This is a genomic window from Luteococcus peritonei (genome assembly GCF_039526385.1).
GTDB classification, from domain to species: domain Bacteria; phylum Actinomycetota; class Actinomycetes; order Propionibacteriales; family Propionibacteriaceae; genus Luteococcus; species Luteococcus peritonei.
This window is the reverse complement of record NZ_BAAAIX010000002.1, coordinates 4,293-49,090: the sequence shown is the minus strand read 5'-3', so window position 1 is coordinate 49,090 and position 44,798 is coordinate 4,293. Positions and strand designations below refer to the sequence as shown.

General features: G+C 70.9%; 45 protein-coding genes and 2 tRNA genes. 26 read left to right on the top strand and 21 right to left on the bottom strand.

Translation table 11 applies throughout. The annotated features are described in order from the left end of the window. Nucleotides 1-111: 111 nt before the first annotated feature. Together ABD073_RS00970 and ABD073_RS00965 are read left to right on the top strand one after the other, a co-directional pair. Entirely contained in the window at nt 112-474 is a 363-nt protein-coding gene (locus ABD073_RS00970; protein ID WP_343871842.1) for a VldE C-terminal domain-containing protein, read from the top strand. Nucleotides 475-555: 81 nt separating this feature from the next. Further along, nucleotides 556-1,089 carry a GNAT family N-acetyltransferase gene (locus tag ABD073_RS00965; protein ID WP_343871841.1) on the top strand — a complete coding sequence of 178 codons (534 nt, stop codon included), beginning with the start codon at nt 556-558 and terminating at the stop codon, nt 1,087-1,089. A 60-nt stretch (nt 1,090-1,149) separates the two neighbouring features. Here the strand turns inward: ABD073_RS00965 and ABD073_RS00960 are convergent, their stop codons facing one another. Then, nucleotides 1,150-2,325, bottom strand: a complete 1,176-nt coding sequence (locus ABD073_RS00960) for an ABC transporter ATP-binding protein (RefSeq protein WP_386751302.1) — start codon at nt 2,323-2,325, stop codon at nt 1,150-1,152. A gap of 271 nt (nt 2,326-2,596) precedes the next feature. Between ABD073_RS00960 and ABD073_RS00955 the strand changes: the two genes are divergently transcribed. Further along, nucleotides 2,597-2,881 (top strand): putative quinol monooxygenase, encoded by a 285-nt coding sequence (locus ABD073_RS00955; protein ID WP_343871840.1) that lies wholly within the window; start codon nt 2,597-2,599, stop codon nt 2,879-2,881. A gap of 211 nt (nt 2,882-3,092) precedes the next feature. Here the strand turns inward: ABD073_RS00955 and ABD073_RS00950 are convergent, their stop codons facing one another. After that, nucleotides 3,093-4,484: an L-serine ammonia-lyase gene (locus ABD073_RS00950; protein WP_343871839.1), complete on the bottom strand. Its 1,392-nt coding sequence runs from the start codon at nt 4,482-4,484 to the stop codon at nt 3,093-3,095. 102 nt (nt 4,485-4,586) lie between these two features. Here ABD073_RS00950 and tdh point away from each other — a divergent pair, with 102 nt between their 5' ends. From tdh to ABD073_RS00935, 3 genes are all read left to right on the top strand, one after another. Then, nucleotides 4,587-5,612 carry an L-threonine 3-dehydrogenase gene (tdh, locus tag ABD073_RS00945; RefSeq protein ID WP_343871838.1) on the top strand — a complete coding sequence of 342 codons (1,026 nt, stop codon included), beginning with the start codon at nt 4,587-4,589 and terminating at the stop codon, nt 5,610-5,612. Between the two features lie 2 nt (nt 5,613-5,614). Next, a complete protein-coding gene (locus ABD073_RS00940; protein WP_343871837.1) occupies nt 5,615-6,820 on the top strand; it encodes a glycine C-acetyltransferase in 1,206 nt (401 codons plus the stop codon). A 140-nt stretch (nt 6,821-6,960) separates the two neighbouring features. Continuing rightward, entirely contained in the window at nt 6,961-7,689 is a 729-nt protein-coding gene (locus ABD073_RS00935; protein WP_386751305.1) for a DedA family protein, read from the top strand. A gap of 24 nt (nt 7,690-7,713) precedes the next feature. Here ABD073_RS00935 and ABD073_RS00930 read toward each other — a convergent pair whose 3' ends face one another. The 4 genes from ABD073_RS00930 to manA form a co-directional block, all read right to left on the bottom strand. Then, nucleotides 7,714-8,226 (bottom strand): O-acetyl-ADP-ribose deacetylase, encoded by a 513-nt coding sequence (locus tag ABD073_RS00930; protein WP_343871834.1) that lies wholly within the window; start codon nt 8,224-8,226, stop codon nt 7,714-7,716. Next, complete coding sequence (locus ABD073_RS00925) at nt 8,223-8,855, bottom strand: class I SAM-dependent methyltransferase (RefSeq protein ID WP_343871833.1); 633 nt, start codon at nt 8,853-8,855, stop codon at nt 8,223-8,225. The genes ABD073_RS00930 and ABD073_RS00925 overlap by 4 nt, the downstream gene beginning before the upstream one ends. A gap of 71 nt (nt 8,856-8,926) precedes the next feature. Continuing rightward, nucleotides 8,927-9,002 (bottom strand) — tRNA-Thr (locus ABD073_RS00920). Between the two features lie 106 nt (nt 9,003-9,108). Next, nucleotides 9,109-10,278, bottom strand: coding sequence for a mannose-6-phosphate isomerase, class I (manA, locus tag ABD073_RS00915; protein ID WP_343871832.1), 1,170 nt, complete (start codon nt 10,276-10,278; stop codon nt 9,109-9,111). A 158-nt stretch (nt 10,279-10,436) separates the two neighbouring features. On the opposite strand from manA, the gene ABD073_RS00910 reads away from it, so the two are divergent. Next, nucleotides 10,437-10,715 carry a DUF3263 domain-containing protein gene (locus tag ABD073_RS00910; protein ID WP_343871831.1) on the top strand — a complete coding sequence of 93 codons (279 nt, stop codon included), beginning with the start codon at nt 10,437-10,439 and terminating at the stop codon, nt 10,713-10,715. 144 nt (nt 10,716-10,859) lie between these two features. Continuing rightward, on the top strand, nt 10,860-11,054 hold the full coding sequence (locus ABD073_RS00905) for a CsbD family protein (RefSeq protein WP_343871830.1): 195 nt from the start codon (nt 10,860-10,862) through the stop codon (nt 11,052-11,054). An 81-nt stretch (nt 11,055-11,135) separates the two neighbouring features. Here ABD073_RS00905 and ABD073_RS00900 read toward each other — a convergent pair whose 3' ends face one another. Then, the gene (locus ABD073_RS00900; protein WP_343871829.1) at nt 11,136-11,573 is read right to left on the bottom strand and encodes a hypothetical protein; all 438 of its coding nucleotides are present in this window, start codon (nt 11,571-11,573) and stop codon (nt 11,136-11,138) included. Between the two features lie 234 nt (nt 11,574-11,807). Here ABD073_RS00900 and groL point away from each other — a divergent pair, with 234 nt between their 5' ends. Both groL and ABD073_RS00890 read left to right on the top strand, forming a co-directional pair. Beyond that, the gene (gene groL / locus ABD073_RS00895) at nt 11,808-13,430 is read left to right on the top strand and encodes a chaperonin GroEL (RefSeq protein ID WP_343871828.1); all 1,623 of its coding nucleotides are present in this window, start codon (nt 11,808-11,810) and stop codon (nt 13,428-13,430) included. A gap of 129 nt (nt 13,431-13,559) precedes the next feature. Next, nucleotides 13,560-14,687 (top strand): hypothetical protein, encoded by a 1,128-nt coding sequence (locus tag ABD073_RS00890; protein WP_343871827.1) that lies wholly within the window; start codon nt 13,560-13,562, stop codon nt 14,685-14,687. Nucleotides 14,688-14,759: 72 nt separating this feature from the next. Here ABD073_RS00890 and ABD073_RS00885 read toward each other — a convergent pair whose 3' ends face one another. Then, on the bottom strand, nt 14,760-14,921 hold the full coding sequence (locus ABD073_RS00885) for a hypothetical protein (protein WP_343871826.1): 162 nt from the start codon (nt 14,919-14,921) through the stop codon (nt 14,760-14,762). A 17-nt stretch (nt 14,922-14,938) separates the two neighbouring features. Between ABD073_RS00885 and ABD073_RS00880 the strand changes: the two genes are divergently transcribed. Continuing rightward, a complete protein-coding gene (locus tag ABD073_RS00880) occupies nt 14,939-15,634 on the top strand; it encodes a copper homeostasis protein CutC (RefSeq protein WP_343871825.1) in 696 nt (231 codons plus the stop codon). Between the two features lie 14 nt (nt 15,635-15,648). On the opposite strand, the gene ABD073_RS00875 is transcribed toward ABD073_RS00880, so the two are convergent. Both ABD073_RS00875 and ABD073_RS00870 read right to left on the bottom strand, forming a co-directional pair. Beyond that, complete coding sequence (locus ABD073_RS00875; RefSeq protein WP_343871824.1) at nt 15,649-17,601, bottom strand: FG-GAP-like repeat-containing protein; 1,953 nt, start codon at nt 17,599-17,601, stop codon at nt 15,649-15,651. 79 nt (nt 17,602-17,680) lie between these two features. Continuing rightward, nucleotides 17,681-19,714, bottom strand: a complete 2,034-nt coding sequence (locus ABD073_RS00870) for a HelD family protein (protein ID WP_343871823.1) — start codon at nt 19,712-19,714, stop codon at nt 17,681-17,683. A gap of 161 nt (nt 19,715-19,875) precedes the next feature. Between ABD073_RS00870 and ABD073_RS00865 the strand changes: the two genes are divergently transcribed. Beyond that, nucleotides 19,876-20,754, top strand: a complete 879-nt coding sequence (locus tag ABD073_RS00865; protein ID WP_343871822.1) for an alpha/beta hydrolase — start codon at nt 19,876-19,878, stop codon at nt 20,752-20,754. On the opposite strand, the gene ABD073_RS00860 is transcribed toward ABD073_RS00865, so the two are convergent. Beyond that, nucleotides 20,735-21,280 (bottom strand): OmpA family protein, encoded by a 546-nt coding sequence (locus ABD073_RS00860; RefSeq protein WP_343871821.1) that lies wholly within the window; start codon nt 21,278-21,280, stop codon nt 20,735-20,737. The two genes, ABD073_RS00865 and ABD073_RS00860, sit on opposite strands and share 20 nt — an antisense overlap. Further along, the gene (locus ABD073_RS00855; protein ID WP_343871820.1) at nt 21,264-21,869 is read right to left on the bottom strand and encodes a hypothetical protein; all 606 of its coding nucleotides are present in this window, start codon (nt 21,867-21,869) and stop codon (nt 21,264-21,266) included. The genes ABD073_RS00860 and ABD073_RS00855 overlap by 17 nt, the downstream gene beginning before the upstream one ends. Nucleotides 21,870-21,993: 124 nt before the next feature. Here ABD073_RS00855 and ABD073_RS00850 point away from each other — a divergent pair, with 124 nt between their 5' ends. Continuing rightward, on the top strand, nt 21,994-22,518 hold the full coding sequence (locus ABD073_RS00850) for an NUDIX hydrolase (protein ID WP_343871819.1): 525 nt from the start codon (nt 21,994-21,996) through the stop codon (nt 22,516-22,518). On the opposite strand, the gene ABD073_RS00845 is transcribed toward ABD073_RS00850, so the two are convergent. The 4 genes from ABD073_RS00845 to aqpZ form a co-directional block, all read right to left on the bottom strand. Continuing rightward, complete coding sequence (locus ABD073_RS00845) at nt 22,489-23,238, bottom strand: DUF72 domain-containing protein (RefSeq protein WP_343871818.1); 750 nt, start codon at nt 23,236-23,238, stop codon at nt 22,489-22,491. The genes ABD073_RS00850 and ABD073_RS00845 overlap by 30 nt on opposite strands. A gap of 64 nt (nt 23,239-23,302) precedes the next feature. Then, on the bottom strand, nt 23,303-24,079 hold the full coding sequence (locus ABD073_RS00840) for an aldolase/citrate lyase family protein (protein ID WP_343871816.1): 777 nt from the start codon (nt 24,077-24,079) through the stop codon (nt 23,303-23,305). Next, entirely contained in the window at nt 24,064-24,849 is a 786-nt protein-coding gene (gene hpaH, locus ABD073_RS00835; RefSeq protein ID WP_343871814.1) for a 2-oxo-hept-4-ene-1,7-dioate hydratase, read from the bottom strand. Before hpaH ends, ABD073_RS00840 begins: the two co-directional genes overlap by 16 nt. Nucleotides 24,850-25,017: 168 nt before the next feature. Next, nucleotides 25,018-25,779: an aquaporin Z gene (gene aqpZ, locus ABD073_RS00830; RefSeq protein WP_343871813.1), complete on the bottom strand. Its 762-nt coding sequence runs from the start codon at nt 25,777-25,779 to the stop codon at nt 25,018-25,020. Nucleotides 25,780-26,065: 286 nt separating this feature from the next. Here aqpZ and ABD073_RS00825 point away from each other — a divergent pair, with 286 nt between their 5' ends. Then, nucleotides 26,066-26,953 (top strand): aldo/keto reductase, encoded by an 888-nt coding sequence (locus ABD073_RS00825; protein WP_343871812.1) that lies wholly within the window; start codon nt 26,066-26,068, stop codon nt 26,951-26,953. Nucleotides 26,954-26,977: 24 nt separating this feature from the next. Here the strand turns inward: ABD073_RS00825 and ABD073_RS00820 are convergent, their stop codons facing one another. Further along, nucleotides 26,978-28,642 (bottom strand): DNA repair helicase XPB, encoded by a 1,665-nt coding sequence (locus ABD073_RS00820; protein ID WP_343871811.1) that lies wholly within the window; start codon nt 28,640-28,642, stop codon nt 26,978-26,980. A 242-nt stretch (nt 28,643-28,884) separates the two neighbouring features. Between ABD073_RS00820 and ABD073_RS00815 the strand changes: the two genes are divergently transcribed. Further along, complete coding sequence (locus ABD073_RS00815; RefSeq protein WP_343871809.1) at nt 28,885-29,538, top strand: 50S ribosomal protein L25/general stress protein Ctc; 654 nt, start codon at nt 28,885-28,887, stop codon at nt 29,536-29,538. A 34-nt stretch (nt 29,539-29,572) separates the two neighbouring features. After that, the gene (gene pth, locus ABD073_RS00810) at nt 29,573-30,172 is read left to right on the top strand and encodes an aminoacyl-tRNA hydrolase (RefSeq protein ID WP_343871808.1); all 600 of its coding nucleotides are present in this window, start codon (nt 29,573-29,575) and stop codon (nt 30,170-30,172) included. 42 nt (nt 30,173-30,214) lie between these two features. Here pth and ABD073_RS00805 read toward each other — a convergent pair whose 3' ends face one another. Genes ABD073_RS00805 through ABD073_RS00795 form a run of 3 tightly spaced genes read right to left on the bottom strand, consistent with a single transcriptional unit; the run spans nt 30,215 to nt 33,378 of the window. Continuing rightward, complete coding sequence (locus ABD073_RS00805; RefSeq protein ID WP_343871807.1) at nt 30,215-31,123, bottom strand: ABC transporter substrate-binding protein; 909 nt, start codon at nt 31,121-31,123, stop codon at nt 30,215-30,217. Next, nucleotides 31,120-32,484 (bottom strand): glucose-6-phosphate dehydrogenase, encoded by a 1,365-nt coding sequence (locus ABD073_RS00800; protein ID WP_343871806.1) that lies wholly within the window; start codon nt 32,482-32,484, stop codon nt 31,120-31,122. Before ABD073_RS00800 ends, ABD073_RS00805 begins: the two co-directional genes overlap by 4 nt. Nucleotides 32,485-32,499: 15 nt before the next feature. Beyond that, complete coding sequence (locus ABD073_RS00795; RefSeq protein WP_343871805.1) at nt 32,500-33,378, bottom strand: siderophore-interacting protein; 879 nt, start codon at nt 33,376-33,378, stop codon at nt 32,500-32,502. Nucleotides 33,379-33,485: 107 nt separating this feature from the next. Here ABD073_RS00795 and mfd point away from each other — a divergent pair, with 107 nt between their 5' ends. The 9 genes from mfd to ABD073_RS00750 all read left to right on the top strand — a co-directional run bounded on the left by mfd (nt 33,486) and on the right by ABD073_RS00750 (nt 42,961). After that, on the top strand, nt 33,486-37,040 hold the full coding sequence (mfd, locus tag ABD073_RS00790; RefSeq protein ID WP_343871804.1) for a transcription-repair coupling factor: 3,555 nt from the start codon (nt 33,486-33,488) through the stop codon (nt 37,038-37,040). 90 nt (nt 37,041-37,130) lie between these two features. Next, nucleotides 37,131-37,652, top strand: coding sequence for a hypothetical protein (locus tag ABD073_RS00785; protein ID WP_343871803.1), 522 nt, complete (start codon nt 37,131-37,133; stop codon nt 37,650-37,652). 83 nt (nt 37,653-37,735) lie between these two features. After that, nucleotides 37,736-38,326 carry a nucleoside triphosphate pyrophosphohydrolase gene (locus tag ABD073_RS00780; protein ID WP_343871843.1) on the top strand — a complete coding sequence of 197 codons (591 nt, stop codon included), beginning with the start codon at nt 37,736-37,738 and terminating at the stop codon, nt 38,324-38,326. Between the two features lie 128 nt (nt 38,327-38,454). Beyond that, the gene (eno, locus tag ABD073_RS00775) at nt 38,455-39,738 is read left to right on the top strand and encodes a phosphopyruvate hydratase (RefSeq protein WP_343871802.1); all 1,284 of its coding nucleotides are present in this window, start codon (nt 38,455-38,457) and stop codon (nt 39,736-39,738) included. Nucleotides 39,739-39,768: 30 nt separating this feature from the next. Next, nucleotides 39,769-40,434 (top strand): FtsB family cell division protein, encoded by a 666-nt coding sequence (locus ABD073_RS00770; RefSeq protein ID WP_386751292.1) that lies wholly within the window; start codon nt 39,769-39,771, stop codon nt 40,432-40,434. Nucleotides 40,435-40,441: 7 nt separating this feature from the next. After that, on the top strand, nt 40,442-40,963 hold the full coding sequence (locus ABD073_RS00765; RefSeq protein WP_343871801.1) for a DUF501 domain-containing protein: 522 nt from the start codon (nt 40,442-40,444) through the stop codon (nt 40,961-40,963). Next, nucleotides 40,963-41,886: a Ppx/GppA phosphatase family protein gene (locus ABD073_RS00760; protein ID WP_343871800.1), complete on the top strand. Its 924-nt coding sequence runs from the start codon at nt 40,963-40,965 to the stop codon at nt 41,884-41,886. The genes ABD073_RS00765 and ABD073_RS00760 overlap by 1 nt, the downstream gene beginning before the upstream one ends. 13 nt (nt 41,887-41,899) lie before the next feature. Continuing rightward, nucleotides 41,900-41,973 (top strand) — tRNA-Leu (locus ABD073_RS00755). Between the two features lie 157 nt (nt 41,974-42,130). Then, a complete protein-coding gene (locus ABD073_RS00750) occupies nt 42,131-42,961 on the top strand; it encodes a Bax inhibitor-1/YccA family protein (RefSeq protein ID WP_343871799.1) in 831 nt (276 codons plus the stop codon). A 58-nt stretch (nt 42,962-43,019) separates the two neighbouring features. On the opposite strand, the gene ABD073_RS00745 is transcribed toward ABD073_RS00750, so the two are convergent. Continuing rightward, on the bottom strand, nt 43,020-43,715 hold the full coding sequence (locus ABD073_RS00745; protein WP_343871798.1) for an NUDIX hydrolase: 696 nt from the start codon (nt 43,713-43,715) through the stop codon (nt 43,020-43,022). A 166-nt stretch (nt 43,716-43,881) separates the two neighbouring features. On the opposite strand from ABD073_RS00745, the gene ypfJ reads away from it, so the two are divergent. Then, nucleotides 43,882-44,760 (top strand): KPN_02809 family neutral zinc metallopeptidase, encoded by an 879-nt coding sequence (gene ypfJ / locus ABD073_RS00740; RefSeq protein ID WP_343871797.1) that lies wholly within the window; start codon nt 43,882-43,884, stop codon nt 44,758-44,760. Nucleotides 44,761-44,798: the final 38 nt, after the last annotated feature.

Sequence of the window (44,798 nt, the reverse complement as noted above, 5' to 3'; positions counted from 1 at the left end):
GGGCATGACATGCATCCTCTCACCAGGCCCTCACGGACCTGAGATGTCAGTGTCAACCAAACCCGGGGCAGTCCCACCGGCAGCGCCCGCACCCTGTCCAGTACGACGACGGTGGAGCAGGCCACCAGCACCTCGATCAGCACCGCCGGGCTCGCCGCCAATGCGGTCACGGTGCTGCGCGCGATCAATGCGAGCTTCCCGCAGGTCACCAGCATCGGCGGCCTGCGCCAGGGCTCCGACGCCCAGGACCACGCCACCGGCCATGCCCTGGACCTGATGGTCTCCCACCAGGCCACCGGCGACCAGATCGCCGCCTGGCTGCAGCAGCACGCGCAGGAACTGGGGATCAAGTACGTGATCTGGCGCCAGCACATCTGGAGCGTGCAGCGCCAGGGCGAGGGCTGGCGGGCGATGGCGGACCGTGGCTCGGCCACCGCCAACCACTACGACCACGTGCACGTCAGCGTGAACTGAGCGTGCTCCCGGGAGGAGGACCGGATCGGGGGCCTCCTCCCGGGCATTGCGCCGCTCGCACGGGCGGGCCAGACTCGGCCCATGAGCGACGAACCCCTGCTGCGGCCCTGGCGGGTGCAGGACGCCCCGACCCTGCTGCGCCACCGCCGCAGCTCGCCGGACCTGGAGAACAACCTGCCGGAACTGCGCGACGTCGCCCAGGCGCGCGAGACGATCGAGCGCTGGACGCAGGAGTGGTGCTTCGCGATGGTGCTCAACGGCGTGGCGATCGGCAATGTCTCGGTCACCGCCCTGGACCGGCGCCACTCCATCGGCTGGTTCTCCTACTGGATGGCACCAGCGGGACGCGGCAAGCGGTGGACCAGCCGGGCCGCCGCCACGGTGGCGGACTGGGCGCTGTTCGACGCACCCGATCCGCTCTTCCGGGTGGAGCTGGGACACCGCACCAACAATCCCGCCTCAGGCCGCATCGCGCTGGCAGCGGGCTTCGTCCAGGAGGGCCACGAACGCCAGAAGCTCAGCTACCACGGCGTGCGGTACGACACCCTGACCTACTCCCGGCTGCAGACCGACCCCAGGCCGCAGGTCCGGCCGCTGGAGATGCAGCTCGACTGAACGGCAGAGGACGCCACGAGGCCCCCGCCATCATGACGGGGGCCTCGTGCTCTGCGTCGATCAGATGCGGTCGGCGGCGGTGGCGCCACCGGCAGGAGCCTCGGTGGGCTCGACGCCGGCGCGCCAGGTGTTGGTGCCACCGGAGATCCGCTGCTGCGTCTCGTTGCTGAAGACGTGCACGTTCGACGGATCGACGGCCAGGCGGATGGTCTGGCCGCGCTGCGGCTGCAGACGGCCGGAGACGCGGGCCACGATCTGGGAAGCGGTGAGCTTCTCGTCATCGGGCAGGCCGGCCAGGGTGCCGTAGATGTAGCCGTCGGCGCCCAGTTCCTCCACCACGGCCACGTCGACCGGGATGCCGTTGTTGTCGGGAGCCACGCTGAAGACCTCGGGGCGGATGCCGATGGTGAGGTTGGTCTCGTTGGCGGCCTTGGCGAGGGTCTCGCGGGGCACCGGCACGACGTAGTCACCGACCTGCACGCCACCGTCGACGACCTTGCCGCCGATCAGGTTCATGGCCGGAGAGCCGATGAAGCCTGCGACGAACAGGTTGGCGGGGGTGTCGTACAGGGCCAGCGGGGTGTCGCACTGCTGCAGCACGCCATCCTTCATCACCGCGACGCGGTCACCCATCGTCATGGCCTCGACCTGGTCGTGGGTCACGTAGACGGTGGTGACGCCCAGGCGGGACTGCAGGGCGGCGATCTGGGTACGGGTCTGCACGCGCAGCTTGGCGTCCAGGTTGGACAGCGGCTCGTCCATCAGGAAGACCTGCGGGTTGCGGACGATCGCGCGGCCCATGGCGACGCGCTGGCGCTGACCACCGGAGAGGGCCTTCGGCTTGCGGGACAGGAAGTCCTCCAGGCCGAGCAGCTTGGCGGCCTCGAGGACGCGCTTCTGGCGCTCCTCCTTGGCCACGTTCTGCATCTTCAGCGCGAAGCCCATGTTGTCCGCGACGGTCATGTGCGGGTAGAGGGCGTAGTTCTGGAAGACCATGGCGATGTCACGGTCCTTGGGCGGCAGGTCGGTGACGTCACGGTCACCGATGTGGATGCTGCCCGAGTTGACCTCTTCGAGGCCGGCCAGCATGCGCAGGCTGGTGGACTTGCCACAGCCGGAGGGGCCGACGAGGACCATGAACTCGCCGTCGCCGATCTCGAGGTTCAGCTTGTTGACGGCGGGGCGGTCGGCGCCCGGGTAGACGCGAGAGGCGTCGTTGAAACTCACGGTGGCCATGAGCCACATCCTTTCCACGGGCAGGTACGTGCCCGACGATCCGTAGTGGAACTTGTGGACACGTTCGTCCACGTCGCCCACCTTCGCACAGCACTGGCCGAAGGTGAAGGGGCGGGGTCGGAAATCTCGTCGCCGAGATCCTGGGACTAGGGCTTTCACGCTCACCGTTACGAAACCGTGAACAACTGGTGCGGCCCGGGGGCACCTCGCGGCATGCTGGAGGCGAGCCCCGGCACGGTCCGGGGGACCCAGCCAGGAATGGAGCCAGACGATGCTGATCGTCCACTGCAATGTGCACACCACCCCCGACGGCGTCGACGCCTTCCGCGAGGCCTCGCTCACCAATGCCGAGGCCAGCCGCCAGGAGCCCGGCTGCCGGGTCTTCGAGTGCTACCAGTCCGATGACGACCCCACCGTCTTCGTCCTGGTGGAGCACTATGACCAGCCCAGCGACCTGGACTTCCACAAGACCCAGCCGCACTACCTCGCCTGGAAGGAGGCCGTCGCCGACCTGATGGCCGAGCCCCGCAAGACCGTGAAGTACCACACTGTTTGATCTTGCTAGGGGGACGACCCCCTAGGACCCCCGGGCTCCGCGTGCGTTCACCGTCACTCCTGCGTCGCTCCGGGCCCGCGGAGATGGGACGAGCAAGGGGGGACACCCCTCCCGTGGGACCCCGGGCACTCGCGCGCACCGCACGATCAACCCGAATCCGCCACGATCGGCCGCAGGCGAGCTGATCGTGGCGGATTCTGGTCGGTCCGGCTCAGCACTCGACGATGTTCACCGCCAGGCCGCCGCGGGCCGTCTCCTTGTACTTGGTCTTCATGTCGGCGCCGGTCTGCATCATGGTCTTGATCACCTGGTCCAACGTCACCACCTGATGGCCGTCGCCCTGCAGCGCCAGCCGGGCGGCGGTGATGGCCTGGACGCTGGCCACCGCATTGCGCTCGATGCAGGGGATCTGCACCAAGCCGCCCACCGGGTCGCAGGTCAGGCCCAGGTGGTGCTCCAGGCCGATCTCGGCCGCATTGCTCACCTGCTGGGCGCTGCCGCCCAGCACCTGGCACAGGCCGGCCGAGGCCATCGAGCCGGCCACGCCCACCTCGCCCTGGCAGCCCACCTCCGCGCCGGAGATGGAGGCGCTCTGCTGGTAGATGGCGCCGATCGCGCCCGCCGTCAGCAGGAAGTCCACCACCGTGTGGTCGCCGGCTCCCGGCATGAAGGTGAGCACGTACTTCAGCACCGACGGGATGATCCCGGCCGCGCCATTGGTGGGGGCGGTCACCACCCGGCCGCCGGCGGCATTCTCCTCGTTGACCGCCAGCGCCCACAGCGTCAGCCAGTCCATGGCCGCCAACGGGTCCACCGGCCCGGCCGGGGCGTCCTCGCGTCGCAGCAGGTCCTTGTGCAGTCGGTGCGCGCGGCGTCGCACCCGCAGACCGCCGGGCAGCACGCCGGAGGTGGCGCAGCCGGCGGCGATGCAGCCGTCCATCACGCCCCAGATCCGCAGCAGACCCGCACGCACCTCCGCCTCGGTGCGGCCCAGCGCCACCTCATTGGCCATCTGCACCTCGGGGATGCTGAGCCGGTGGTCGCGGCAGTGCGCCAGCAGTTCGGCGCCGGTGCGGAAGTCGAAGGGGACCGGCGTGTGGTCCAGCGCCACCCGCGGCTGGCCCGATCCGTCGTCTTCCAGCACGAAGCCGCCGCCGATCGAGTAGAAGGTGCGCTCCACCAGCATCTCGTCGCCGCGGAAGGCGGTGAAGACCATGCCATTGGTGTGGAAGTCCAGCCGACGGGTGCGGTGCAGCACCAGATCCTCGTCGACGTCGAAACCGATCTCGGGGCCCTCGGGCCCTCCCAGGCGAAGACTGCGCTGCTGCTCGATCCGGGCGGTGCGCTCGGGGGCCTGCCCGGTGTCCACGGTCTCGGGCAGCTCCCCCTCCAGGCCCAGCATCACGGCGGGACGACTGCCGTGGCCGTGCCCGGTGGCACCCAGGGAGCCGAAGAGCTGGGCGTTCACCCGGGTCACCTCGCCGGCCCTGCCATCGGCCAGCAGCTCCGTGGCGAAGCGCGCTGCGGCCCGCATCGGACCCACCGTGTGGGAGCTCGACGGACCGATCCCGATCTTGAACATGTCGAATGCGCTGATCGCCATGCCCTGAAGTGTGCATGGTGGGCGCGCATTTCGCCAAGGTCCGCGTTGTCGGCCCGGTTGTGCGGGAGTATTTTCGGTGAACCGACTCGACGAGGAGAATTGATGAAGGCGCTCAGGAAGGTGGAGGCCGCCCCGGGGCTGCAGCTCTGCGAGGTCCCCGAACCGGAGGTCGGCCCCAATGACGTGCTGATCAAGGTGCTGCGCACCGGCATCTGCGGCACGGACCTCCACATCCAGAACTGGGATCCCTGGGCGCAGCGCGTCGTGCCGGTCCCGCTGACCATCGGCCACGAGTTCTGCGGCGAGATCGTCGAGCTGGGCTCCGCCGTCACCGGCCTGGCGGTGGGCCAGCTGGTGAGCGGCGAGGGCCACTATGTCTGCGGCCGCTGCCGCGCCTGCCTGGCCGGCAAGCGGCACCTGTGCCGCAACACCCAGGGCATCGGCTACATGGTTCCCGGCTGCTTCAGCGAGTACTTCGCCATGCCTGCCTCCAACATCTGGGTGCACCGCGTCCCGGTCGACCTCGACGTGGCCGCCATCTTCGACCCCTTCGGCAATGCCGTGCACACCGCCCTGCAGTTCCCCTGCCTGGGCGAGGACGTGCTGGTCAGCGGCGCCGGTCCGATCGGGCTGATGGCCGCCCTGGTGGCCCAGTTCGCGGGCGCGCGGCACGTCGTGGTCAGCGACCTGTCCGACGAGCGCCTGGAGCTGGCGCGCAGCCTGGGTCTGGCCGACACCATCAACGTCGGTCGCGAGCACCTGGGGACGGTCTTCGAGCGGGCCCGGATGAAGGAGGGTTTCGACATCGGCCTGGAGATGTCCGGCTCCGGCAAGGCGCTGGCTGACATGATCGACCACATGACCCACGGCGGCCGGATCGCCCTGCTCGGCACCCCCTCGCGGCCCACGGAGATCGACTTCAGCAAGATCATCTTCAACATGCTCACGCTGCAGGGCGTCACGGGACGCCAGATCTTCGAGACCTGGTATGCCATGAGCGTGCTGCTGGAGTCCGGCCTGGACATCAGCGGCGTCATCACCGACCGTTTCCACCACACCGAACACGAACAGGCCTTCGCGGCGGCCGGCAACGGCCGGGGCGGCAAGGTCGTCATGGACTGGAGTTGATCATGTACGGCGAACTCGGCAAGGACCTGGCTGCCCAGCTGGAGCAGCTCAAGCAGGACGGCCTCTACAAGGTGGAGGTGCCGCTCTCCAGCGCGCAGAGCGCCCACATCCAGGTGGAGGGCCGCGAGGTGGTCAACCTGTGCGCCAACAACTACCTGGGGCTGGCCGACGATCCGCGCCTGGTGCAGGCCGCCAAGGACGCCCTGGACCGCTGGGGCTTCGGCATGGCCTCGGTGCGCTTCATCTGCGGCACCCAGGACCTGCACACCGAGCTGGAGCAGCGGATCACCGGCTTCCTGCACCCGGGGGCGGAGGACTTCGACACCATCCTCTACTCCTCCTGCTTCGACGCCAACGGTGGCCTGTTCGAGGTGCTCTGCGGCCCCGAGGACGCGATCATCTCCGACGAGCTGAACCACGCCTCGATCATCGACGGGGTGCGGCTGTCCAAGGCGCGCCGGCTGCGCTACCGCAACCGTGACATGGCAGACCTGGAGGCCCAGCTCAAGGCCGCCGCGGACTGCCGCTACAAGCTGATCGCCACCGATGGCGTCTTCAGCATGGACGGCTACCTGGCCCCGCTGGACGAGATCTGCGACCTGGCCGAGACCTACGGCGCGCTGGTCATGGTGGACGACTCCCATGCCGTCGGCTTCGTCGGCCGGCACGGTGCCGGGACACCCGAGCGCTTCGGGGTGCAGGACCGGGTGGACATCATCACCGGCACCCTCGGCAAGGCCCTGGGCGGCGCCTCCGGCGGCTACACCTGCGCCCGCCGCGAGATCGTCGAGATGCTGCGCCAGCGCAGCCGTCCCTACCTGTTCAGCAACTCCCTGGCGCCCTCGATCGCTGCGGCGGCCCTGGCCACCATCGACCTGCTCACCGCCTCCGACGACCTGCGCGAGCAGCTCAATGCCAACACCACCTGGTTCCGTGAGGCGCTGGCCACGGAGGGCTTCAAGGTGCCGGAGAGCGACCACGCCATCGTCCCGGTGATGGTGGGCGATGCGGTCAAGGCCGCCCGGATGGCCGACGAGGTGCTGGCCCAGGGCATCTACGTGCGGGCCTTCAGCTACCCCGTGGTGCCGCAGGGCAAGGCCCGGATCCGTACCCAGATGTCCGCTGCGCTCAGCCGGGCGGACCTGGAGGCGGCCCTGGCGGCCTTCGTCCGCGCCCGCGAGGTGGTCGAGACCGAGGCCACAGCCTGAGCGACCCGGGGGGCCTCCCGCGCGGCGGGGGGCTGCCCCGCCGCGCGGGTAGCCTTGGCGCCATGAGCTACAGCCCCGGCGAGCCGCCGGCCGAGGCCAATCCCTGGCAGGCCCGCACCGCACCCCCTCCCGAGCCCCCGATGCCCACCGAGGACTCCGCGGGCGCCTCCCTCCCCGGTTCGGGGGAGAAGGAGTGGTGGGACGACCCGTCGATGCCGTGGAAGCACAAGCCGGGCCGGGCCGACAAGCAGTGCATGGCCTGGATCCTGTTCATGGGCGTCTTCGGCCTGGCGATGCTGCCGCTGCGCGGCTGGCTGCTCGGCCTCAACCCGCCGCTGCTGGTGGCGCTGACCGGAGCACGCTCCGGCACCGCCGCCATGGGGGCGCTGGCCTCGCAGGGACTGGCACCACACTGGTGGCTCTACCTGATGGCCGGCTCGCTGATGTCGATCAAGTTCGACTGGATCTACTGGTGGGCCGGCAAGCTCTGGGGCCGCGGGATGATCGAGGTCTGGGCCGGGCAGTCGAAGCGGGCCGCGCGCAACTACGCCCGTGCCGAGCGCTGGGCGCAGAAGATGGGCTGGCTGGGCATGTTCGTGGCCTACGTGCCGATCCCGTTGCCGCTGATGCAGGTGATCTTCGTCCTGGCCGGCTCCACCGGCATGAGCTGGAAGAAGTTCATGGTCCTGGACTTCATCGCCTCCACCACCTGGCTGCTGGCCTACTTCGCCCTGGGCTGGCAGGTGGGCGAGCCGGCCGTCGCGCTGCTCAAGCAGTACGCCAAGATCGCCAACTGGGTGGCGATCGGCCTGGTGGTCTTCATCGTCGGTTCCAGCATGTACTCGGCGCGCCAGAAGCAGCAGGCCTGAGCGGGCCTGCAGTGTGCGGCCCGCTCAGCCGCCCAGTGCCGCGCGGTAGCCGGCATCGGCATGCTGGTTGAAGGCCACCAGCAGCACGCGCTCCAGATGGCTCTCGGTCTCGCGCACCGTCTCCACCGCCACCCGGGTGGCGTCGTCCATCGGCCAGCCGTAGACCCCCGCCGAGATGGTGGGGAAGGCGATGCTGCCCGCACCCAGCTCGTCGGCCACCCGCAGGCTCTCGCGGTAGCAGGAGACCAGCGTGGCGCGGCGGTCCTGGCTGCGGCTGAAGACCGGGCCCACGGTGTGCACCACCCAGCGGGCCGGCAGCCGACCGGCGGTGGTGGTCACCGCCTGACCGGCCGGGAGCCCGTCGCGCAGCTCGCCCTCGCGCAGCCGACGGCAGGCCGCCAGGATCTCGGGGCCGCCGGCGCGGTGGATGGCGCCGTCGACGCCACCCCCGCCCAGCAGGGAGGAGTTGGCGGCATTGACCACCACGTCCACCTCGAGGCGGGTGATGTCGCCGCGGACCACCTCGATCTCGGTCATGCTGCGGCGCGACCGAAGATGGCCACCAGGAAGTTGGTGTCGGTGCGGAAGGGCTTGAGGTCCCAGGTGGACAGCCCCAGCTGCAGCTCCAGACCGCTGTGGGCGGCATCGTTCAGGAATTCGTTGAACTCGTAGCCGCGCCCGGCACCGAAGCCGATCACCGCGCGACCCTCCGGCTTCAGGTGGGCCGCGAAGCGCTCCAGGATCGGGCGGCGGCTGGAGGGGGCGGGGAAGGCGATCACGTTGCCGGCGCACATGATGACGTCGAAGGCCTCCTCGACGCCCTGCGCGGGCAGGTCCAGCAGCGCCAGGTTCTGCACGAAGTAGTCCGGGCCGGGCGCCTCGGCGCGGGCAATCTCGATCAGGTTGGGGTCGAGGTCCACGCCCACCACCCGGTGGCCGCGCGCCGCCAGCCAGCTGGCATGGCGGCCGGGGCCGCAGCCGGCGTCGAGGATGTGGGCCTCGCGCGGTGCCATGGTGTCGACGAAGCGGGCCTCGCCCAGCAGGTCGGCGCCGTTGGCCGCCATCTGCCGGAAGCGTTCGGCGTAGTTGAAGGGGTGCTGCGGGTTGGAGGCGACCATCCGCTCCCAGGTGCCCGGCTCGACGGACGGTGCTGTGTTCTCGCTCACCCGGCCCATCCTGTCACGGTGGCCGTGGCCGGGGCTCGGGACCCCCTGCCGACGGATCGCCAGGTGCTGCGTGGAGCCCCCGGTGGGAGTCGAACCCACGACCACTCGCTTACAAGGCGAGCGCTCTGGCCGCTGAGCTACGGAGGCACGCCGCGAGCATCCCTCGCGGACGGGCCAATTGTGCCCGGCGGCCCGGTGGCTGTCGAACGCCGGGGGCCGGCCGCGGGTGGTCCGCGGTGCTGCTGCCGGTGCTTCAGACCCCGGGGGCGGCCAGGAAGGCGGTGGCGTCGCCGCTGACCACGACCTGTTCGCCGGCGTCGATGAAGGCTGCCTGGCCCTGGTGCAGCTCGGTTCCCTCCGCATCGCGCAGGTGGCCCTCGATCACCAGCAGGATGCGGCCGCTGTCGGTGGCCGGGAGGCTCACGTCGACACCTTCGGTGGGGTCCACCTGCCAGAGGGCGAACTCCGGCGCGGGGGTGGGGTAACGGGTCAGGCCGGGGGCCTCCTGGGTGGGCTGCACGAGCTCGACGGGGGCGGCGTCGAAGTTGACCACGCGGACCAGCTCGTCGACGTCGATGTGCTTGCGGGTCAGGCCGCCGCGCACCACGTTGTCGGAATTGGCCATCACCTCGATGCCGGTGCCCTTGAGGTAGGCGTGCATGCTGCCCGCCTCCAGGAAGACGGCCTCACCCGGCTGCATCGTGAAGCGGTTGAGCATCAGCGCGGCCAGGATGCTGGGGTCACCGGGGAAGAATTCGTCGAGCAGGACCGCGGTGCGGCAGAAGAGACCGAACTCGCCCTCGGCCTCGACGTGCGGCACGCAGCGCGCCACCGTCTCCACCACCAGGTCGCGGTGCTCGTCGGTGCTGCTCAGTGCGTCGAGGAAGACCTCGGCCAGGCCGGCGGAGCCCTGGCGCAGCCGCAGCGGGGCCACCATCTGGTCCAGGGCGGGGATGCCCAGCTTCTCGAAGAGCTCGGCGGTGCGCATCGGATCGCGGAAGCCGCACAGCGCCTCGAAGGGGGTCAGTGCCAGCATCAGTTCCGGCTTGGGCCAGTCGTCCTTGTAGGTGCGCTTCGGGTCGTCCTTGGCGATGCCCTCGGCATTCTCACGGGCATGGCCTTCCTCGGCCTGCTCGCGGGTGGGGTGCACCTGCAGCGAGAGCGGCTGGTCGGCGGCGAGCACCTTGAGCAGGTAGGGCAGCCGGGCGCCGAACTGCTCGACGCTGGCGCGGCCCACCAGCCCGGGATCGGCCTCGATGCGGGCATCCATCCGCTGGCCGTCCACCGTCGACGGGGCGGAGGCATGGGCACCCAGCCAGTACTCGGCCTGCGGTTCGCCGGAGGCCGGCAGTCCGAGCACGCGCGGGATCTCGCTGGGCGACCCCCAGGCGTAGTTCTGGGTGGTGCCGGACATGGGATGCATCGGGTCTTTCCTTCTGTTCGACGGCCGTGGGTGGGCATGCGGCGGCTCCAGTCTGTCAGGTCGGCGTGTCGACGGACGGGATTGGGAGAGACGGCCGGTGTGCCGCACCGTCCCCGACGACGAATGACACCGGTGTGGTTCGCACCTAGGATGGAGTCATGTCCGAAGCCCTTGGCCAGTCCTCCGACCACCCCGAGCTGGGGGAGACGGAACCGGCGATGCTGGCCTTCGAGGCCTCCTGGCGCCCTGGCCGGGGCTCGCGGGAGCAGGAGATCCGCGAACGCTTCGGCATCTCCTCGCCGCGCTACCACCAGCTGCTCAACGCCCTCGTGGACAGCCCCGAGGCGCTGGCCGCCGACCCGCTGCTGGTGCGCCGGCTGCGCCGGCTGCGCGAGAACCGCCAGCAGGCCCGCTCCGCCGCTCGCCTGGTGCGCTGAGGGCCCCGCACGCTGCCAGTCGACGGGGCCACCTCGTTCCCCGTTTCGCTGTCCGCGCAAGGGCTGGAGCCCGGCGACGCGACGGGTCTAGCGTCGAGGTCATCGCTTCGGGTCGACCGGGGCACCGCTTGGAAGGAGTTCAACATGGGTATCGGTGACAAGTTCGAGAACGCCAAGGACCAGGTCGTCGGCAAGGCCAAGGAGGCCGCCGGTGACGCCACTGACAACGAGCGTCTCCAGACCGAGGGTGCTGCCCAGCAGTTCGACGGCGAGGTCGGCCAGAAGGTTGAGGGCGCCAAGGACCGCGTGGGCGACGCGATCGACGACCTCAAGAACTGACGGTCCCGGGCGCACGACGCCCGAGTCCACGCGACGCCCGGAAGCCCTGTGCTTCCGGGCGTCGTCGCATGTCCGGAGACATCAGCTGCGGTAGCCGCCGTCCACCAGGTCCGCCTGGCGCTCGAAGGGGTTGCCGGTGGCGAGGTCGCCGTGGCGCAGCTGGGAGACCAGGCAGCCCGTCGCATAGAGCGGCAGGAAGGGCAGCCCGAGACACATCGTCCACTGCCAGCTGTGGCTCTCCTCGTGCTCCAGCAGCCCTGGGTGGCCGGCCAGATAGGCCACCACGTCGGGCCGTGAGGTGGTGACCACGTTGCCGATGGTGAAGGCCCCGGCCACCGGGAAACGCAGGCGGTAGCCCTCCGCCAGCCAGAGCTTGCGGGGGCCACGTCGCAGCCGGGCCCCACCCGCCAGCGCGACGGCCAGTCCGAGCGGGGTGGACAGGTTGAGCCAGTTGCCCAGCTGGCGTACCCGCACCATCGCGGGGGAGGCGGGCAGACGACCGGGAGAGGCTCGGTTCACGGCCCTCATTCTGCGTCGCGCGCGAGGGTGAGGGAAGTGGGCCGGGTACTTTGCACTCGCTTGTGTCGAGTGCTAGACATGGAGTTGGCACTCGGCTGGTTCGAGTGCCAACCGAGAGGTTGCCGATGAGGTCCGGTCCGGGCCGTCCGTCGCGGGCATCGACCAGCCTCCACCCAGACACTGACAATCGCGGGGCCCGCAAGGCCCCTGACGCGGGAGGACTCCCGGAAGACCATGGCAAAGCTGATTGAGTTCAACATCGAGGCCCGCCGCGGGCTCGAGCGGGGCATGAACACCCTCGCCGACGCGGTCAAGGTCACCCTCGGCCCCAAGGGCCGCAATGTCGTCCTGGAGAAGAAGTGGGGCGCCCCCACCATCACCAACGACGGCGTCTCCATCGCCAAGGAGATCGAGCTCGAGGATCCCTACGAGAAGATCGGCGCCGAGCTCGTCAAGGAGGTCGCCAAGAAGACCGACGACGTCGCGGGCGACGGCACCACCACCGCCACCGTGCTGGCCCAGGCAATGGTCCGTGAGGGCCTGCGCAATGTGACCGCCGGCGCCAACCCGATGAGCCTGAAGAAGGGCATCGAGACCGCCGTCAAGGCCATCAGCGAGGAGCTGGGCACGATGGCCATCGACGTCGAGACCAAGGAGCAGATCGCCGCCACCGCGTCGATCTCCGCCGCCGACGCCACCGTGGGCGAGATCATCGCCGAGGCGATGGACAAGGTGGGCAAGGAAGGCGTCATCACCGTCGAGGAGTCCAACACCTTCGGGCTGGACCTCGAGCTCACCGAGGGCATGCGCTTCGACAAGGGCTACATCAGCCCCTACTTCGTCACCGACACCGAGCGCATGGAGGCCCAGCTCGACGACCCGTACATCCTGCTGGTCGACGGCAAGGTTTCGAGCCTCAAGGACCTGCTGCCGGTGCTGGAGAAGGTCATGCAGGCCTCCCGCCCGCTGCTGGTCATCGCCGAGGACACTGACGGCGAGGCCCTGGCCGGCCTGATCGTCAACAAGATCCGCGGCACCTTCAAGTCGATCGCCGTCAAGGCCCCCGGCTTCGGTGACCGCCGCAAGGCCATGCTGAACGACATCGCCATCCTCACCGGCGGCACCGTGATCAGCTCCGAGGTGGGCCTCTCCCTGGAGACCGTCACCTTGGAGCTGCTGGGCCAGGCCCGTTCCGTGCTGGTGACCAAGGACGAGACCACCATCGTCGACGGCGCCGGCGATGCCGACCAGATCGCCGGTCGTGTCTCGCAGATCCGCAAGGAGATCGAGAACTCCGACTCCGACTACGACCGCGAGAAGCTGCAGGAGCGCCTCGCCAAGCTGGCCGGCGGCGTGGCCGTCATCAAGGTCGGCGCGGCCACCGAGGTGGAGCTCAAGGAGCGCAAGCACCGCATCGAGGACGCCGTGCGCAATGCCAAGGCTGCCGTCGAGGAGGGCATCGTCCCCGGTGGTGGCGTGGCCCTGCTGCAGGCCGCCAAGAACGTCAAGCTCGACGAGCTGCAGGGCGACGAGGCCACCGGTGCGCAGATCGTGCTCACCGCGGCCCAGGCCCCACTGCGCCAGATCGCGCTGAACGCCGGCCTCGAGGGCGGCGTCATCGTGGAGAAGGTCGCCAACCTGCCCGTCGGTGAGGGCCTGAACGCGGCCACCGGCGAGTACGTGAAGATGGTCGAGGCCGGCATCATCGACCCGGCCAAGGTGACCCGCTCTGCCCTGCAGAACGCGGCCTCCATCGCGGCCCTCTTCCTCACCACCGAGGCCGTCATCGCGGACAAGCCCGAGAAGGCTCCCGCGATGCCCGCCGGTGGCGACGAGATGGGCGGCATGGGCTTCTGAGCCTGGCAACAGCCTGAACGACGAAGGGGCGGTCCCGTGAGGGGCCGCCCCTTCGCCGTGCCCGCGCCGGCGCCCCACCGCGCGTCGGACCCCCTTCGCAGGCGAGGATCGCGGGCGTAGCCTGCAGGAATGAGCCAGGTGCATCGCCCCGGTCTGGACGGCACGGACCGCAGGGGCGCGGGGGCGGGGGTCCCGGTGGCGCCGCTGGTGGTGCTGTGGCTCGTCACCCGCCTGGTCGGACTCGGGGTGGTGGCCGCCACCCGTGAGCACCTCGGCCTGGGATGGCGTCGGGCCTTCGCGCCCTGGGACGGCCCCTTCTACCTGGACATCGCGGCCAGTGGCTACCAGGACCACCTGCCCGCCACCCTGGACCAGGCGCGCGGCGCCTTCTTCCCGCTCTTCCCGGTCCTGGTGCGTGGCGTGGTGCAGCTGGCCGGGACCCCGCCGGTGGCCACGGCCGTGGTGCTCAACCTGCTGCTCGGGCTGGCCGGCCTGCTGCTCTTCCACCGGCTGTCCTGCCTGCTCCTGCCACCACGTCAGGCGCTCGCCGCCAGCCTGCTGTGGGTCTGCTTCCCGGGACAGCTGGTCAGCACCCTGGTGATGTCCGACGCCCTGCTCGCCACGCTCTCGGTGGCCACCCTGCTGGCCCTGGTGCGCAGGCGCTGGCTGCTGGCGGGCGTGCTGGGGATGGCCGCTACCGCCACCCGTCCCAACGGGGTGGCGCTCTGCTTCGCGGCCTTGGCGGCTGCCGTCGTGGCCTGGCGCTCGGGTGACCGGCGCGGGGTGGTGGCCCTGCTGCTGACCCCGCTGGGGGTGCTCGGCTACTGGGGATGGCTGGGCTGGCACACCGGCCGGGCGGATGCCTGGTTCGAGATCCAGGACCGCTTCTGGCACCAGGGGCTGGACCTGGGATGGAAGTTCCTGTTGATCTTCAAGAATCCTGTGGAGCTGTCCGGGGATGCCACCTACATGGCCACCTGGGCGGGTTTCGGCCTGCTCGCCCTGGCGCTGTGGTGCTGGTGGCGCGGGGCGCGCCTGCCGCTGGTGGCGACCGTCCTGGTGGTGGTGCTGGTGGCGCAGATGGTGCTCTTCTCCGGGGTCGGGCCGCGGGCGCGCTTCCTGATGGCCGCCTTCCCCCTGCTGCTGCTGGTGGCCCAGAAGGTTCGCGGCGCGTGGTTGTGGGCGCTGGCCGCGCTGCTGGGCGTGGCCCAGGTGGTGCTCACCTGGGCCGTGGTCAGCCAGTACGTCATCCCCTGAGCCCCGGGAGGACCGGCGCGAGGCGGCTCCCTGGAGGAACCGCCCCGTCGTCAGGTGCTCGTGCCTCCGGGCCTACTGGATGACCGGCGGGACGAGGGTGCAGTTCACCTTCTGCGCGCGGGTGGGATCCAGCGCATTGCGGACCACCTGGTAGCCCACCGGGTCATAGGTGGCGCCGAAATGGTCGGTGAGGTCGCTGCGGCCGGGCGTGGCGTCGGCACCCGCACCGGCCACGGGGCCACCATGAAGACATGTCGGGGATCCTGGACGTGGTGGCACTGCACGAGCACGACGCGCGTCGTGCCGAGGAGGGCGGGGCAGACCGGCTGACGGTCCTGGGCAGCCTGGACGACGGCGGCATGTCGCCGGAGCCGTCGGTGGTGGAGACGGTGCGCCGGGCGGTGGGGATCGAGGTGCGGCCGATGGTGCGGCTGCGGCCCGGCTACGGCACCGACGGCGGGGAGTTCGTGCGGCTGCGGGGCCTGATCGAGAGCTACGTGGACGCCGGCGCCGACGGGGTGGTCTTCGGCTTCCTGAACGGCTACGACGAGGTGGACGCCGAGGTCTGCGGGGCGCTGACCGAGCACGGCCTGTGGCGCTGGACCTTCCACCAGGCCGTGGACCAGACCCTCGACACCGACAAGGCCTGGCGCGTGCTGCAGCGCCTGCCGCGGCTGGACAGTGTGCTCACCGCCGGCTCGGCCCGCGGCATGGATCACGGCCTGGACGAGCTGGTGGCACGCTGCCGTGCCGACGCCGGCGTCGCCGGCCTGGTGATGGCCGGCGGCGGCCTGGCTGCCGAGCACGTCCCCTGGCTGGCCCGCGCCGGGGTGCGCGCCTTCCACATCAGCGAGCAGGCCCGTCCGCTGGGCCAGTTCAAGGCCTATGTCGACGCACCACTGGTACGCACCTGGCGCGAGCTGGTGGACCGGGAGGTGGGGGCCTGAGGGCCCCCACCTGTTCAGGCGAACAGCCGGAAGCCGGCGGCCGAACCGGGATTGACGAAGGGGGTCGCGATGCTGCCGCCCCGTCGCACCGGATAGGTCGTGAGACCCTGCGGCGTCAGGTAGGCGATGTCCTCGATGGTGTCACCGGTCAGGTCGCCGGGGCTGGCCACCAGGGAGGCATTCCAGCCGTTGCCCACCTGCGTCCTCATCCCCAGGCCACGGCCGGTGGAGGTGTAGGCGTAGAGCAGCCGGTTGCTGCCGATCGCCATCACGTCGGCCAGCGGGTCGTTGTTCACGCCCTGGACGCTCATCAGCGCATTCATCATGTTCCAGCCGTAGCCGATCCGTCCCACCTTCTGTGCGTAGCCGCTGGTGGGCAGCGTGTAGCGCACCAGGTCGCCGGAGCGGGTGCGCGCCAGCAGGTCCGGCGTGCGGTTCCCGTCGAGATCGCCCACCGTCATGGCCGTGAAGCCGCCCCAGCCCCAGCCCAGCCGGCGCAGGTGGGAGACGGTTCCGTTCCCGTTGCCCCGGTAGAGCTGCAGGTTGCCGGCACCGTCGCGGGCCACCAGGTCGGTGATGCCGTCGCGGGTCACGTCGGCATTGCCGATCCAGGTGAAGCCGCCCCAACCGTTGCCGATCCGGCTGGGCGCTCCCAGTCGCCCGTTCGAGGCCGCACGGAAGATGTAGAGGTCACCGCCCTTGATGCCCAGCAGGTCGGCGCGCCCGTCACCGGTCCAGTCGCCGCGGGCGGCCACCTGACGGCCCCACATGATCCTGGACAGTCCCTCGATGGTGGCCACCTGGGTGCTCATCCCCGCCGACGTGGAATGGGTCAGCACGGCGGCGCTGTAGCGGCGCGGCAGCTTGTGGTTGTAGCCGACCGAGTTGACGTGCCAGCCGTCGGTGCGCGGCAGCCACCCGTTCTTCATCGCGATGTCGTCGCCCGGTCCGGCGGTCACGCCCCAGTCCTGGGCCGAGCTGACCTTGCGCATCTCGGACAGCCCATAGGCCCGGTTGGTGGCGTTCAGCACCGGGTTGGAGCGGCTGAAGTGGTCCACCAGGACCACGTTGTCGGGCGCGCTGGTGACGGTCAGTCCCCAGTAGCCGCCGGGGCCGGGCGTGGTGGAGCGCAGTCCCATCCGGTCCAGCACCCGCTTCACCGCCGGCCCACGTCCCACGTGGTCCCACAGTGCGGAGGTGGCGGCATTGTCGCTGTTGCGGATCATCGGGACGATCTTGGACTTCTCCCAGGCGGTCAGACCGCGGCCCTGCTGCTGCGCCTGGTACATCACGGTGGCCATCACCTGCACCTTGACGATGCTGGCGGTGACATTGGTGGCCGAGCCCTTGGCATAGGAGTAGATGGTGGAGCTGCCCTCGGCGCGATAGGCCACCGCCACGGAACCGGAGCGTGCCTTGGCATAGCCGGCGAGCTGCGACTGGTAGGGGAAGGCCTCGACCGCCCCGTAACCGGCGGGATTGCTGGAGACTGCGGCGGCACGCACCGTGCCCGCCTCGCGCAGCTCGTCCGCGGCCTGCTGCAGCACCTGCTGCTCGTCGAAGTCGACGCGCACCTGCACCTCGGCGCGGGCCTGCTGGGCGGCCGCCAGGCGCCCCTTCGCCAGGACCTGCGAGGAGGCCAGCTGACCGGCCGGGGCCTCGAAGCGTGCCGCGCTGCAGGCCACGCCCCCGCCCGTGCCCGGCAGGTCCGTGGTCACGCCTCCGGAGACGGCGGACAGGCTCACCTGGGGCGTGCCGACGACGCGTACCGCTCCACCTCCGGCGACCGCGACGGAGCCGGGCCGGTCGAGTGGTCCACGGAGCTCCAGCTCCACCTCGCCCAGCTGGTCACAGACCACCGTGGCGGTGCGGGCCTCGGGCGCGGCCTGGGCCGGTGTGGCCAGGGTCAGCGCCCCCGTGGCGGCCAGGGTGGTGGCCAGGGCGGCCACGCGAAGGCGTGCGGACATCGTCGTCTCCCGTCGGGTCGGTTGACCCGAGCCTAGGACCCTCGCCCCGCGGGCCGCCACGCGGGGCTCGACCCGTGCCTCAGCCCAGCTCCGACGGCAGCGGCTGGGAGTGCAGCACCACCAGGGAGGTCACGGCTCGGGTCAGGCAGACGTAGAGCCGTCGCAGGCCCGTGGTGCGGTCCGGCTCGGCCGCCACCAGGTCTGCCGGTTCCAGCAGCAGGACGTGGTCGAACTCCAGGCCCTTGGCCAGGCTCGCCGGCACCAGCGCCAGCCGGTGGTCGCCCTCGCCGACGTGGGCGAAACCGGTGCCGGCCGCCTCCAGGGCAGCGGCGACGGGCTGCACCTCGGCATCGGGCACCACCAACCCGACGGTGCCCTCCCGCTGCAACAGGTGCGAGGCCTGGTCCAGCAGGGCCGGCAGCGTCTGGTCCACCTGCTGCACCAGCAGCTCGCCCCGGTTGTGGCGGATCGAGTGCGGGGTGGACAGCTGCGGTGCGATCGAGGGCAGCAGCCGGGCCGCATAGTCGATCACCTCGCCGGGCACCCGGAAGCCCTCCACCAGCTCGCTGATCACTGCCTCCGGATGGCCCATGTGCGCCAGCGACTCCTGCCAGGAGCGCGAGGCCCATGGGGTGGTGGCCTGGGCCAGGTCGCCCAGCAGGGTCACCGAGCCGGTGGTGGCGCGACGGCCGGCGGCCCGCAGCTGCATCGCCGACAGGTCCTGGGCCTCGTCGATGATCACGTGACCCAGGCTGGGGGTGCGGTTCAGCAGGTCGGCCACCTCGTCGGCCAGCACCAGCTCGGCCGCGGTCCACTTCTGCGAGGCCGGGGTGCGCGCCGGCCTGGGGCCGAGCAGCAGCGCCTGCTCCTCGGCGTCGAGCAGGCCGTCGGCGCTGGTGGCCAGGAAGTCGGCGTCGGTGAGAAGTCGGTGCACCAACTTCGGCACGCTGAGCGCCGGCCAGACCTGGTTCACCATCTGCTTGACGCCCTTGGAGCGCGCCACCCGGTTCTGCACCCGGTCGTCGGTGGTCTCACCGCCCACCTCCATGCGCAGCAGTACCTGGTGGGCCAGCCGCTGCGGCAGCATCTCGCGCCCGGCCAGGTAGCGCACGCCGCGGCTGCGCAGGCTGGTGACAGCCGCGGTCAGGTAGTGGGCCGGGATCCGCCAGGTGCGGCTGCCGGCGGGTACCACCAGCGTCTCGGTGGGCTCGCTGACATGGCTCCACACCGCGCGCGCGGCCACCTCGGCCATCCGGGCGTCGCCCAGCAGCACCGCCCGCTCCGGGCTGTCGACGCCGCGCACCTCCAGGCCGGTGGCGCCGGCCACCAGGCTGTCGATGGTCTCCTGGACCGCGTCGATCTCACCCAGGGCGGGCAGCACGTCGCCGATGTAGCGCAGGAAGTTCTCGTTCGGGCCGATCACCAGGACGCCCTGGCGTCCCAAGGTCTCGCGGTAGGCATAGAGCAGGAAGGCGGCGCGGTGCAGTCCCACCGCCGTCTTCCCCGTGCCGGGGGCACCCTGGATGGCCAGCGAGGTGGCCAGGTCGGTGCGCACCAGCACGTCCTGGTCGGGCTGGATGGTGGCGACGATGTCTCGCATCGGGCCGGTGCGCGGGCGCTCGATCTCGGCCTCCAGCAGGGCCGCCGCGCCGGAGGAGTCCTCGGCGGGATCGGCCAGCCGCTCGTCCTCGTAGGCGCTCAACTCGCCGTGCGAGAAACCGAAGCGACGCCGCAGGCTGCAGCCCATCGGCTCGCCGGGCCGCGCCCGGTAGAAGGGCAGGCTCATCGGTGCGCGCCAGTCGATCACCAGGGGATCGCCGCCCACCTCGCCCGTGACATGGCGACGCCCGATGTGGGCCACCTCGTCGTACTCGGCGCCCAGCTCGCGGGAGTAGTCCAGCCGGCCGAAGAAGAGCGGGGTGTCGGGATCCTGCTCCAGGCTCTCCATGCGGCGGTAGAGCATCTGGCGCAGGTAGGCGGTGCTCACCGCGTCGCCGGCGACGGCCTGGGTCCAGTCGGCGCTCTCGGCGCGCATCCGGCGCAAGGCGGCGTGGCTCGCGGTCAGGTGTTCGCGTTCCGCCTCCAGGACGGGGGAGCTGTCGGGCGAGGGCATGGTGGTCTCCTGCACAGGCTGCTGGTGCTGCCTGCCCGGCGGCTCGACCCGACGGACGGCCCGCGGCGCCCGGGAGGGCGGCTGGCTCTGGAGGTGGCAGGCCAGCAAGTCTACAGCTCACCGCGCCGGGTGAGGCCACCGCGAGCGCCTAGATTGGAGCGGTGGGGATCTCTCGGAGGCAACTGCTGGGACTGGGGGCCGGAGCCTGTCTGGCCGGCGGCGCGGGTGTTGGCTATGGCATCGTCACCGATCGCCTGCCCGGCCGGGTGGAGATCGGCTACAAGCTGCAGCTCGACGGTGGCGAGGTGCCACGGCCCGAGGGTCCCACGGGGCGGATGGTCACCGGCAGCTTCCGCTCCGAGCACCGGCCCGGCGTGCCGGAGCCCTATGCGGTGAGCCTGCCACCCGGGCACGAGGCCAAGGGACTGCCTGTGGTCGTGGTGCTGCACGGCTGGGGCGACGACCACCGCTTCTGCTTCGAGCAGGTGGGCATGGACGTGATGCAGGCTGCGATGGTGGCCGACGGCGCCCAGCCCTACGCCCTGGCCAGTCTGGACGGCGAGCACTCCTACTGGCACCGGCGCGCCGACGGCGTCGACTGGGCGCGGCTGGTCTCCGAGGGCCTGCTCGGCGAGCTGGGTCGGCTCGGCCTGGACACCGCCCGGTTGGGGCTGATCGGGTGGTCGATGGGTGGCTACGGCGCCCTGCGGCTGGCGGCGGAGGAACTGCACGGCGCGGTGCGGGCGGTTGGCTCGATGGCGACCGCCATCTACGCCGACTGGGACGATGCGCCGCAGAAGTATGCCTTCGACGACGAGGCCGACTACGCCGCCAACAACCTCAACGACAAGCTCGACCGGTTGCAGGGGTTGCCGGTGCACCTGGCCTGCGGGATCAATGACCACTACATCACCCGGTCGCGCTGGCTGGCCGACCAGATCCACCCGGAGCAGACCATGTTCCAGCTGGGCGACCACACCGTCCGTTTCTGGCGCAAGGCCTCCCCGGACCAGCTGCGCTTCATCGCCGACCGGCTGTGAAGACCACCTCCACCCGACGGTTCCGGGCCCGGTTGGTCTCGCTGTCGTTCGGCACCAACGGACGGCTCTCGCCCAGGCCCTGAACCACCACCCGGTGGGCGGTCAAGCCCTGGCCCAGGGCCCCTTCCACGGCCTCGGCGCGGCGCCGGGAGAGCTGCAGGCCGTGCTCGGCCGAGCCCAGGTCATCGGTGTGACCGGTGATGGTGACGCTCCCGGCCTCTCGACGGACCAGTTCGGCGCGCAGCTCGTCGAGCCGACGACGGGCCTGCGGCAGGATCGTGGCCGAGTCCTTGGCGAAGAGCAGGTTCGCATCGAGGCGCAGTTCCAGGCGTCGCGGCTGCTCGCTGCGCGTGGCGATGCCGGCCAGGTCCTGGGTGACCGCCGCCAGGGGGACCTGCCGCGGTGCCAGCTGCTCGAAACGGAAGGCCTCCGGCGACGGCAGCGGGTCGGGGACCTCGACCCGGGTGGGCAGCACCGGGCCGGTCACCAGCGTGGCGGCCAGCAGCAGCTCAACGCACCGGGACATGGGTGAAGCTCCCGAAGGTGGGTACGACGACGGTCACCTCGTCGCTGGCTGGGGTGGAGAAGACGCAGGTGGCCCACACCTGGTCGCCGGTCTGCCAACCACCGTTGAAGGATGGGGCGCACAGCGGCTTGCCCTCGGCGGTGGCGGGCAGGTGGGCCACCCCGGCGCGGGTGTCCACCAGGCGGATGCCGTCCGGGCGGCTGTCGTAGCTGGCGCCTCCTGCGGACAGGATGTGGTTGGCGCTGACCACCTCGCCGGTGGGCCGCTGGAGCACCCGGATCCGCAGGTTCACCACCACCGACTTCTCCTGGCGCTCGACCGGGTAGAGGTCCAGCGCCAGCCGGAGCGTGTCATAGCCGGCCTCCCGGGTGGCGATCGGCTGCTCCCGGGTGGGTGGCGTGGGCGTGGGCGTGGCCCCGGCCCCGGCGGTCTCGGCCGGGCCCGAGGTGCTCGCCGCCGGGGGAGTGCTGCCGGGCTCGGTGGTCTCGGGTGTGGTGCCGCCGGGCATGGCGCAGCCGCCCAGCAGGGCCAGCGGGAGAAGCAGGGCACCCAGTCGCCGTGAGGCCGGCGGGCTCGTCATTCTGGTCATGGCTGACAGCCTGCTGCCTGATCCGGCCGATGCACCCGCCGTGGTGTTGTCCGGTTGTTGTCCCGGTGTCGTCCGCCCACCAGGCCCTCGTGCCGGCCGGCGACCGGGGCATAGGGTCGGGGACATGTACGAGCCGGTCGATCCCTCCCAGCGCCCCACCACGCGTCGTCGCGGGGCACGGGTGCTGCTGCGCGCCGGGGGCCGCGTCCTGCTGATCAGCGACCGTGATCCCGGGGTGCCCGGCTCGCAGTGGTGGGTGCTGCCCGGCGGCGGGATCGACGCCGACGAGCCCAGCCGCACCGCTGCGGCGCGCGAGGTGGCGGAGGAGACCGGCCTGGAGCTGGACCCATCGGCCCTGCGCGGCCCGGTGGCGCACCGCCTGGTCACCCACGGCTACAGCGACCGGGTGCTGGTGCAGGAGGAGGAGATCTGGCTGGCCGACGTGCAGCGCTTCGAGCCGCGTCCGGCGCTGCTCAGCGCGGGGGAGCAGCTGCGGCTGGCCGGCTGGGAGTGGTTCAGCGCGGACGAGGTCCGTGGGCTGACGGTCTGGCCCCCGCAGGTGGCCGACTGGCTCGCCTGGGACGGTGAGCCCTGCCTGGAGATGGGCGAGGTGGACGAGTCAACCGTTCCCGTGGAGCAGGGAGCGTAGTCGTCGCGCGTCGCGCACCCCGTTGGCCTCGTAGTCGTTGTTGAAGTAGGCCCAGACCTGACGTCCCTGCTCCTGCCACTCGCGGCCTCGCTCGGCCCACCAGTGCATCGCCTCGTCGCCGTACTCACCCACGTACATCTTCTTCGCGTCCGGGCCGTGGAAGCGCAGGTAGACCAGGTCGGTGGTGGCCCACAGGTGGCAGGGGAACCGGGGCACGCTCATCACCACATAGGCCGCCCGGTGCTCGCGCAGCACCCGCTGGGTGTCCTCGGTGTGCCAGCTCTCGTGCCGGAACTCCACCGCCACCCGCATGCCGGCGGGCGGGCCGGCCAGGAAGCGGTCCAGCAGCGGCAGGTCCACCTGGTGGGTGGGCGCCAGCTGCACCAGGAAGAGCCCGGCCCTGTCACCCAGCGCGGCCCAGTCGCGCTCGAAGCTCTCGTGCCAGGCGTCGAGGTTGGCCAGCCGCCCGGTGTGGGTGAGGTTCTTGGGTGCCTTGACCGTCATCCGGAAGCCCTCGGGCAGGGCCTCGCGCCACAGCTGGAAGGTGGTGGCGGCCGGCCAGCGGTAGAAGCTGGCATTCAGCTCCACGGTGTCGAACTGGCTGGCGTAGACGTCGCGGCGCTTCGCCTTGGGCAGCCCCGGCGGATAGACCTCGGGCGACCAGTCGTCGTAGTTCCAGCCGGAGGTGCCGACGCGGGCGGGCAGGACGGGTTCGGGCACCGGCACAGCATGCCCGCAGACCGGGCCATGGTGGGTCACCCATGTGGGTGACCCACCCGGGCGCTCAGCGCTGGACGAAGCGCTGCGCCAGGTCCTCGCTGCCACGGGCCAGCAGCACGACGTCGGCGCCCACCAGCACGAAGCTGGCACCGGCCAGGCGGTACTCCTCGGCGACGGCGGGGTCGAAGGCGTTGACACCCACCAGCTTGCCCTCGGCCCGCACCGCCTCGATGGTGCGCAGCACGGCGGCCTTCACCTCGGGATGGTTCTGCTGGCCCAGCAGGCCCATGGTGGCGGCCAGGTCGGAGGGGCCGATGAAGACGCCGTGGACGCCCTCGGTGGCGGCGATCTCGGCGGCATTCGCGACGGCGGCTGCGGACTCCACCTGGACGAAGAGCGAGACGTGCTCGGCCGCCCCGGTCAGGTAGCCCTCGACACGGTTCCAGCGGGCCGAACGGGCCAGTGCGGAGCCGACCCCGCGCACGCCCTGCGGCGGGTAGTACATGGCAGCGGCCGCGGCGCGGGCCTGCTCCGCGTCGTCGACCATCGGGACGATGATGTTCTGCGCGCCCAGGTCCAGCACCTGCTTGATGGTGACGGTGTCATTGCTGGGCACCCGCACCACGGTGGTCACCGGGTAGGCGGCGGTGGCCTGCAGCTGGGCCAGTGCGGCGGGCAGGTCGTTGGGGGAGTGCTCCAGGTCCAGCATCAGCCAGTCCAGGCCGGCACCGGCGCAGATCTCGGCCACCACGGGGCTGCCGGAGCACAGCCACATGCCCATCAGGGCGCGCGGCGACTCCTCCAGGCGACGGGCGAAGCTGGGGCTCAGTTGAAACGGCATGAGATGGTTCCCATCGGTCCGTAGTCGCACAGCACGGAGTCGCCCTTGGACACCCACATCGGGCGGGTGAAGGAGCCGGCCAGGATGATCTCGCCGGCCTCCAGGGTGGTGCCGTGCTGGTGCAGCTTGTTGGCGAGCCAGGCGACGCCGGTGGCGGGGTGGTTCAGCACGCCCGCGGCCACGCCGGTCTCCTCGATCGACTCGTTCTTGTAGAGCAGGGCCGAGACCCAGCGCAGGTCCACCTGGTCGGGGCGCATCGGGTTGCCGCCCAGCACCATGCCACCGTAGGCCGCATTGTCCGCGATGGTGTCGACGATGGTGCGGCCCTCCAGGGCCATGTGGGCGTTGAGGATCTCCAGCGCGGGGGTGACGTACTCGGTGGCGCGCAGCACGTCGAACAGGGTGCAGTTGGGGCCGGACAGCGGCTGGGAGAGCACGAAGGCCAGCTCCACCTCGATCCGCACGCTGGAGTACTGGTCGAAGGGGATCACCGAGCCGTTCTCCCAGACGGTGTCGGCGAACATCACGCCGTAGTCGGGTTCGGTGATGCCGGTGGCTGCCTGCATCGCCTTGGAGGTGAGCCCGATCTTGCGGCCCACCAGGCGGCGGCCGTGGGTCAGATTCTTGTCCCGCCACATCGACTGGATGGCGTAGGAGTCCTCGACGGTCGCCTCGGGGTGGGCGCGGGTGATGTGCTCGACGGTTCCGCAGGTGCGTTCCGCCTCTTCCAGTTCCGCCGCGATGCGGTCGAGCGTCTGTTGGTCCAGCATGCTTCTCCTTCACAGGGCGCGTGGTGGACTGCCGTGGCCACCGGGCTGCCGGGATCGAGTGCTATCAAAAATCATATATCATTTTCGACCGCCTGTCCGGCCCGGTCCGGAAATGGCGACGGCCCGTCTCCGATGAGGGAGACGGGCCGTCGTCGTGGGTGCCGCGGCTCAGGCGCGGGCCTCGTTGACGCGGGCCTCGGACAGCTCGTGGCTGTCGACCTTCTCGTCGGTCAGGCTGCGGTACAGGGCGCCGGCGATGACGGCGCCGATGATCGGGGCGACCCAGAAGAGCCAGACCTGCTTGAGCGCCCAGCCACCGGCGAACCAGGCCACGGCCAGCGAGCGCGCCGGGTTGACCGAGGTGTTGGTGACGGGGATGGAGATCAGGTGGATCAGGGTCAGGCCCAGGCCGATGGCGATCGGGGCGAAGCCCTGCGGGGCGCGGTCATCGGTGGAGCCCAGGATGATGAACAGGAAGATGCAGGTCAGCACGATCTCGCAGACCAGGGCGGCCAGCATCGAGTAGCCGGCCGGGCTGTGGGCGCCGTAGCCGTTGGCGGCGAAGCCGGAGGCGGTGGCGCTGAAGCCGGCCTTGCCGCCGGCGATCACGTAGAGGATGGCCGCACCGACGGTGCCGCCGATGACCTGGGCGATGATGTAGGGCAGCACCGCAGCCCACTCGACGCGCTTGGCGACGGCCAGGCCCAGGGTGACGGCGGGGTTGAAGTGGCCGCCGGACAGGTGGCCGAAGGCGTAGGCGGCGGTCATCACGGTCAGGCCGAAGGCCAGCGCGACGCCGACGAAGCCGATGCCCAGGTTGACGGGGGTGGGGTCGGTGGACAGCACCTTGGCGGCCAGCACGGCGGAGCCGCAGCCACCCAGGACGAGCCACAGGGTGCCGAGGAATTCGGCGACCAGGCGGGACTTCATGGAAACATTCATTGCACTACTCCTGCTCGTGGATCCCGAGGGATCCGCTTGTACTGCCCGCGGAGCGCCGTTGACCCGCCTGATCCCTTGAGGTCAAGGCATCGAGCGCTTCGAGCCTAACGCCCTGACCCACCGGCACCGGCCAGGGCCGCGCCGGGTCTCCGGCATTTCTCAGCCGTTCCACATGGAAGTCCATGGGGTGGCGGCTCGGTCCGACAGCTGGACGCCCGAGGTGGTGCTGGCAGGGCCTCCCCGGAGGCGGGGGCCGGCGCCTAACGTGGAGGGCATGGAGAACTTCACGCTGAACAACGGGGTCGAGATCCCCGCCCTGGGCCTGGGGGTCTACCAGGCCGCGCCCGAGGAGACCGTCGCCGCCGTCTCCGACGCGCTGGAGCTGGGCTACCGCCACATCGACACCGCTGCCGCCTACGGCAACGAGGTGGAGGTGGGCCGCGCCATCGCCGAGAGCGGGCTGGCGCGTGACGAGGTCTTCGTCGAGACCAAGATCTGGATCAGCGACTACGGCCGCCAGGAGACCGTGCACGGCTTCGAGAAGTCGGCCGCCAAGCTGGGGCTGGAGCAGCTCGACCTGCTGATCCTGCACCAGGCGCTGCCCAGCGAGTTCGAGCGCACCATCGAGGCCTACCGGGCCCTGGAGCAGCTGCTGGCCGAGGGCAGGGTGCGCGCCATCGGCGTCAGCAACTTCATGCCCGAGCACCTGGACCGGCTGCTGGAGGCCACCGAGGTGGTGCCGGCGGTGAACCAGATCGAGTGCCACCCCTACTTCCGCCAGAGCGAGCTGCTCGCCAAGGACACCGAGCTGGGCATCCTGAACCAGTGCTGGTCGCCGATCGGTGGCATCACCTTCTACCGCGAGGGCGAGCACACCTCCACCCTGCAGGACCCGGTCATCACGAGCATCGCCGAGGCGCACCAGAAGTCCACCGCCCAGGTGATGCTGCGCTGGCACCTCCAGCAGGGCCGCCAGGTGATCCCCAAGTCGGTCAAGCGGGAGCGGATCGCCCAGAACCTCGACGTCTTCGACTTCGAGCTGAGCAGCGACGAACTGGCGGCCATCGACGGCCTGGACACCGGCCGTCGAGGTGGCCCCGAGCCGGAGGAGATCACCATGGAGTCCTTCGGTCGCCCGATCCCCGAGGCGCCCCAGGCCTGAGCCACGCCCCCGGCCGGGGAGGGCTCAGCCCTGCTCGGCCGGCGGGTCCAGGCTGTCCAGCTCCTCGGCGTCGACGATCCGGTAGGCATAGCCCTGCTCGGCCAGGAAACGCTGGCGGTGCTGGGCGAAGTCCGCATCGGGGGTGTCGCGGCTCACCACGGCGTAGAAGCGGGCGGTGCGGCCCTGCTTGGGACGCAGCAAGCGGCCCAGCCGCTGGGCCTCCTCCTGCCGGGAGCCGAAGGCGCCGGAGACCTGGATCGCCACCTCGGCGGTGGGCAGGTCGATGGAGAAGTTGGCCACCTTGCTCACCACGATCAGGTCGATCTCGCCGCTGCGGAAGCGGTTGTAGATGTCCTCGCGCTGCTTGTTGGTGGTGGCACCGGTGATCAGCTCGGCGCCCAGCCGCTCGGCCAGCTCCTCCAGCTGGTCGACGTACTGCCCGATCACCAGCGTGGGCTGCCCACGGTGGCGCTCCACCAGCTCCTCCACGACGGCGGTCTTGCTCTCGGCGGTGGCCGCCAGCCGGTAGCGCACGTCGGGCTCCGCGGTGGCGCAGGCCATCCGCTCGGCGTCGGTGAGGGTGACGCGCACCTCGACGCAGTCGGCCGGCGCGATCCAGCCCTGCGCCTCGATGTCCTTCCACGGGGCGTCGTAGCGCTTCGGCCCGATCAGGCTGAAGACATCGCCCTCGCGGCCGTCCTCGCGCACCAGGGTGGCGGTCAGGCCCAGCCGGCGTCGCGCCTGCAGGTCCGCGGTCATCCGGAAGACCGGAGCCGGCAGCAGGTGCACCTCGTCGTAGATCACCAGGCCCCAGTCGCGGGCGTCGAAGAGTTCCAGGTGCGGGTGCACGCCGCCGCGCTTGGAGGTGATCACCTGGTAGGTGGCGATGGTGACCGGGCGCACCTCCTTGCGGCTGCCGGAGTACTCGCCGATCTCGTCGGGCGTCAGGCTGGTGCGGCGCAGCAGTTCGTCGCGCCACTGCCGGGCGCTGACGGTATTGGTCACCAGGATCAGCGTGGTGGCCTTGGCCAGGCTCATGGCGTCGGCGCCGACGATGGTCTTGCCGGCGCCGCAGGGCAGCACCACCACGCCGGAGCCGCCGTGCCAGAAGCTCTCGGCCGCCTGGTGCTGGTAGGGCCGCAGCTCCCAGCCGTCGGTGACCAGGTCGATCTCGTGGTGCTCGCCGTCCACGTAGCCGGCCAGGTCCTCGGCGGGCCAGCCGAGCTTGAGCAGCACCTGCTTCAGCTGTCCCCGCTCGCTGGGGTGCACCACCACGGTGTCGTCGTCGATCCGGCTGCCCACCAGGCCCTTCACCTTGGCCGAGCGCAGCACCTCGGTGAGCACCGCCTTGTCGGTGGAGACCAGCACCAGCCCGTGGGTGGGGTGCTTCTCGATCCGCAGCCGGCCGTAGCGGCCCATCGTCTCGGTGACGTCCACCAGCAGCGAGCTGGCCACCGGGTAGCGGGAGTGGCGCATCAGCACGTCCACCACCTGCTCGGCGTCGTGGCCGGCGGCGCGGGCATTCCACAGCCCCAGCGGGGTGAGCCGATAGGTGTGGACGTGCTCCGGGGCGCGCTCCAGCTCCGCGAAGGGTGCGATCTCGATGCGGCAGGCATCGGCGTCGGGGTGGTCCACCTCCAGCAGGAGGGTGCGGTCGGACTGGACGATCAGGGGGCCGGGAGTGCTCATCGTCTGCCAGTATGCCGCGCGGCCCCCAACCGGACGGCTCGCGACGAGGGCCGCAGCGCACGGCCCGGCGTCGGGATTTCTCGTCGACGGCGGGCGTGGCCTAGACTTGCGGGGTTGCCTGGCGAGGGACCACCTGGTCCGTGATCGACGTGGCGTTGGGGCCCTGCCCCGATTCCTCCCTCCTGGGCCGAGAACATCTGGCCCGGATAACCGGGCCGGTCCCTGAGGTTGAGGAGAAGAACATGGCTGACATCATCGAGCTTGCCGCCGAGAAGCGCACCGAGTTCGGCAAGGGCGCTGCCCGCCGCATCCGTCGCGCCGACAAGGTTCCCGCCGTCGTCTACGGCCACGGCACCGAGCCGCAGCACGTGACTCTGCCGGGCCACGACACCCTGCTGGCGCTGCGCGCCGCCAACGCCCTGCTGAACATCCAGATCGCCGGTGAGAAGGAGCTGCTGGCCCTGCCCAAGCAGGTGCAGCGCGACCCGATCAAGGGCTTCGTCGAGCACGTCGACCTGCTGATCGTGAAGCGCGGCGAGAAGGTCACCGTCGAGGTGCCCGTGATCCTGACCGGTGAGGCCGCCGCCGAGACCCTGGTCAACCAGGACCTCAACGCGCTGGCCCTGGAGGTCGACGCCCTGAACATCCCCGAGTCCCTCGAGATCTCCATCGAGGGCCTGGAGGCCGGTTCCCAGATCACCGTCGCCGACATCGAGCTGCCCGCCGGCGCCACCTTCAACGGTGAGGCCGCCGAGACCCTGATCGTCGGCATCAACGAGGCCGTCGAGCTGGACGTCGAGTCCGACGCCGAGGGTGACGAGGAGGGAGCCGAGGGTGACGAGGAGGCCGCCGAGGGCGAGTCCGAGGACGCCGAGGGCGAGTCCGAGGGCGAGTGAGCCCGGTAGCACCCGAGCACGAGGAGACTGTCGCGTGACCACGTGGCTGGTGGTCGGACTGGGCAATCCCGGTCCGGCCTACTCCAACACCCGGCACAATGTCGGGTTCATGGTCGTCGACGAGCTGGCCCGCCGCGCGCGGGCCAGCTGGTCGGCCCCCAAGGGCATGCGGGCCGACGTGGTCGAGACCCGGTTGTCCGCCGCCGGCCTGGGGATGCCCGGGGCCGAGGCACAGAAGGTGGTGCTGGCCCGGCCGCGCACCTTCATGAACGAATCGGGGCAGGCCGCCGCCAAGCTGGCCGCCTTCCACAAGGTGGACCCGGCCCACGTGGTAGCCGTCCACGACGAACTCGACCTGGACCTGGGCCAGCTGCGGCTCAAGCTCGGCGGCGGTGACAACGGCCACAACGGCCTGAAGTCGCTGCGCCGCCACCTGTCCACCGGTGACTACTTCCGCCTGCGCTTCGGCATCGGCCGTCCGCCGGGCCGGCAGGAGCCGGCCGACTACGTGCTGGCCCCCATCCCCAGCTCGCTGCGTACCGACGTGGAGCTCGAGGTGCAACGCTGCGCCGACGCGGTGGAGCTGCTGCTGGGCCAGGGCCTGGAAGCCGCCCAGAACCGCTACAACAGCTGACCTGCCAGGCCCGCGCCGCGCCCCACGCGCGCCGGGCGAGGGCTACTTCTTCTTGGCGCCGTAGAGCGCCACCAGCTCGTCCAGCAGGGCCAGCAGGCTGCTCGCGCCGGCGAAGGGATCATGGCCCTGCAGCACGGGACGGGCTGCCTTCGCCCGCACGGCGGGCAATGAGGTCCAGCGAGGATCCGTGGCGAGGCCCTTCATGGCCTGCCGCGCCTCGGGGGAGGCCCACCACCAGATCCGCTCGGCCCGCGGCAGCTCCTGCCAGGTGGTGGCCACGGCGCCGCGCGCGTCGCCGTTGTTGGTCACGGGGTCCACGACGCCCACCTGCTGCGCCAGCAGGCCCACGGCCGAGCCGGGGCCCAGCAGGTGCACGGAGGCATCGGCGCCGATCTGCAGCAGGATCGTGGGCGGGTTCAGCCGGCCGGCCAGCGCCAGCCGGGTGGTGCCGATCTTCTCGTCCAGGCTGACCAGCAGGTCAGCGGCCTGCTGCTCGCGTCCCAGTAGGGCGCCGGTGCGCTGCAGGTTCTCGCGGGGGACCGCCAGCGCCCGGGTGGGGAAGGGGCCGGCCAGGGACTCGGTGGGAGCAATGGCCCTCAGCCGCTCCAGCAGGCCGGGATCCAGGTCGGTGCCCAGCACCAGGTCGGGGCGGCAGGCACGCACCGCCTCCAGGTCCAGGGCTGCGCGATCGCCGAGCTCCACCGCCTTCGCGGCCAGCGCGGGACGGGTGACGGTGCGACGGTAGGCGGCGGCACCGGCGACGCCCACCGGTTGCAGGCCGAGCGCCAGCACGTCCTCGGTGCGGGCACCGTCCAGCGTCACCACCCGACGCGGCGGGATCGGGCTGGCCGACGGCGTCGAGGGGGATGCCGGACGGGAGGAGCAGGCGGCCAGCGGCACGGCGAGGCCGGCGAGCAGGACTGCCCGCCGGCCGTGGTGCGCCTCGATCACTTCCAGTTGTTGGGGCCCGAGGAGCCGGCGCGATACTCGTCCAACGGCACCTCGCCCTCCTTCCAGGCCTGGACCACGGGCCCGACGATGCGCCAGCACTCCTCGGCGATGTCGCCGCGCACGCTGAGCAGCGGGTCGCCGTCGAGGATGCCCTGCAGGATTTCGCCGTAGGGGCGGATCGCGCTGCTGCCCAGCTCGGTGAACAGCACCGAGTCCTCCAGGTCGCGGGCGTCGCCCTCGGCATTGGTGGTGATGCCCACCGCGATGTTCTCCGGCTTCATGCCGATGCTGATCACGTTCGGGCTGGGGACGTTCACGAAGCCCTCGGGCACGTGCGCCACCGGCTTGAAGAGCACGGTGATGCCGTTGCGGCCGTCGCCCAGCGCCTTGCCGGAGCGCAGCCGGATCGGCACGTCCCACCAGCGCGAGGTGTTGATCCGCACGGTGAGCTCCACCAGGGTCTCGGTCTCGTTGGCCGGGTCCACGCCCTCTTCGTCGACGTAGTTGGGCACCTCGCGGTCGCCCACCGTGCCGGCGGTGTAGCGGGCGCGACGCGAGCTGGTGGCCGGGTCTCCGGTGTAGAGCTCGGTGGCGCGCAGCACGTGCGCCATCAGGTCGCGCAGCTCCAGCTCGTCGATCCGGGCCGGCTCCTCCATGGCGAACATGGCCATCACCAGCAGCAGGTGGCTCTGGATCATGTCCTTCATGGCGCCGGCGTGGTCGTAGTAGCCGGCCCGGCCCTCCAGGGCGAGGGTCTCGTCGGTGATGATGTCGACGCGCTCGATGTTGTTGGCATCCCAGACCGGCTCGAAGAGGCGGTTGGCGAAGCGCAGGCCGAGCAGGTTCAGCACGGTGGCCTTGCCCAGGAAGTGGTCCACGCGGAAGATCTGCTGTTCCGGCACCAGGCGGCCCAGCAGGGCGTTCAGGTCGTGCGCGGTCTGGGCATCCGAGCCGAAGGGCTTCTCCAGCGTCAGGCGCAGGGTGGAGGGGGACTCGATCTCGGTCAGGGCCTGGCAGGCCTTGATGGTGACCGCCGGCGGGAGGGCGAAGTAGAGCACCGGATCGCTGGGCAGCGAGTCCAGCAGCGCCTTCAGCTCCTGCGGATTGGTGACGTCCACCTTCTGGTAGCGCGTGGTGGCCAGCACCTGGTCGATGCGGGCCTGCGGGCAGCCGCCCTCGGCCAGGGCCTTGGAGACGATCTCCTTCCACTGCTCGTCGCCCATCTCCTCGACGGCGGCGCCCACCAGGGTCAGCTCGGGGCGGGAGTGGAGCTTCAGCAGCGTGCCCAGACCGGGCAGCAGGAGGCGGTGGGTCAGGTCGCCGGAGGCGCCCAGGATGACAAGGGATGCGGGATTGCTCACGCAGGTGACTCTAGGTCAGCCGGTGGCCTGCTTCCAGTAACCCATGATGCTCTGCTGCTCACGGCGAAATCCCAGCTCGCTCACCACGGGGCGCAGCTGCTTCACCCAGCCGGCCTCGCCCGCCACCCAGGCGAAGCGCTCGCCCGCATCGGCCTCGACGGGCTCCTCCCAGACCAGCTCGTCGGGCGCGACACTGGGCCGCGAGGCGTGCGCGGCGGCCTGCTCGCGGGCCAGCCGCTCACCGCGGGAGCGCACGTACCACTCGGTGCGCACGCCGCTGGGTGCCTCGAGCAGGCGGATGTCGCTCTCGTGCGGCACCTCCAGCAGGACGCAGCCGCGGCACCCGGCCGGCAGCGTGCGCACGATGTTGGCCACCGCCGGCAGCGCGGTCTCGTCGCCGATCAGCAGCACCTCGCGGGCGGTGTGTCCCTTCCAGGCCACGCCGATGCTGTCGTGTCCCTCCTGGGTGCGGTCCCCGGCCACCAGGCCCACGACGGTGCCCAGCGCGGCGTCGCGCGCGAACTGGGTGCCTGGTGCGGGGCTGCCGTCGGTCTCGTGGACCACCACGTCCAGGTCCACCTCGCCGGAGCCGTCCTCGGCGGGGCGCACGGCGCTCAGCGTGTAGGTGCGCAGCGCGGGGGCGTCGGTGCCGAGCTTCTGCCAGTCGACGTACCAGTCCTCGGCGGCGGCCAGCGCGCCCAGCTGTTCGGCGGCGCCGAAGACCAGTTTCACGCGCTGGTCCAGCAGGGTGGGCGAGCAGTCGGCCAGGTCGGGGCCGGCCAGTGTGAGGCGCACGAAACTGGCGCTCAGGCGCTCGCGGCGCACCAGGCGGGTGTGGAACATGCGGTAGGCGACGCCCATCCGGACCTCCTTGGACAGCTTTAGGTTAGGCACGCCTTACCTATTTCGCCAAGTGCTGTCCGGCTGGTGGATGCCTCGCCCGAGTGGTGGTCGGGGCAGGTGTGGTCGGTGGCCGTTGGTGCCGTGGGTAGATTTGTCGGGTGACCCTGAACGGCCTGATCGACGTCCTCGCAGCCGACCCCGTGGTGGCCAAGGCCATCGCCCAGGCCTCGGCCACCCCCACCCTCGACCTCACCGCCCCCGCCGCGGCCCGGGCGGCGCTGACCGCCACCCTGGCCGGCCGGACCGGGCGTCCGGTGCTGCTGGTCACCTCCACCTACCGCGAGGCCGAGATGCTGGTGGCCGAGCTGGAGAGCTGGGTGGGCACCGACCAGGTGGCCTACTACCCGGCCTGGGAGACCCTGCCCCACGAGCGGCTGAGCCCCCGCTCGGACACCGTCGGCCGCCGCCTGGCGGTGCTGCGCCGACTGGCCGGCAACGACCCGCTGGGCGTGCCGCGGATCGTCGTGGCCCCGGTCCGTTCGGTGCTGCAGCCGCAGGTCAAGGGGCTGGCCGAGCTCACCCCGGTGCGGATCGCGGTGGGGGAGGAGCTGGACATCTCGGAACTCTCCACCGCCCTGGTGGGCGCCGCCTACTCCCGGGTGGACCTGGTGGAGCGACGCGGCGAGTTCGCCGTGCGCGGTGGCATCGTCGACATCTTCCCGCCCACCGAGGAACACCCGGTGCGGGTGGACTTCTTCGGTGACACCGTCGAGGAGATCCGCCACTTCACCGTCGCCGACCAGCGCTCCAAGCACACCACCCTGGACGAGGTCGTCGCCTCGCCCTGCCGCGAGCTGCTGCTCGACGAGCGGGTGCGCTCCCGGGCGCGGGCCCTGCTGCCCGAGCACCCGGAGCTGTCCGAGATGCTGGACAAGATCGCCGACGGCCATGCCGTGGAGGGCATGGAGGCGCTGACGCCGGCCCTGGTGGACGGCCTGGAGCTGCTGGTGGACGTGATGCCCGCCGAGACCCTGGTGCTGCTCAGCGACCCCGAGCTGGTGCGCAGCCGCGCCCACGACCTGGTCAAGACCTCGCAAGAATTCCTGCACGCCTCCTGGGCCGCCGCGGCCGCCGGCGGCAAGGCGCCGATCGACCTGGGATCGTCGGCCTACTGGGAGCTGGCCGAGGTGCGCTTCCATGCGCTCGAGCGCGGCCAGTCCTGGTGGAGCCTGTCCTCCTTCTCCGCCGCCCCGGTGGACGAGGGCCCCACCTATGCCGACGACGGCGAGCTGGTGGACGTCTCCCACCTGCGCACCCTGAGCGTTCAGACCCGCGCCCTGGACTGGAAGGCCGCGGAAAGCTGGAAGGGTGACACCGAGGGCGCGGTGGCCGAGATCGGCCAGGCGGTGCGTGAGGGCGATGCCGTCGTGCTCAGCGTCGAGGGCAAGGGCCTGGCCGCCCGCATGGCCGAGGTGCTGACCGACCACGAGATCGGCTCCCACGTGGCCGATGCCCTGGTCGAGGCCCCCGAGAAGGGCACCGTCACCATCGTCCCCTCCAGCCAGCGCCACGGCTTCCGGCTGGCGGGGCTGAGCGTCTTCACCACCGGTGACCTGGCCGGCAACAAGCCCGCCGACAAGGCCGATCGCAAGATGCCGAGCCGGCGCAAGAACCAGATCAGCCCGCTGGAGCTGAAGGCCGGCGACCCCGTGGTGCACGAGCAGCACGGCGTGGGCCGCTACGTGGAGATGGTGCAGCGCACCGTGGCCGGCTCCACCCGGGAGTACCTGGTGATCGAGTACGCCGCCAGCAAGAAGGGCCAGCCCGCCGACCGGCTCTTCGTCCCGATGGACCAGCTGGACCTGGTCACACGCTATGTGGGCGGTGAGGCACCCACCCTGGACAAGATGGGCGGCGCCGACTGGAACAAGCGCAAGAGTCGCGCGCGCAAGGCGGTCAAGCAGATCGCCGCCGAGCTGATCAAGCTCTACGCCGCGCGCCAGGCCACCCGGGGCCACGCCTTCGCGCCCGACACCGCCTGGCAGCGCGAGCTGGAGGATGCCTTCAACTACGTCGAGACCCCCGACCAGCTCTCCTGCATCCAGGAGGTCAAGGCCGACATGGAGCAGGTGGTCCCGATGGACCGGCTGATCTGCGGCGACGTGGGCTACGGCAAGACCGAGATCGCCGTGCGGGCCGCCTTCAAGGCGGTGCAGGACGGCAAGCAGGTGGCCGTGCTGGTGCCCACCACGCTGCTGGTCACCCAGCACCACAACACCTTCAGCGAGCGCTATGCCGGCTTCCCGGTGCACGTGGCGCAGCTCTCCCGTTTCCAGAGCGCGGCGGAGTCCAAGCAGGTGATCGAGGGGATCGCCTCCGGCAAGGTCGACGTGGTGGTGGGCACCCACCGGCTGTTCGGTGGCGAGGTGCAGTTCAAGGACCTGGGCCTGGTCATCATCGACGAGGAGCAGCGTTTCGGCGTGGAGCACAAGGAGCAGCTCAAGAAGCTGCGCCTCAACGTCGACGTGCTGGCCATGTCCGCCACCCCGATCCCGCGCACCCTGGAGATGGCGGTGACCGGCATCCGCGAGATGAGCGTGATCGCCACCCCGCCGGAGGAGCGCCACCCGGTGCTCACCTTCGCCGGCCCCTACGACGAGGCCCAGGTGGTGGCGGCGATCCGCCGCGAGCTGGCCCGCGAGGGGCAGGTCTTCTACGTCCACAACCGGGTGCAGTCGATCGAGAAGACCGCCGCCCGGCTGCGCGAGCTGGTGCCGGAGGCGCGCATCGCCACCGGTCATGGCCAGATGAACGAGCACCAGCTGGAACAGGTGATGCAGGACTTCTGGGAGCGTCGCGCCGACGTGCTGGTGGCCACCACCATCGTCGAGGCGGGCCTGGACATCTCGACGGCGAACACGCTGATCATCGAGCGGGCCGACCTGATGGGCCTGTCCCAGCTGCACCAGCTGCGTGGCCGGGTGGGCCGTGGCCGGGAGCGTGGCTACGCCTACCTGCTCTACCCGCCGGAGAAGCCGCTCACCGAGACCGCGCACGACCGGCTGGCCACCATGGCGGCCCACACCGATCTGGGCGCCGGCATGCAGATCGCCATGCGCGACCTGGAGATCCGAGGTGCCGGCAACCTGCTGGGCGACGAGCAGTCGGGACACATCGCCGACGTCGGTTTCGACCTCTACATCCGCCTGGTGGGCGAGGCCGTCGCGGACTTCCGCGGCGAGGACTCCGAGCCCGAGCCGGAGATGCGCATCGAGCTGCCGGTGGACGCCAACCTGCCCAATGACTACGTCGAGTCCGAGCGGCTGCGCCTGGAGATGTACAAGCGGCTGGCCGAGGTGCGCAGCGAGACCGACATCGCCGAGGTGCGCGCCGAGCTGGTGGACCGCTACGGCGAGCTGCCCGCACCCACCGAGGTGCTGCTGGGCGTGGCCCGTTTCCGGCTGCTCTGCCGCGAGGCCGGCATCACCGAGGTGGTGGGCCAGGGCAACAACATCCGCTTCAGCCCGGCCGACCTGCCGGAGAGCAAGCAGATGCGGCTGGGGCGGCTCTACCCGGGCAGCGTGATCAAGCACCAGGCGGGCCTGCTGCTGGTGCCGCGGCCCACCACGGCCCCGGTGACCGGCCGGCCGGTGATCGGCCAGGACCTGCTGGACTGGGCGGCGCAGGTGGTCAAGGACATCTTCATGGCCTGAGGCCTGCCCGCCGCCGGGCGGGGCTGTGGCTAGAATCGGCCACGAACCGCACCTCCACCTCAGGCCCCTCGGGCCCTGGAAGGAACATCGATGAAGATCGCCCGCATCGCAGCTCCCGTCGCAGCCCTGCTGCTCATGGCCGGATGCGCCACCCCCTCGGGCGGCACGGCGTTCGACGTCGACGGCACCCGCACCTCGGTGGAGCAGGTGGACACCGCAGCCGAGGGGTGCGCGCGGCTGACCCAGACCCCCGCGGAGCAGATCCACACGCAGGTGGCCCAGATGCTGCTCTCCGGCTCGATGGCCGATGCGATCAGCGAGCGCGCCGGCGTGCCGATCACCAACCAGATGATCGCGAAGCCCGTCAAGGCCTTGCGCGGCGAGCAGCTGATGACCGATCCCGACTGCAAGGTGGCCGTGGAGTCGCTGGCCCGCTACGCCGCGATCAACGACACGCTGGGCGAGGCGAAGAGCCGCAACCAGGTGAAGGCCCTCGACGTGCAGGTCAACCCGCGCTACGGCAACTGGAACCCCTCGGCGGGAACCTTCACCGGCCAGACCGGCTCGCTGTCCATGCAGGACCTGGGCCAGGGCAAGGTCTTCGGCAACTGATGCCCGCCCGGGGCGAGCAGCAGGGCAGTGAGCTGGTGGCCGGTCAACCCGGTTGCGAGCAGGTCCGGCGGCTGGCCGGGGTGATGACCACCCTGCGCAGCGAGTGCCCCTGGGATGCCGAGCAGACCCACCGCAGCCTGGCCACCTACCTGGTGGAGGAGACCGGTGAGGTGCTCGACGCCATCGAGTCCGGGGACGACACCGACCTGCGTGAGGAGCTGGGCGACCTGCTGCTCCAGGTGGTCTTCCACTGCGAGATCGCCGCGCGCGAGCAGCGCTTCGACCTGGACGACGTGGCCGGCGACATCGCCGACAAGCTGGTCCGCCGCCACCCCTATGTCTACGGCGCCGGCGAGGTCCCCGAGGACCTGATGGGCTCCTGGGAGGCGCGCAAGCGCGCGGAGAAGGGGCGCAGCTCCTCGCTGCAGGGCATCGCGGACCACCTCTCCGCCCTGGCGCGCGCCGCCAAGGTCACCTCGCGGGTGCGCAACCACGGCGTCGCCGTCGAGATGGCCGCGGACCCGATCACGGCCGACGAGGTGGGCGCCCGGGTGCTGGAGCTGGTGCAGCGGGCCCAGGCCAGCGGCATCGACGCCGACCAGGCCACCCGCGAGGCGCTGCGCGGCTTCGAGGCGCAGGTGCGGGCGGCGGAGCAGGCCTCCGGCGCCGGGTGAGCGAGCCGGGTGACCACCCGGTGGCCGCCGGTTGAACGGCGGCGGCCATTCACCGGGGCGACGGCGCACGGCGCCGCGGGGGTGGCTAGGCTGGGACCAGACACCAACGTCTTTGAAAGGCAGATCAGATGGCAACCATCGAATTCATCGATGCTCGCGAGATCCTTGACTCCCGTGGCAACCCGACCGTCGAGGTCCAGGTCATCCTGGACGACGGTGCCGAGGGTCGCGCGGCAGTCCCCTCCGGCGCCTCCACCGGCGCCTTCGAGGCCGTCGAGCTGCGTGACGGTGACAAGAACCGCTACGGCGGCAAGGGCGTGCTGAAGGCCGTCGAGAACGTCGTCGAGACCATCGGCGAGGAGGTCCTCGGCTTCGAGGCCAGCGAGCAGCGCCTGCTCGACGACGCCATGCTCGAGCTGGATGGCACCGACAACAAGGGCAAGCTGGGCGCCAACGCGATCCTGGGCGTCTCCCTGGCCGTGGCGCACGCCGCCGCGGAGTCCGCCGGCCTGCCGCTGTACCGCTACCTGGGTGGCCCCACCGCCAACCTGCTGCCGGTGCCGATGATGAACATCCTCAACGGTGGCTCCCACGCCGACAGCAATGTCGACATCCAGGAGTTCATGATCGCCCCGATCGGCGCCAGCTCCTTCAAGGAGGCGCTGCAGTTCGGTGCGCAGGTCTACCACCAGCTCAAGAAGGTGCTGCACGACAAGGGTCTGGCCACCGGTCTGGGCGACGAGGGCGGCTTCGCCCCCAACCTGGAGAGCAACCGCGCCGCCCTGGAGCTGATCGTCGAGGCCATCAAGGCCGCCGGCTTCGAGCCCGGCAAGGACATCGCCCTGGCCCTCGACGTGGCCGCCAGCGAGTTCTACAACGAGGACGGCAGCTACGCCTTCGAGGGTGGCTCCAAGAGCTCCGACGAGATGATCGCCTACTACGCGCAGCTGGTCGAGGACTTCCCGCTGGTCTCCATCGAGGACCCGCTGAACGAGGAGGACTGGGACGGCTGGAAGAAGATGACCGAGCAGATGGGCGACAAGGTGCAGCTGGTCGGCGACGACCTGTTCGTCACCAATGTCACCCGCCTGAAGCGCGGCATCGACGAGGGCGCCGCCAACGCGCTGCTGGTCAAGGTGAACCAGATCGGTTCGCTGACCGAGACCATCGACGCCGTGACCATGGCCCACCGTGCCGGCTTCCGCTCCATGATGTCGCACCGCTCCGGTGAGACCGAGGACGTCACCATCGCCGACCTGGCCGTCGCCCTGGGCTGTGGCCAGATCAAGTCCGGTGCGCCCGCCCGCTCCGAGCGCGTGGCCAAGTACAACCAGCTGCTGCGCATCGAGGAGGACCTGGACGACGCCGCGACCTACGCCGGCGCCGACGCCTTCCCGCGTTTCAAGGCCTGAGCACTGCCCGGGACCTGTAACACTGGATAGATGGCCACGAAACCGTCGCACAACGGTCCGGGACGCGGGAACCCGCGCTCCCGGACCGTTTCGCGTCCCCGCCCGAACGCCAGCCGCAGCAGCAAGGCCGGCGACGGCGAGCGGCGCGGGATCCGTAGCCAGCAGGCACTGGCCCCGGTGGCCACCGCGCTGAGCGCCCCGCCCCGGCTGATGCGTGGGGTGGGCCTCACCCGTCGTGCCATCGCCTTCCTCGTGGTGGTGGCCATCCTGGTGCTCAGCTATGCCAGCAGCCTGCGGGTCTACCTGCGCCAGGAGCAGGACATGGCCACGGCGCAGCAGCAGATCGTGGAGCGCACCCGCGCCAATGAGGAACTGCAGCGCGAGATCGAGCGCTGGAAGGATGCCGACTTCGTGCGGACCCAGGCCCGCGAACGGCTGGGCTGGGTGATGCCCGGCGAGACCGGCTACCGCGTCGTCGGCCCGGACGGCAAGCCGATGGGCGGGGGAGTGACCATCACCTCCACCAGCACCGTCCCCGAGGGCGAGCACGCCACCGCCTGGTGGGACCGGCTGGGCGGCTCGATCGCCACCGCCGACGAGCCGCTGGTCGCGGAGCAGGACGAGCCCGTGCTGACCGCCCCGGCCGACCCCGACGAGACCCCCTCGGCCACGCCGAAGGCCACCCCGAAGCGATAGGCACCCCATGGCACACCTCACCCCGATGACCCCCGCCGACGAGCAGGCGATCACCAACCAGCTGGGCCGCATGCCGCGTGGCGTGGTGGGCATCGCCTGGCGCTGCGTCTGCGGCGAGCCCGGCGTCGTGGCCACCGAGCCGCGGCTGCCCGACGGCACCCCCTTCCCCACCACCTACTACCTCACCTGCCCGCGGGTGACCTCGGCGGTCTCCACGCTGGAGGCCAGCGGACTGATGGCGGAGATGAGCGAACGGCTCACCACCGACGCCGAGCTGGCCGCCGCCTACCGCGCCGCCCACGAGGCCTACCTGGCCGACCGCGCCCTGCTGGGCCAGGTGCCCGAGATCGAGGGGATCAGCGCCGGTGGCATGCCCACCCGTGTGAAGTGCCTGCACGTGCTGGTGGGCCACTCGCTGGCCGCCGGGCCGGGCGTGAACCCGCTGGGCGACGAGGCCGTCGAGAAGCTGCAGGGCTTCTTCGAGCGCCATGCCGCGCGCTCCGGCCAGACCGTCGACGAGCAGGCCTGATGGCGCCGGTCGTCGCCGCGATCGACTGCGGCACCAATTCGATCCGCCTGCTGGTGGCCACCGCCGGCCCCGAGGGCGGCCTGCGCGAGCTGGACCGCCGCCTGGAGATCAACCGGCTGGGCCAGGGGGTCGACGCCACCGGCGAGCTGCACCCCGAGGCGCTGGCGCGCACCTGGCAGGCGGTGGACGCCTATGCCGAGGTGATCTGCGGGCTGGGCGCCGAGCGGGTCCGCTTCGTGGCCACCTCCGCGGCGCGCGATGCCCGCAACCGGGAGGCCTTCTTCGGCGGCGTCCGCGAGCGGCTCGGCGTCGAGGTGGACATCATCCCCGGCACCGAGGAGGCCCGGCTCTCCTTCACCGGCGCCCTGACCGGTGTTCCGGAGGCGGCCGAGCCGGTGCTGGTGGTGGACATCGGCGGCGGTTCCACCGAGCTGGTGCTGGGCGGCGCGGACGGCAGCATCCGGCACGCGGTCAGCCTGGACATGGGCTCGGTGCGGCTGCGCGAGCGCTACCTGCACCACGACGTCCCCACCATCGACGAGGTGGCGCAGGCGCGGGCCTTCGTCGACGGCCTGCTGGACGGCTCCGGCATCGACTTCACCGCGGTGCGCGGCTTCATCGGCGTGGCCGGGACGGCCACCAGCCTGTCGGCGATCAGCCAGGGGCTGGCGACCTACCAGCGCGAGAAGGTGCATCGCTCCCACCTGACCACCGAACGCCTGCTGGAACTCTCCGCCGAGCTGCTGGCCACCCCGGTGGTGCAGATCGAGGCCACCACCTGCCTTCCCCGCAAGCGCGCCGAGGTGATCTGCGCCGGTGCGCTGATCAATGCCGCCATCGCCCGACGGGTGAGTGTGCCCATGGTGGTCAGCGAGTCCGACATCCTGGATGCCCTGGCGCTGGAGCTGCTGCAGCAGGGCTAGGCTCGCGGCCTGGGCCCCCGTAGCCCAACCGGCAGAGGCAGGCGGCTTAAACCCGCCCAAGTGTGGGTTCGAATCCCATCGGGGGTGCTGATCGTCCGTTGGCGCCGGGGTTGCCCCGTGCCCGCAGCACGGCGCCGGTACTGCTCAGGGTCGAGTCAGGGTCGAGGGCGGAACAGGGGCCGGATTGGCGGCGTTGAATAGACTGAAGCAACGAACCCCCCTAGACGGAGGAACCACAGCCACCATGGCCAATCCCATTCTTTCCCGCCCCGACGCGTTCTCGCAGCGCGCCCCGCAGGGTTACGCTCCTCAGCCCGGGTACGGCTACCAGCAGGGCTACGGCGCCCCGCAGGCCGGCTACGGCATGCCCCAGCAGGGCTACGGCGTGCCGCAGCAGGCGCCCCAGTACACCGCCGAGCCCACCATGACGCTGGACGACGTGATCGCCAAGACCGGCATCACCCTGCTGGCCCTGATGGCCGTGGCCGCCGCCACCTTCGTGGCGATGCCGTCTGGCCTGATCGGCATGAGCCTGATCGTCAGCGGCCTGGTCGGTTTCGTGACCGTCATGCTGGTGGCGACCCGCAAGAAGATCAACCCTGGTCTGGTGCTGGTCTACGCCGCCATCGAGGGCATCTTCATCGGCGCCTTCTCCAAGATGTTCGCGGGAATCTACCAAGGCATCGTCCCGCAGGCCGTGCTGGCCACCTTCGTCGCCGCCGGCTGCACGCTGGCCGCCTACAAGTTCTTCAACATCCGTGTCACCCCCAAGTTCCGTCGGATGATCTTCATCGGCACCGCCGCCTTCGCGGGCGTCATGCTGGTGAACTTCCTGCTGGCTCTGGCGGGCGTGAACCTGGGCCTGCGCTTCGGCACCATCGGCCTGGTGGCCGCCCTGCTGGGCATCGGCCTGGCGATCAGCAACCTGATCGTCGACTTCGACGACATCGAGCGTGGCATCGCCATGGGGGCCCCGGCCAGCGAGTCCTGGCGTGCGGCCTTCGGCCTGACCGTCACCATGGTCTGGCTCTACACCGAGATCCTGCGCCTGCTGAGCTACTTCCGGCAGAACTGATCCACCTCGCAGAACGGCCCCGTCCACCAGGACGGGGCCGTTCGTCGTTTCCGGGGGTTCACCAGGTGGGGACGCTGTCCAGGTGCTTGTCCAACAGGGAGCGCGCGCCGGAGGTCCACGGCAGGGAGCGCCAGGAGCGCAGCGGCACCCAGGCGGCCTGGGCGGTGGTGCCGTCGATGTCGATCACGTTCGGGGTGGTCGGCTGCAGGCAGGTGGCGGTGTAGATGATGCGCAGCGCGTGGAAGTCCTCCAGCACGCCGTTGGGGGCGCGCCCCACCCAGTGGTCGCTCTGCAGGTCGATCAGCCGGTTGATCCGCACCTCCTGGCCGGTCTCCTCCGCCACCTCGCGGATCAGCGCCTCCGAGGGGGACTCGCCGGCGTCCAGGCCGCCGCCGGGGAGCTGCCACAGCCCGGGCACGGCCGTCTTGTCCGAGCACTCGGTGCCCAGCACGCCGCGCGAGGAGCGCACCACCGCGTAGGCGGCGATCCGCTGGTTGCGCACCGGTGTCTCGTCGGGTCCGATCACCAGTTCGGGGTCCAGGCCGCGACGCTTGATCCGCGGCGGACGGGAGCCGGGGGTGCGGGGGTGGACTCGGGCGGTCAGCACCACCTCGTCGTCCTCCAGCCGGGCGCTGAGCAGCTCGCTCATCACCAGCCCGCGACGCCACAGCTGCTGGTGCGGGTGCTGGCCGTGGTCGACGTGCAGGCGCACCTGTTCCCCGGTTCCGGGCGAACCGACTCCGATGATGCGCATTCGTTCATCATGGCATCCCCGGCGCGGGCCCAGGACCTGCCACCCCGGCGCAGCGGTGGCCCGGTTCGCCGTGAGCGTCACACCGGTGCGCCTGTCCTGGCGCCCGATTCGGTACTGTGGCATCGTCGCGGACCGGCGTCGGCCGCGGAGAGCCAGGAAGGGCACCATGGACTTCAACGACAACGTGCAGCTGGACCCCTCGCAGGTCCAGAACGTGGGCGGCGGCGGAGGACGCGGCGGTGGCATGGCCATCGGTGGCGGACTCGGCATCATCATCATGATCCTGGGCCTGCTCTTCGGCTTCAATCCCTCGCAGATCCTGGGCGCCGGCACCTCGGGCACCAGCTCCAGCAGCCAGGTGGAGGCGAACGACTGCACCAACACCTCGCAGATCAACAGCAACCGCGAGTGCCGCTGGACCGCCTACGTGAACTCGATCCAGTCCTACTGGGCCACCCAGTTCCAGCAGGGCCAGTACCAGGGCGCGGTGACCAAGACCTTCACCGGCCAGGTCTCCACCGCCTGCGGCACCGCCACCTCCGAGGTCGGCCCCTTCTACTGCCCCGGCGACAAGACGGTCTACATCGACACCGCCTTCACCGACCAGCTGCTGCAGCAGCTCGGTGCCCAGGGCGGCGACGCCGCCGAGGCCTACATCCTGGCCCACGAGTACGGCCACCACATCCAGGACCTGACCGGCCAGATGGCCAAGGCCCAGTCCGCCGGCAACCAGACCGGCCCCACCTCGCCCCAGGTGCGCCTGGAGCTGCAGGCCGACTGCTATGCCGGTGCCTGGTTCAAGAACGCCACCCAGGACCAGTCCGGCATCATCGGCAAGGTCACCCAGGACGACCTGAACCGCGTGATCGACGCCGCCGCCGCGGTGGGTGACGACCGGATCCAGGAGGCCTCCAGCGGCCGCGTGCAGCCCGAGAGCTGGACCCACGGCTCCGCCAAGATGCGCCAGTACTGGGCGGCCAAGGGCTTCAGCACCGGCAGCCCCAGCGCCTGCGACACCTTCAGCACCAACGACCTGGGCCAGTGATCCTCGCGGCCCACGCCTGACGCAGACGGCGGCCGGCA

Excerpts from the sequence above, each read along its gene's own strand:
- ypfJ (WP_343871797.1), top strand. The coding sequence starts at position 43,882 with ATGGACTTCAACGACAACGTGCAGCTGGACCCCTCGCAGGTCCAGAAC.
- aqpZ (WP_343871813.1), bottom strand. The coding sequence starts at position 25,779 with ATGAAGTCCCGCCTGGTCGCCGAATTCCTCGGCACCCTGTGGCTCGTC.
- ABD073_RS00890 (WP_343871827.1), top strand. The coding sequence starts at position 13,560 with ATGAGCCAGGTGCATCGCCCCGGTCTGGACGGCACGGACCGCAGGGGC.
- ABD073_RS00750 (WP_343871799.1), top strand. The coding sequence starts at position 42,131 with ATGGCCAATCCCATTCTTTCCCGCCCCGACGCGTTCTCGCAGCGCGCC.
- ABD073_RS00870 (WP_343871823.1), bottom strand. The coding sequence starts at position 19,714 with ATGCCCTCGCCCGACAGCTCCCCCGTCCTGGAGGCGGAACGCGAACAC.
- ABD073_RS00960 (WP_386751302.1), bottom strand. The coding sequence starts at position 2,325 with ATGGCCACCGTGAGTTTCAACGACGCCTCTCGCGTCTACCCGGGCGCC.
- ABD073_RS00820 (WP_343871811.1), bottom strand. The coding sequence starts at position 28,642 with ATGAGCACTCCCGGCCCCCTGATCGTCCAGTCCGACCGCACCCTCCTG.
- ABD073_RS00760 (WP_343871800.1), top strand. The coding sequence starts at position 40,963 with ATGGCGCCGGTCGTCGCCGCGATCGACTGCGGCACCAATTCGATCCGC.
- eno (WP_343871802.1), top strand. The coding sequence starts at position 38,455 with ATGGCAACCATCGAATTCATCGATGCTCGCGAGATCCTTGACTCCCGT.
- ABD073_RS00965 (WP_343871841.1), top strand. The coding sequence starts at position 556 with ATGAGCGACGAACCCCTGCTGCGGCCCTGGCGGGTGCAGGACGCCCCG.
- ABD073_RS00850 (WP_343871819.1), top strand. The coding sequence starts at position 21,994 with ATGTACGAGCCGGTCGATCCCTCCCAGCGCCCCACCACGCGTCGTCGC.
- ABD073_RS00875 (WP_343871824.1), bottom strand. The coding sequence starts at position 17,601 with ATGTCCGCACGCCTTCGCGTGGCCGCCCTGGCCACCACCCTGGCCGCC.
- ABD073_RS00815 (WP_343871809.1), top strand. The coding sequence starts at position 28,885 with ATGGCTGACATCATCGAGCTTGCCGCCGAGAAGCGCACCGAGTTCGGC.
- ABD073_RS00745 (WP_343871798.1), bottom strand. The coding sequence starts at position 43,715 with ATGCGCATCATCGGAGTCGGTTCGCCCGGAACCGGGGAACAGGTGCGC.
- ABD073_RS00935 (WP_386751305.1), top strand. The coding sequence starts at position 6,961 with ATGCCCACCGAGGACTCCGCGGGCGCCTCCCTCCCCGGTTCGGGGGAG.
- ABD073_RS00855 (WP_343871820.1), bottom strand. The coding sequence starts at position 21,869 with ATGACCAGAATGACGAGCCCGCCGGCCTCACGGCGACTGGGTGCCCTG.
- ABD073_RS00825 (WP_343871812.1), top strand. The coding sequence starts at position 26,066 with ATGGAGAACTTCACGCTGAACAACGGGGTCGAGATCCCCGCCCTGGGC.
- hpaH (WP_343871814.1), bottom strand. The coding sequence starts at position 24,849 with ATGCTGGACCAACAGACGCTCGACCGCATCGCGGCGGAACTGGAAGAG.
- ABD073_RS00785 (WP_343871803.1), top strand. The coding sequence starts at position 37,131 with ATGAAGATCGCCCGCATCGCAGCTCCCGTCGCAGCCCTGCTGCTCATG.
- ABD073_RS00880 (WP_343871825.1), top strand. The coding sequence starts at position 14,939 with ATGTCGGGGATCCTGGACGTGGTGGCACTGCACGAGCACGACGCGCGT.
- ABD073_RS00950 (WP_343871839.1), bottom strand. The coding sequence starts at position 4,484 with ATGGCGATCAGCGCATTCGACATGTTCAAGATCGGGATCGGTCCGTCG.
- ABD073_RS00940 (WP_343871837.1), top strand. The coding sequence starts at position 5,615 with ATGTACGGCGAACTCGGCAAGGACCTGGCTGCCCAGCTGGAGCAGCTC.
- ABD073_RS00910 (WP_343871831.1), top strand. The coding sequence starts at position 10,437 with ATGTCCGAAGCCCTTGGCCAGTCCTCCGACCACCCCGAGCTGGGGGAG.
- ABD073_RS00765 (WP_343871801.1), top strand. The coding sequence starts at position 40,442 with ATGGCACACCTCACCCCGATGACCCCCGCCGACGAGCAGGCGATCACC.
- ABD073_RS00905 (WP_343871830.1), top strand. The coding sequence starts at position 10,860 with ATGGGTATCGGTGACAAGTTCGAGAACGCCAAGGACCAGGTCGTCGGC.
- tdh (WP_343871838.1), top strand. The coding sequence starts at position 4,587 with ATGAAGGCGCTCAGGAAGGTGGAGGCCGCCCCGGGGCTGCAGCTCTGC.
- ABD073_RS00770 (WP_386751292.1), top strand. The coding sequence starts at position 39,769 with ATGGCCACGAAACCGTCGCACAACGGTCCGGGACGCGGGAACCCGCGC.
- ABD073_RS00780 (WP_343871843.1), top strand. The coding sequence starts at position 37,736 with ATGACCACCCTGCGCAGCGAGTGCCCCTGGGATGCCGAGCAGACCCAC.
- groL (WP_343871828.1), top strand. The coding sequence starts at position 11,808 with ATGGCAAAGCTGATTGAGTTCAACATCGAGGCCCGCCGCGGGCTCGAG.
- ABD073_RS00860 (WP_343871821.1), bottom strand. The coding sequence starts at position 21,280 with ATGTCCCGGTGCGTTGAGCTGCTGCTGGCCGCCACGCTGGTGACCGGC.
- ABD073_RS00955 (WP_343871840.1), top strand. The coding sequence starts at position 2,597 with ATGCTGATCGTCCACTGCAATGTGCACACCACCCCCGACGGCGTCGAC.
- manA (WP_343871832.1), bottom strand. The coding sequence starts at position 10,278 with ATGCATCCCATGTCCGGCACCACCCAGAACTACGCCTGGGGGTCGCCC.
- ABD073_RS00930 (WP_343871834.1), bottom strand. The coding sequence starts at position 8,226 with ATGACCGAGATCGAGGTGGTCCGCGGCGACATCACCCGCCTCGAGGTG.
- ABD073_RS00840 (WP_343871816.1), bottom strand. The coding sequence starts at position 24,079 with ATGCCGTTTCAACTGAGCCCCAGCTTCGCCCGTCGCCTGGAGGAGTCG.